Here is a 57,671-nt window from a genome sequence, read left to right on the forward strand (position 1 = left end):
GCACCAGGGAGGATAACGTTGCTTCAGCAACGGCCCGTAGGGCGAGGCGCAGCCGAGTAATCCTCCCGGATGCACCATCTTCTCCTGAATACCTCCATTACCTCTCTACCCTGAACAATCCTCATTTCTCTGTCAGCGACAAAATCAGTCAATTACGATAAAGTAACATCTGGTCATTTGGTTTGTGAGAACACGATGTACGAACGTTATGCGGGTTTGATTTTTGATATGGATGGCACCATCCTGGATACCGAGCCGACGCACCGTAAGGCGTGGGACGAGGTATTAGGGCGCTATGGTCTTCGCTTTGATCTGCAAGCGATGGTGGCGCTTAACGGTTCTCCAACCTGGCGTATCGCGCAGTCGATTATCGAACTGAATCACGCCGATCTTGACCCTCATGTGCTGGCGCAAGAAAAAACTGATGCAGTGAAAAGCATGTTGCTGGATAGCGTAGAGCCTCTGCCGCTGGTTGAGGTGGTCAAAGCCTGGTATGGCCGTCGACCTCTGTCGGTGGGAACGGGCAGCGAAAGCGCAATTGCCGAAGCGCTATTGACCCATCTGGGGCTGCGTCGTTATTTTGATGCAGTTGTCGCTGCGGATCATGTTCTGCACCACAAACCCGCGCCGGACACGTTCCTGCTGTGTGCGGAGCGTATGGGCGTTGTGCCGACGCAATGCGTCGTGTTTGAGGATGCGGATTTCGGCTTGCAGGCAGCACGCGCGGCGGGAATGGATGCCGTGGACGTTCGACTATTGTGAGTGACGGGCTGTCGCTCCTGTCACTGTTTGCCAGCAGTTTTCTCAGCGCCACGCTGTTGCCCGGTAATTCCGAAGTTGTTTTAGTTGCCATGTTAGTCTCCGGGGTAAGTCATCCCTGGGTCTTAGTCTTAACAGCAACAATGGGTAATAGCCTTGGAGGGTTAACTAACGTTATCCTTGGGCGTTTTTTTCCGTTGCGCAAAACATCGCGCTGGCAGGAAAAAGCCACTGGCTGGCTTAAGCGCTACGGTGCAGTCACACTATTATTAAGCTGGGCGCCGGTTATCGGTGATTTGCTGTGCCTATTAGCGGGATGGATGCGCATCTCGTGGGGGCCAGTGCTCTTTTTTTTATGCCTTGGTAAAGCGTTGCGTTACGTTATCGTCGCAGCCGCTACGGTTCAGGGCATTATGTGGTGGCACTAATTGTGGGATAGACATTTACCGTCACCATTACAATTATGCTAATTAAAACGATTTTGACAGGCGGGAGGTCAATTTGATCCCGGACGTATCACAGGCTCTGACCTGGCTGGAAAGGCATCCTCAGGCACTAAAGGGGATTCAACGCGGGCTGGAGCGCGAAACGCTGCGTGTTAACGCTGATGGCACGCTGGCAACCACGGGTCATCCTGACGCGTTAGGCTCGGCGCTGACGCACAAATGGGTCACGACAGATTTTGCTGAAGCCCTGCTGGAGTTTATTACCCCGGTAGACGGCGATATTCAGCATATGCTCACATTGATGCGTGACCTGCATCGCTATACGGCCAGAAATTTGGGTGATGAGCGAATGTGGCCGCTGAGTATGCCTTGCTATATTGCTGAAGGGCAGGATATTGAGCTGGCGCAGTACGGTACGTCAAATATTGGTCGTTTGAAAACGCTTTATCGGGAAGGGTTGAAAAACCGTTACGGCGCGTTGATGCAAACTATCTCCGGCGTACACTACAATTTTTCGCTGCCGATGGCATTCTGGCAGGCGAAGTGTGGCGTCGTGGACGGGGAAGATGCGAAAGAGAAAATTTCCGCAGGTTATTTCCGCCTGATCCGTAACTATTACCGTTTTGGGTGGGTCATTCCGTATCTGTTTGGCGCCTCTCCGGCTATTTGTTCCTCATTCTTGCAGGGCAAACCCACCACGCTGCCGTTTGAAAAAACGGACTGCGGTATGTACTACCTGCCGTATGCTACGTCGCTGCGTTTGAGCGACCTGGGTTATACCAATAAGTCGCAAAGCAATCTTGGAATTACGTTTAACGATCTGCATGAATATGTGGCAGGATTGAAGCGCGCGATCAAAACGCCGTCCACGGAGTATGCGGAGATCGGTCTGGAGAAGGACGGTAAACGCCTGCAAATCAACAGCAACGTGCTACAGATTGAGAACGAGCTGTATGCGCCGATCCGCCCTAAACGCGTGACGCGTAGCGGAGAAACGCCGTCAGATGCGCTTCTGCGCGGCGGGATTGAATATATCGAAGTGCGTTCGCTGGATATTAACCCGTTCTCGCCTATTGGCGTGGACGAGCAGCAGGTGCGTTTCCTGGATCTGTTTATGGTCTGGTGCGTACTGGCCGATGCGCCGGAAATGAGCAGCGACGAGCTGCTGTGTACGCGCACGAACTGGAATCGGGTGATTCTGGAAGGGCGTAAACCGGGGCTGACGTTAGGGATTGGCTGTGAAACCGCGCAGTTCCCGCTGCCGAAAGTGGGTAAAGATCTGTTCCGCGACCTGAAACGTGTGGCGCAAACGCTGGACAGCATCCACGGGGGAGAGGATTATCAGAAGGTATGTGATGAACTGGTTGCCTGTTTCGACAACCCGGAACTGACGTTCTCAGCGCGTATTCTGCGCTCGATGATTGATACCGGGATTGGCGGCACCGGCAAAGCGCTGGGCGAGGCTTATCGCAATCTGCTGCGCGAAGAACCGCTGGAAATTTTGCGTGAAGAGGACTTCATTGCTGAGCGTGAGGCGTCAACGCGTCGTCAGCTTGAGATTGAAGCGGCGGATACTGAACCGTTTGATGCGTGGCTGGAAAAGCACGCCTGACAGAAAACCTGACAGAAAAGAAAAAGGCCACTCGTGAGTGGCCAAAATTTCATCTCTGAAAACAGGGATGATGATAACAAATGCGCGTCTTTCACATACTCAGACTCGCCCCGGAACGAAGAGTTCAGTTTATTTTAAAAAATATTATCGGAGGTGGCTAAATGCCGTTGTTAGATAGCTTCACAGTCGATCATACCCGGATGGAAGCACCAGCAGTCCGGGTCGCGAAAACGATGAACACCCCGCATGGCGATACCATTACCGTGTTTGACCTGCGTTTCTGCATCCCGAATAAAGAAGTGATGCCTGAGAAGGGTATCCACACGCTGGAGCACCTGTTCGCTGGTTTTATGCGTAATCATCTGAACGGCAACGGTGTTGAGATTATCGATATCTCCCCGATGGGCTGCCGTACCGGTTTCTACATGAGCCTGATCGGTACGCCTGACGAACAACGTGTGGCAGACGCCTGGAAAGCCGCGATGGCTGACGTGCTGAAAGTGAAGGAGCAGAATCAGATCCCGGAGCTGAACGTTTATCAGTGCGGTACGTATCAGATGCACTCTCTGAGCGAAGCGCAGGATATTGCACGTCATATTCTGGAACACGACGTTCGCATCAACAGCAACGAAGAGCTGGCCCTGCCGAAAGATAAATTGCAGGAACTGCATATCTAGTCGAATGCAATACCCGGTGGCGCGATGCTTACCGGGCCTACAACGTGTGTTCTGTAGGCCGGATAAGGCGCCGCCGCCATCCGGCATTATGCCCGGTGGCGCGATGCTTACCGGGCATACAACGTGTATGTTCTGTAGGCCGGATAAGGCGAAGCCGCCATCCGGCGTTATGCCCGGTGGCGCGATGCTTACCGGGCCTACAACGTGCGCGTTCTGTAGGCCGGATAAGGCGCAGCCGCCATCCGGCGTTATGCCCGGTGGCGCGATGCTTACCGGGCCTACAATGTGCGCGTTCTGTAGGCCGGATAAGGCGTAGCCGCCATCCGGCAAAAAAAAAGCCAGTTCATGATGAACTGGCTTTTTTATTAATGCGCGCCTCCACCGCCGCCGCCCGCGCCGAAAGGTGGTTTGGCGAACCAGACCAGCCCAAGCAGCACGAGGAAGATCCCGGCCGACATCCAGAAGATCTCATTGGCGGAAATAATCAGCCCCTGATTGGTAATCTGCTGGGCGATCCAGCCTGACGCCTGCTGCTGCGTCATCCCCAGCCCCTGTAGCTGATCGTACATCGCCTGGGCATTGGGGTTGTACGGATTCACCGACTCGGTCAATTGCGAATGGTGCATCGCTTCACGGTTGGTCCACATGGTGGTAGTGATTGATGTGCCAATTGACCCCGCCAGCGTTCGCGTAAAGTTAGACAGACTCGACGCCGCCGCCAGACGCTCAGGCGGCAAGCCGGAGAGCGTGATGGTGGTGAGCGGCATAAAGAAGCAGGCTACGGCGAAGCCCTGAATAAACTGCGGCCAGGCCGATGCGCCGAAATCCATACCCGGCTCAAACGTCCACGCACGCCAGTAAAAGCAGACGGCATACATGATAAAGCTGAACGTGACCAGCCTGCGCATATCCAGCTTGTGGGCGAAACGTCCGATAATCGGCGACAGGATCACCGGGATTACCCCGACCGGCGCTGAGGCCAGGCCGGCCCACGTCGCGGTATAGCCGTATACCTCCTGCAACAGCTGCGGTAACAACACAATCGCGCCGAAATAGAGCATATAGGCGAGACTGATACACAAACAGCCAATCGTGAAGTTACGCGACTTGAACAAAGAGAGGTCAACGATTGGGTTATCGTCGGTCAGCTCCCAGACAATCAGGAAACTGATGGCAATGACGGCGACCACGGTCAGGATGATAATCTCTTGCGAGGCGAACCAGTCCAGCTCTTTCCCGCGGTCAAGCATGATCTGTAGACTGCCGATACCAATCACCAGCAGCGCCAGGCCGATAGCGTCGATACGTCGCTGCTCGGTGCGGGTCTCGCGACCGCGCAGGGTTTGCAGCGTCATCAGCACGACCGCAACCCCAATCGGCACGTTGATGAAGAAAATCCAGCCCCAGTGATAGTTATCGCTGATGTAGCCGCCCAGTATCGGGCCGCAGATCGGCGCGACAATCACCGTCATCGACCATAGCGCCAGCGCGATAGAACGTTTTGCGGGAGGATAGTTATTCAGCAACAGGCTCTGTGAGAGCGGGATTAACGGCCCTGCGACGACACCCTGAACCACGCGGAAGAAGATCAGCATGTTCAGACTGTTGGAGACCCCGCACGCCCATGACGCAATGGCAAAGGCGACGGTTGACCACATGAACAGCTTCACTTCCCCGACGCGTTTCGCCAGCCAGCCGGTAATCGGGATGGAGATCGCGTTCGCCACCCCGAATGAGGTGATAACCCATGTCCCCTGGCTCAACGATGAGCCAAGGTTCCCGGCGATGGTGGGGATCGCCACGTTAGCAATGGTGGAGTCCAGCACCTGCATGAATGTCGCCAGCGACAGCGCAATCGTCATAATGACCAGCTGCGCGCCTTCCAGCGGTTTTTGCTGTTGCATTACACGCACCTCAGGATTATCCCGCGTTGGCCTGCACAATCTCTTCGATCAGCTTATTGACCGGAGCGAGATTAATTTCTCGTGCGTTACTCTCAGAAACCGGGGTACTACGAACCTGGCTTGCCAGCACCTGTCCGTCGCGATTCGACGTATCCACGGTGACGAGGGTTGATAAGCCGATACGCAGCGGATGCTGCGCCAGTTGCTGCGCATCCAGTTCAATACGTACAGGCAAGCGCTGCACGACCTTGATCCAGTTGCCGGTCGCGTTTTGCGCCGGAAGCAGGGAGAAGGCGCTGCCTGTCCCCATATCCAGGCCGACAACCTTACCGGTGTATTTCACGTCATCGCCGTAAATATCGCTGATGACCGTTGCCGGTTGGCCGATACGCATATGGGCGAGCTGCGTCTCTTTGAAGTTCGCGTCCACCCACAGGTTGGTGGCAGGCACGACCGCCATCAGCGGCGTGGTCGGGCTAATCTGCGCGCCAGGCTGTACGGCTCGGCGGGAGACGTAGCCGGTCATCGGGCTGACGATTTTGGTACGTTCCAGCGCCAGCCAGGCGTTGCGCACTTCCGTGGCCGCCTGTTGCACGGCAGGCTGATCTTCCAGCTTGCTGCCGAGGATCATCGCCTGGTTTGCGTTATATTGTTGAATTGCCACATCCAGCTGCGCCTGCGCGCTGGCGACGGCATCACGCGCGTGTTGCAGCTCTTCGCGACCAATCAGGTTCGCATTGCCCAGCGGCACGCGACGATTAAAGTCGCTTTGCGCCTGTGCCAGTGCGGTTTTCTGCACTTCAATGCTGGCCTGGAGCTGCTTGCTATTGATCATCAACTGGTGCGTCTGGCGAACGCTGGAGGCCAGCGCCGTTTTCGCTTTTTCGAATGCCTGTCTGGCATCCGTCTGGTCGAGCGTGACCAGCACGTCGCCCTGTTTTACAAAGTCAGTGTTATCAGCCCAGACTTTCGTCACGCTGCCTGATACCTGCGCCATGATTTGAACCTGGTTCCCTGCCACGTACGCATCATCCGTCTCTTCGATATGACGCAGTACTAAAAACCAATAAATCCCATATGCCACGGCAATTGCGATAAAGAGCAAGGTTAAAAGGATTAGCGCGCTTTTACGTTTGCCATTCTTCTTAACCGGTTGCTGCGGGGTTTGAGTCTCCGCATTTGCGCTCATGTTGTTCTCCACGATCTTATTTTTCATATCGGCTGGGCCGACGTTTTTGTCAGAAAGGCCAGCAGTATGACGTGCTGGCCTGTCAGTTTTTTCTTTTATAAATCTGGATGATTGAGCGTGTCGACGCGTTAGCGTAGCGCCTCAAGAACGGCGCCATCCTGATCCATCTGATCGAGACGCGTCAGGAGCTTACGAGTGATGTGCTCAAGTTGATCTTTTTCGGCGGTGCTGAGAGAGGACCATAGCTGGTGCAGGCAGTGATGCTGAGGCGGTAACACCTCGCGCAAAAACGCGTGACCTTTCTCAGTCAGTTGCAGATGCAGGCAGCGACGGTCGTTATCGCTTTCACGACGTTCGATCCAGCCGCGTTTCTCTAACTCATCTGCGATACGTGTTGCGTTGGTACGGGACGAACCCAGCGCGCAACTCAGTTCAGATGGCTGAATACTGTGGTTTTCCTGAGACTCCAGCGTAATCAACGCCATAAACAACGTCTCGTTAATCCCTTGAGCTTTCAGCATCTTATTGCGGTTTTCCAGCAGTTTGCCTTGCATATGCATGCAAAGGCGGGTCAGAAGGATCTCCTGGTAAGGAAACTCTTCGTGGCGGCTGGCGCGAAATTTTAGCATTTGTTCAATGGGCGTAAACGAACTATCCATTTGGGCATGACCTCATTAATTTCAGCCGATATAGTAACGACAGTGACAAATAAAGTAAATGTATTATTAATTTAAAATGATTCTTTTGGGTTATAAAATGACCCCTATCTTCCAGGCGAGTCCATAGCCCAGAGCGCTCAGTAGCGTTGGGATGATGATGCTGCGCGTCTTGTAGAAACTGACGCCCAGGACGGCAAACCCGACCAGCGTCGGAATGAACCGGCTGGCGTCGTGCATCACTTCGGGAGCCGTAGACACCACCAGCAGGGCGCAGATGGATGCGATGCCAATGGTGTCGAGCAACACGCCCGTTGCGCCGCGCCTGGCGGGACGGGTGTTTCCCATTCGCAGACGAAGCGGTAAATAACGAAAACAATAATTGGCGCAGCCAACCAGCAGCCCCAGCAGCAAAACCTCATAACTCATCGGGCGCTCCTTGCCAGAACGACTGGATCAAGGCGGTCAGACACCCGCTGGCGATACCCGCCAGGATAGCCGCAGGAATGGAAAACAGCGTGACGCCTGCCAGCGCGCCGATTAACGCCGCCGTGACGCACAGCGTTTGTTTACGTTGAAAAGAGGCGAGCAAAAAGCTCATAAACAGGGCTGGCAGCATAAAACCTAATGCCGCCTCAACGGCGGGGAAGCCTTTCAGCAATCCGCTCCCGGAAAATGCGCCAATGACCGTGCCGAGCACCCAGGAGGCCCAGGAGCAGAACGCGATGCCGATCATCCAGTTTTCACTCCAGCGGCGGTTATCCCGCACCAGTTTGGCCGTGGCGGCAGCAAACACTTCATCGGTGAGACCAAATGCCCACAGGGCGGTTTTAGGTTTACTGAGCCGTTGACTGATGCGACTACGCAGGGAAGGGCCGTACAGCACATGGCGCACGTCCATCGCCATCACGGTCAGCGCGGCGACCCATAATGTGCTGCCCGCCGCGAGCATGGTGGTGATGACGAACTGGCTGGCGCCTGCGTAAATAATGCAGGAGAAAAAAACGCTTTCGAGGGGAGTAAAGCCCAGACGGGTGGCGTTAAGGCCAAACGCAAACGCCACCGGAATATAACTTATGACTATCGGTAAACTGTCTTTGAATCCTTCCGTTAATGTTGCCGGACGGGGCTCAGACTGGGGTGCAGGGCTTTCCATAAGATTATCTGATTCGTCACCGATGTTAAAATAACCAGCATAAATGAATCATATAACCTTAACAGAGTGGGGGACGCCTTAACACCCTGGGGAGCTCAATCAAAGGTAAACGCTTGCCATCTGCTTAATTTGCGGCTTCTTGTCGGTGAAAACCTCGCCACCAGACCAGCAGATTGAGCGCGGCGACGGTGGTACCGGCCAGACAAACGCCGGCCCAGCCGGCATGCTGCCAGGCCGATGCCGAAATCAACGAACCGGCGGCGCCGCCGATAAAGTAGCTGGTCATATACCCGGCGGTGAGCCGGTTACGCGCATCCGGGTGGACGCGGTAAATCACCGTCTGATTGGTGATGTGTACGCCCTGCACGGTGAGATCCAGCACCAGGATGCCAATAATCAGCGCCAGCACGGAGCTGTGTCCGTACCAGATAGCCAGCCAGGAGAGCAACAGCAACAGCAGGCCGAAAGTCGTGGTGAGATGAGACTTCCCTTTATCGGCAAAACCGCCCGCTGGACGTGCGCCCAGCGCGCCAGCGGCTCCCGCCAGACCAAACAGCCCAATCATCCCTTCGGAATAGTTAAACGGCGGCGCGGCCAGTAAAAAGGCCATTGATGTCCAGAGAATGCTGAAGTTGGCGAACGTCAGGCAGCCTAACAACGCGCGGGTGCGCAGGAGGCCGTCGTGGATAAACAGGCTGAACACGGAACCCAATAGCTGCGGATAGTTAAGATGCGTTTCTGATTTCACCTTTGGTAAACCGCGCCACAGCGCGACGGCCATCAGCGCCATCAGCACAGAAGCGACCCAGAAGACGGTGCGCCAGCCGCCAAGATTCGCCAGCAATCCGGCAACGGTACGCGCCAGTAAAATCCCCAGCAGCAGGCCGCTCATGATGGTGCCGACCACTTTGCCGCGCTTATCCGGCGTGGCGAGCGTCGCAGCCAGCGGCACCAGGATTTGCGCCACGACGGAGAACAGCCCGGTGAGCGCCGTGCCGAGAATCATCATACCGAGCGACTGACTGCAGGCGGTTATCAGCATGCCGCCTGCGGCCAGCAGCGTCATGGAGACGATGAGCGTCCGGCGCTCGAACATATCGCCCAGCGGCACCAGAAAGAGCAATCCGGCGGCATAGCCCAACTGAGCGGCGGTAACGATAAAGCCCGCCGAGCTGGCGGAAAGCGAGAAATTGTTTGCGATAGTATCGAGCAGCGGCTGGGCGTAATAGTTACTGGCGACGGCCAGGCCGGTTGCCACGGACATTAAAACAATCAGCGCCGGGCTAAGCCCGTGAGTGGATTTGGTCATTATTTTGAGTCAGATATGATTTCCTGGGGTATCAATCATAGCGGATGTTTATGAATGTGAGTGGTTTGTTGAGTGATGGATTGTGCGGTTGAGGTAGGGCGTATAGGCCGGATAAGGCGCATCGCGCCACCATCCGGCATTGGTGTGGTTACTGCGCCTGATGGCGCGCAGCTTTAAGGCCGACGAGTGGGTTATTTCTGCGCGGCCAGCGCTTCTTTTACCCAGCCGTCAAACTGCTGCTGGTGGGCTTTGATCCAGCCGTCAACGTGACCCTGAACATCGGCCTCGGACGATTTGCCTTCATGCATCATCGCGTTCTGCGCGTTGATATCCGCCAGCGGTACCTTCATGATGGCGAACAGCTTCGCCGCCGCCGGGTTTTTCTCTGCCCAGGCTTTGTTGGCGACAATGTGCATGGTGTTCACCGGGAAGCCATAGTTCGCGCCGTTCGGCAGTTTAGTATCAATGTCTTTCTGCTCGCCCGGCAGGGAAGAGAACGGCACCTGCAACCAGACAACATCTTTACCCGGCTTCATCACGTCGCTCACCCAGTACGGCGTCCAGGTGTAGTACAGAATCGGCTTGCCTTCTTTGAAGCGGGTGATGGTGTCGGCCATCATCGCGGCATAGTTACCGTGGCTGACGTCGACGGTTTTTTCCAGATCGAACGCTTTGTTCTGGTGGTTAATCACCGCTTCACAACCCCAGCCTGGCGAACAACCCATCATGTCAGCTTTGCCGTCGCCGTTGGTGTCAAAGATTTTGGCGATTTTCGGGTCTTTCAACTGGGCGAGGTTAGTGATCTTGTACTGCTCAGCGGTTTTCTTGTCGATCAGATAACCCTGCGCGGCGCCCGTCACGAATACCCCCTCGCGATAGAACTTTTTGTCTCCGCCCGCAGCGGCGTACATATCATCATGCAGCGGCTGCCAGTTCACGGCGGTAAAAGTTGCATCGCCAGAGGCAATGGAGGTGTAACCGACGTTGTAATCAACTTCGCTTGGCTTATTAACGGTATAACCCAGTTTCTCCAGCGCGCGGCTGACCAGCAGCGTCTGGAAGGTTTCTTCGGTGATGGTGCTCTGCACCGGCTGTACGGTAACGCCTTTGCCCGGCAGGTCGGCAGCGAATGCGCTGGTAGAGACAAGGGTGGCAAACGCTGTGGCAAATAGAATGTTATGTCGCATCGTTGTTCCTTATTACACTTCATCTTCCAAGCTGCCTCTTTGTTAGCTGCACTCATGCACCCCGGTCACGTACTGCGTGTACGCTCCTGGGGATACATTCGTTTGCCGCCGCGATGCAACTTGAACGATTTTGTGTAAGCTAATGAATTGTAGACCCGGTAAGCAATGCGCCACCGGGCAACGGGTGAATTACTTAACGAAAGGGCGAGTGATAAGCCCAACGGGACCGGTGGTATACCAGCGGCGGTTGCCACGGCTGCGCGAGTCGCGACCAACGGCCTGGGTCAGGCGGTCCAGAATGATAGCGAGGATCACAATACCGACCCCGCCGACGGTCGCCAGCCCCATGTCGAGGCGGCCAATGCCACGCAGCACCATCTGACCAAGCCCGCCGACGGCAATCATAGAGGCGATCACTACCATGGAGAGGGCAAGCATGAGCGTCTGGTTAACACCCGCCATAATGGTGGGCATGGCCAGCGGTAGCTGTACTTTAAACAGCATCTGACGCGGACTGGCGCCAAATGAGCGTGAGGCTTCGATCAAATCCGCCGGAACCTGGTTAATCCCCAGAATGGTCAGACGCACAATCGGCGGCAGGGCAAAGATAATGGTCACTACCACCCCCGGCACGTTACCGATACCGAACAGCATCACGATCGGCACCAGATAGACGAACGCAGGCGTTGTTTGCATCGCATCCAGCAGCGGGCGGACAATTTTCGCCGCACGCGGACTGCGCGCCAGCCATATCCCCAGTGGCAAACCGATGACCACGCAGAACAGCAGGGCGGTCAGCACCAGCGCCAGGGTAATCATCGCCTGTGACCAGGCGCCAATCGCGCCGATGGCAATCAGGGACACCAGCGTGGCGGCCCCCATCCCCAGGCCGGAGATCTGCCAGGCGATCAGTGCGAAAATGATAATCGCCACCGGAGCTGGCATACCCAGCAACAGCTGCTGGAAGCCATTGAGAATGTAATCCACCGGTACACGGATGCCCTGGAAAACGGGGCGGAAATGCGTAACGACCCAGTCGATCCCTTCAGTGACCCAGCTGTCCAGCGGGATCAGCGTCTTATGGAACGGGTCCATAATATTAAAATGTTCTGGCGCAGGCGCAGGCGCGCTGGTCAGCCAGTCTGCGCCGCCGCCATCGGCAGGCGCGCCCGAAGGCGTTCCCCAGGCGTCGGCGGATTGCGCGGCGCTATCCGCCGCTGGCGCGGTATCCCACGGATTAGTTTGTTCAGCCATTGTTTGCCCCCTCGCGATCTAAAGCCTGTAGCAGCATGCGTTTTGAAATAATGCCGACATACTGTTGTTCCTCGTCGACAACCGGCACCGCACAAGGCGCCTGGCCAACATGAGAGAGCAACTCGCTAAGAGGTGTTTGCGCATCCACCGCCAGTGACTCGTCAATAAGCGCTGCTTCAATACCTTGCGCCTGGCTTAATGCCGCTTTTAATGAGTCGATGGAAACAATGCCGACAAACTTATTACCGCGTTCAATCACATAACCAAATTCACGGTCTTCATCCTGCAATAATTTCAGTGCGGAACGCGGACCAAAACCTGGCGTTTTACGAATTAATCCCACCGGGCTGCGGCGGGCAATATCTTTGGCGCTGAACACCTGGCTAATATCGACCCCACGGAAGAAGGTGCGGACATAATCATTCGCCGGGTTATTCAGAATTTCATCTGGCGTTCCCACCTGAACGACTTCGCCGTTTTGCATAATGGCAATACGATCGCCAATACGCATCGCTTCATCGAGATCGTGGGAAATAAAAACGACGGTACGCTGATGTTTTGCCTGTAGTTTTACCAGCTCATCCTGCATCTCGGTACGAATTAAGGGATCGAGCGCCGAGAAGGCCTCATCCATTAACAGAATGTCAGGGTTGATCGCTAATGCGCGGGCCAGACCGACACGCTGGCGCATACCGCCGGAGAGTTCATCCGGGTAGCCGTGCGCATAATTCTCCAGCCCCACCTGGCGTAAGGCATCCAGCGCTTTTTCACGGCGCTCTTCAGCGGCAACGCCGGCTAATTCCATGCCGAATGCCGTATTATCCAGTACGGTCATGTGCGGCATTAATGCAAATGACTGGAAAACCATCGCAATTTTCTTTCTGCGCACCTCGCGAAGCTCGGCGTCAGATATTTTTGCAATATCAACGCCGTCGATCAGCACTTGCCCGCGGGTGGGTTCAATCAGGCGATTGAGAAGGCGTACCATTGTGGATTTACCCGAACCGGATAATCCCATGATGACAAAAATCTCGCCTTCTTCAATGGCCAGACTGGCGTCTTTAACGCCAAGCGATAGCCCTGTTTTATCCAGAATTTGCTCTTTCGAAAGTCCTTTTTCAATATATTTGAAAGCTCGCTGCGGATGCTCACCAAATATCTTATAGAGATTCTTAACTTCTAATTTAATTGCCATGCAATAGAAAGATTCCTGTTATTTATTATGTCGATACGATACCTGATAGAAATAGTCACCTTTTTCTACCCTAACATACTGAGAATCTGAGACAACCCTGAATTTTCCTCAGGCACAAATATTGCCGGAGGCCATTTGCCGGGATTTCCCATGATATAAGGGCTGAGCGGGAGTGGGGGGAGAGCGATATTTTTTGTAACGACCACCGAAAACGCGCCTGAATTGCTGAAATTCAGGCGAATAATGTGGCAGATATTGAGTGTAGATCACACAGAAATAATTGTGTGATAAAAACGTGATCCCGTTAAAATATTATCGCGGAAGTGTGATCGATATTTACCGCGATAATCGCCGTCAAAAATTCCAGTCTTCGTCTTCGGTTTCGATGGCTTTTCCCATCACATAGGAGGAGCCTGAACCGGAGAAGAAATCATGGTTTTCATCCGCATTCGGTGACAGCGCAGCAAGTATGGCAGGATTGACCTCCGCCATTTCTGCGGGGAATAACGCTTCGTAGCCCAGGTTCATCAACGCTTTATTGGCGTTGTAACAGAGAAAGGCGTTAACGTCTGCCACCCAACCGGTTTCGGCATACAGTTCTTCCGTATAGCGAGACTCGTTGTCATACAGCTCCATCAGCAAATCAAGGGCGAAATGCTTCAATTCGTCGCGTTCGGATTCCGACAGTTTCTCCAGCCCTTTTTGGTATTTATAGCCGATGTAATACCCATGTACCGCTTCGTCACGAATAATCAGACGAATCAGGTCGGCGGTGTTGGTCAGCTTGCCCCGGCTGGAAAAATACATTGGCAGCCAGAAGCCGGAATAGAACAGGAAAGATTCCAGGAATACGCTGGCGATTTTCTTTTTCAGCGGATTGTCGGCGGTGTAATGTTGCAGGATAATCTGCGCCTTGCGTTGCAGCGGCGCATTTTCCTCACTCCAGGCATAGGCCGCGTCTACGTCTTTCGTCTGGCAAAGCGTAGAGAAAATCGAGCTGTACGAGCGGGCATGTACCGCTTCCATAAAGCTGATGTTTGACAGCACCGCCTCTTCATGCGGCGTCAGCGCGTCCTGCATCAACGCGGGGGCCCCGGCGATATTCTGAATGGTGTCGAGCAGCGTTAATCCGGTAAACACGCGGATGGTAAGCTGCTGCTCGGCGGCGCTTAGCGTCTGCCAGGCGGGGATATCATTGGAAAGCGGCACCTTTTCCGGCAGCCAGAAGTTGCTGGTCAGGCGGTTCCACACTTCCAGGTCTTTATCATCCTGAATCTTGTTCCAGTTGATGGCGCTCACGCGTGATAGTTTCATCCTGCTCTCCTTATAGCGCGCATGATACGCAGCCTTCTATTTCAGTACCTTCCAGCGCCAGCTGACGCAGACGGATGTAATACAGCGTTTTGATCCCTTTTCGCCACGCGTAAATCTGGGCTTTGTTGATATCGCGGGTTGTCGCGGTATCCGGGAAGAACAGCGTCAGCGACAGTCCCTGATCAACGTGGCGTGTGGCTTCGGCATAGGTATCAATGATTTTTTCCGGGCCGATTTCATAGGCGTCCTGGTACATGTCCAGGTTCTCATTGGTCATAAACGGGGCCGGGTAGTAAACGCGCCCGGTTTTTCCTTCTTTGCGGATCTCTATCTTCGACACGATCGGGTGAATGCTTGACGTCGCGTGGTTGATATAGGAAATGGAACCGGTCGGCGGCACCGCCTGTAAATTCTGGTTATAGATACCGTAGCGCATCACCTCATCCCGCAGCCGCGCCCACATTTCGCGGCCCGGAAGCATAATGCCGCTACGGGCAAAGAGCGCACGAACCGTGTCGGTTTTCGGCTGCCAGTCGCCCTGCAAATATTGTTCGAAATACTCGCCGCTGGCATAGCGCGATTGTTTGAATCCGGCGAAGGTTTTACCGCGTTCACGCGCCATCATCATTGAGGTATTCAGCGCGTGCCAGGTCACGGTGTAGAAATAGAGGTTGGTGAAATCCAGCGCCTCCGGGCTGCCGTAGGCAATGCCTTCTCGCGCCAGATAACCGTGCAGGTTCATCTGCCCCAGGCCAATCGCGTGTGACGCGGCGTTTCCGGCTTCAATTGACGGTACGCTGCGGATATGGCTCATATCCGACACCGCCGTCAGGCCGCGAATCGCCGTTTCCACCGTGCGGCCAAAATTCGGGGAGTCCATCGTATGGGCGATGTTCAGCGAACCGAGGTTGCAGGAGATATCATGCCCGACCTGCGCATAATCCAGATTTTCATCATAGGTGGAGGCGCTGTTGACCTGCAAAATCTCCGAGCACAGGTTGCTCATGTTGATGCGACCGGCAATCGGGTTTGCGCGGTTTACCGTATCCTCATACATGATGTAGGGATAGCCTGACTCAAACTGGATTTCCGCGAGCCGCTGGAAAAATTCGCGCGCGTTGATGTACTGCTTGCGTACGCGTTCGTCGGCGAGCAGCTCATCGTACCGTTCGCTAATGGCGATATCTCCGAACGGTTTGCCGTAAATGCGTTCGACATCGTAAGGCGAGAACAGCGCCATCTGCGCGTTTTCTTTCGCCAGACGGAACGTTACGTCCGGGATCACCACGCCCAGCGACAGCGTTTTAATACGGATTTTTTCATCGGCGTTTTCGCGTTTCGTGTCGAGAAAACGCAGGATATCCGGGTGGTGCGCATGCAGATACACGGCGCCCGCCCCCTGACGCGCCCCTAACTGATTAGCGTAAGAAAAGGCGTCTTCCAGCATCTTCATTACCGGGATCACGCCTGAGGACTGGTTCTCAATACGCTTGATCGGCGCGCCCGCTTCACGAAGATTCGAGAGCAAAAATGCCACGCCGCCGCCGCGCTTGGAAAGCTGTAGCGCCGAGTTAACCGCCCGACCAATGGACTCCATATTGTCTTCAATGCGTAACAGGAAGCAGGAGACCAGCTCGCCGCGCTGTTGTTTGCCGCAGTTTAAGAAGGTCGGCGTGGCCGGCTGAAAGCGCCCGGAGAGGATTTCATCGGTAAGCTGCATCGCCAGCGCTTCATTGCCCTGCGCCAGCGTCAGCGCCACCATTGTCACCCGGTCTTCAAAGTCTTCAAGGTAGCGTTTGCCGTCGAACGTTTTCAGCGTATAGCTGGTGTAATATTTCCACGCGCCAAGGAACGTCTGGAAGCGAAAACCGCTGGCGTGGGCGTGAGCAAACAGCTTCACCACGAAAGCGCGATCGTAGCGGGTTAAAACGCTTTCGTCGTAATAGCCTTCGCGAAGCAGATACTCCAGGCGCTCGTCCTGGCTGGCAAAGGAGACGGAATTGGGGCGGACATGGGTGGCAAAGAACACCTCCACCGCCTGCCGATCCTTGTCGAACTGAATATGGCCTGCTTTATCGTACAGATTCAGCATGGCATTCAGCGCGTGATAATCCATCGTTTCTTGCTTCACACGTTCTGCGGTTGTCGTTGCCAAAATTCGCTCACTCCTTTTCGGACGTTGTCGATGTCGCTTTGCGTTCCCATCAGTTCAAAGCGGTACAGCCAGGGGACGCCGCATTTTTGTGAAATGACCTCGCCAGCGCGACCGTAAGCCTCGCCAAAGTTACGGTTGCCGGAGGCGATCACGCCGCGAATTAACGCCCGGTTATGTTCATCATTTAAAAAGCGGATCACCTGTCGTGGAACCGCGCCTGCCGTACCGCCGCCGCCGTAAGAGGGGACGACCAGAATGTAAGGTTCGTCTACCCTGATTCGCTCGCGTTCATTAAGCGGAATGCGAATAGCGGGCAGCCCCAGACGCTGCATAAAGCGGTGCGTATTTTCGGAGCTGCTGGAAAAGTAGACGAGTTGGCTCATGCGCTGGCCACGCGCGCATCAGGATGCAGACGGTTGATCATATCCGGGCGGAAGCCTGACCAACTGGTATCGCCCGCGATGACCACCGGCAGCTGGCGAAAACCTTTTTCCCGCAGGGTGTCTGCCGCGTCGGGAACCAGATCGACGTTCACCATCTCAAAGTCAAATCCACGGCTTTCCATCGCCCGTTTGGTGGCGTGGCACTGAACACAGTCGTTACGAGTGTAAATAGTAATGCGCATGATTCGTATTTCCATTTAAAATGAGAGAACGGCGCGATGATATGCGTCGGGTTGTGTGTGTCTTGATAGAGGGAATACTAGATGTAGATGAATAAAGTTTCAACCACACAAGATATGGGAAATATCGATTAATTTGCTTCTGCTGATTAGCTCAGCGGGAATGGGGGGGTATGGTTAAACGTCGCCCGATGGTGCTTACGCTAATCGGGCCTACGGTGTAGGCCGGATAAGGCGTTTACGCCGCCATCCGGCAATAGCGGGTTTACATCCGCATCCCAACAGCCAGACGGTTGAAGCAGTTCATCAGACTGATAGCAAAAGTCAGATCGCTGATTTCACGGGCGCTGAAACTTTCGAGTAGCGGCAGATACGCGTCATCTTCGGCATGCGTTCTTGCGATATCCGTGACGGATTCCGCCCAGGCCAGCGCCGCACGCTCCTGTTCGTTGAAGTGATGGCTTACCCGCCACCCGGCCAGTGCATCCAGTTTGCTTTGCGCCACGCCGGATTTACGCAGGGCTTTGCTGTGCATCTCCAGACAAAATGCGCAACCGTTGATCTGTGAGATACGCAGATAAATCAGTTCCATCAGCGTGGTGTCCAGCGCGCTGTTTTCCAACGCTTTTTTGGCCTGGCCCAGCGCACTATAGACTTCAGGGCTAAGTTCATAATAGGGCTGACGTAATGTCGTCATCATACTTCTCCTCGTTTAGACGTCAGCAATGTAGCACTATAATGGACTGCTAAAGAGAGCCATATTTTTATGAAAAAAGCAGACCATAAAGGATCGTTCACCTGTGCCACGCTACCAGCAAATCGCCCGTCAGTTAAAAAACGCCATTGAGCAAGGCGAACTCAAGGCCGGGGCGCGTTTGCCGTCCAGCCGGACATGGTCGCAAGAGTTAGGCGTTTCACGCTCGACGGTTGAAAACGCGTACGGCGAGCTGGTGGCGCAAGGCTGGCTGGAGCGGCGCGGGCAGGCCGGTACGTTTGTCAGCGGGCATGTACGTCCAGAAAAAACGGTCGCTACGCCTGCCGTTTTCGCCGGAGAAAGCCAGACGCCCGATCCATTTCAAATGGGATTGCCTGCGCTGGATCTTTTCCCGCGTGAGATTTGGGCGCGGGTGATGGGGCGTCGCCTGCGTACGCAGACCCGTTTTGATCTCGCGTTGGGCGACGTCTGCGGCGAAGCGGTTTTGCGCGAGGCCATTGTCGATTATCTGCGGGTGTCGCGCAGTATTGAATGCCTGCCGGAACAGGTGTTTATCACTTCCGGCTATGCGTCCTCAATGACCCTTATCCTGCGCGCGCTGGCGAAACCAGGAGAAGGCATGTGGGTTGAAGATCCCGGGTTTCCCCTTATTCGCCCGGTGATTGCCCAGGAAAATATCGGGCTGATGCCGGTTCCGGTCGATGATCATGGACTGAATGTGGCGGCAGGCATTCACGATTACCCGCAGGCGCGTTTTGTGTTGTTAACGCCGGCCCACCAAAGCCCGCTCGGCGTGGCGCTCTCTTTAACCCGTCGCCGCCAGTTACTTGAATGGGCGGCGAGCGCGCAGGCATGGATTATCGAAGATGATTATGACAGTGAATTTCGTTACCACGGCAAGCCGCTTCCGCCGCTGAAAAGCCTCGATGCGCCGCAGCGGGTGATCTATGCCGGAACGTTCAGCAAGTCGCTGTTTCCGGCGCTGCGTACCGCATGGCTGGTGGTTCCGCTTAATCAGGTGGCGCGTTTTCGTCAACTGGCGGGGCTGATGGCCTGTAGCGTGCCGGTGCTGTGGCAGCAGACGCTGGCGGATTTTATCCGCGATGGTCATTTCTGGCGGCATTTGAAAAAGATGCGCCAGCATTACGCCAGGCGACGGCTTTGGATGGAAGAAGCGCTGCGTGAGCAGGGATTCGCCGTTGTCCCGCAGGAAGGCGGCATTCAGCTGGTTGTTGCGGTGGATGCTGATGACCGGTTGCTGACGGCGAAAGCCAATCAGGCCGGATTAGCGGTGCAGGCATTGAGCCGCTGGCGGCTTCAGTCAGAAGGAAGGGGAGGACTGCTGCTGTCGTTTACCAACATCACTTCAGCGGAAATGGCAAAACAGGTCGCACGTCAGCTTCGGGAAGCCATAACCGACACGCCGTCGGCCGGATAAGACGCTCTGCGTCGCATCCGGCAAGATTCCCCGTTAACGGCGTAAACTTAACAGCGCCCCGACAACAATGCCGACAGCGGCGGCTGTCCCCATGCTGCACCAGGGTTTTTCTCGCACAAAGGTATCCGCGCATCCTACGGCATCACGCGCCGCCTGTTCTACTCGCGTGCGGCCATGCATACGGGCACGGGTTTCTTTCAGCAATGCCTGCGCTTTGCGCCGCGCGGTTTCCGCTTCATCTTTGGCATCACTTCCCCATGATTTCAGCACGTCTTCAAGGGTATCGGCTAATTGACTGACATCGTTCTGAATATCCTGAACATTTTCATCGGCGTCTTTTCGGCTCGGTCGGTTAAACATATGATCCTCCATTGATTTCGATGTGAACTTCAGTGTAGTCCATATTTTTTATCTTCTGAGGCGCGTCACGGTATATTCGCGAGTTTATGGATTTTTCTGAAAGCGTTGCTAATGCTGGATCGGGTAAGGTAAGCCCGCAGTAAAGGATAACGAGGATAAAATATGTATTTACGACCCGATGAGGTGGCGCGCGTACTTGAAAAAGTGGGTTTTACCGTAGATGTGGTAACACAGAAAGCATACGGTTATCGACGTGGCGAAAATTATGTGTACGTTAATCGTGAAGCGCGTATGGGGCGTACCGCATTAGTGATTCATCCGACGCTAAAAGAACGCAGTTCTTCACTGGCTGAACCCGCTTCGGAAATTAAAACCTGCGATCATTATCATCAGTTCCCGCTTTATTTAGGCGGAGAAATTCACGAACATTACGGCATACCGCACGGCTTTAGTTCACGGATTGCGCTTGAGCGCTATTTGCATGGACTGTTTGGCGAAGCAAAACCAAATTCAAACTAATGAAGCGACTGGCCTTGCCAGTCGCGAAGAAAGCGGGTCTCAGGCTTTGGCCTGGTGGTAGCTGCTGACTTTGAACAGGCGGCGGCAATAATCAAGGAAGTAGCCGTAAACCGCGCCCATCAGCATGGATATCACGATATTCGAACTGACTGCCGCTGTAATCTGGTGCCAGTCTGCGCCGACCGTCAACAAAATTGCGACATAAACCGGAGACTGGAAGGTGACGTAAGCCAGTACATCCGCCAGATTCTTCACCCAACTCGCCGGGCTCGCCTTACGCGCGACGCGCATAATTGCATCACGATACATTCCATAGGGCCACGCGATCAGAATATTGACCGGAATGGCGACCAGACGGGAAGACAGCGACTGTTCAAAAGTCATTCCAGAGAGGAATATCTCGATCAACATGTTCACGACAGAACAATAAACAACCATCGCGAACGTGTCTGCGACTGCATGACGCAAGCGTGACTGCGGTGAGAACATGTTAATGCTCCTTGTAAAAGGGTAAAAATCGCCATTGAACGTGTGGTTGTAGTGATTTAGCGTAGTGCTTTCGCTAATGCATAGCGTATATCTCTATATAATAACTATCAACTAGTGTAAAATTTTTATTTATTGCCTTTTTGTCGATAAAATACTCTGCCGGTGTCTGTTTTTTGTTCGTTTCGGGATTTTCGTTGTCCGCCGTGACTAATGTTTTCCAAATCAATGGTTTAACTTTTATTGTTTTTTTCGGCGTTTTGCGCAAGCGAGGCGGGAGCGAAAGGGCATCGACGGCTGCTGCTGTGTACGCCGGGGAGGGGCCGCTTTTTTAATTTCGCAGGCGTGCGTTATTCTGGCTGATATATAACGGCGAAGGCGAATAAATATAAGCGGCGGTGTGCAGGCCGGATATTACTGTATATCCCACTCTCTGGAAATATAATCAATAATCGAATATACTTTCTGGCGTAATACTTGTTTTCCCCTGCGTTAAAAGGTTTTTATTGTTATGACTTTGATGTTACAGAATTTAAATAATATCCGTACACTGCGCGCAATGGCCCGCGAATTCTCCATTGACGTTCTTGAAGAAATGCTCGAAAAATTCAGGGTTGTCACTAAAGAAAGACGCGAAGAAGAAGAAGAGCAACAGCGTCTGCGCGCTGAACAGCAAGAGAAAATTAATACCTTTCTGGAGATGATGAAAGCCGACGGCATCAATCCAGAAGATTTATTAAATATGGGGGCGGCAACGCCGCGTTCAGGTAAAAAACGTCAGCCGCGCCCGGCGAAATATCGTTTTACCGATTTTGATGGTGAGACGAAAACATGGACTGGTCAGGGGCGTACGCCTAAGCCGATTGCCCAGGCGCTGGCGGCGGGGAAATCTCTGGATGATTTTCTGATCTAATTTCGCGGTATTTTGCCGGATGAGACGGTGCTTATCCGGCTGATATCAACCTGGTCAGTACAAACCACCCGGCCCGCCGGGGACTGCGGCGATTCTGGCGCTACCGCTTAATGCGTTCGCCGGTTCCAGGGCATCTTTTCGAGCAGTCGCGCCATGCCGCAGAAACCCGTGAATCCCGCTAGCATTAACCCGGCGCCAACAAAGCCGCTGATCAGGAAGAAACCGCTACTGACGGTGTAACCCAGCGCAACGCCCAGTAAAACCAGTCCTCCGGCGGCAATTTGCACCTGACGCATCAGCGGCAGCGGCTGAGACTTATCTTCCGCCACGGGCAGGCCCGCAGCTTTCCAGCCTTCGATTCCCCCCTCCAGCAGCCAGACTTCTGCGGGGGCGGCGACCGCCTGGAGCGTTGCGGCATTGCCGCTGGTACGCCTGCCTGACTGACAGTGAAAGATGATGCGTTCAGCCCGTAACGCCGCCGGAAAAGCGCCGTGCTCAAGCGTGGAGAGCGGCGCCAGCTGCGCGTCGGGAATATGTTCGCGCAGGTATTCATCGGCGTCACGGATATCAATCAGCGTTGCCCCTTGTGCTATCAGCGCCTGTGCTTCGCGCGGGGAAATCGTCCCGGTTGTCATGGTTTCTCCTGGTGGACAATACGGTGTATTTAGCAGCGTAAATCAGCTTCCTGGCAGCGTAAAGGGTGTAAATGCGGAATGTCTTGTTCGCCTTACAGTTTGCGCCAGCAATATGTCATGCCGCTTCCCTCTGCTACACTCTCTGGGTGTCTATTGTGTACAACCGAGGTAAATATGGGTCTCTTCAATTTTGTGAAAGATGCGGGCGAAAAGCTCTGGGATGCCGTAACCGGAAATCATGATAAAGATGATCTGGCGAAAAAGGTGCAGGAACACTTAAACAAAACCGGTATTCCTGACGCCGATAAAGTCAATGTGCAGGTGACGGACGGTAAAGCGACGGTAACGGGCGACGGTTTAAGTCAGGAAGCGAAAGAAAAAATCCTCATTGCGATCGGGAATATTTCCGGGATCGGCAGTGTGGAAGATCAGGTTAAAACGTCAGCGCCTGCGGCGGAGAGTCAATTTTATACGGTGAAATCAGGCGACACGTTGAGCGCTATTTCAAAACAGGTTTACGGTAATGCCAACCTGTACAACAAAATCTTTGAAGCGAATAAGCCGATGCTGAAAAGCCCGGATAAAATATATCCCGGGCAGGTTTTACGTATCCCGGAAGAGTAACCGGACTCAGCTCTGTTCCTGCTGAAGTTTACCGACCATCGCCTGTTGAATAATCGGAATTGGCGTCAGTAAATGCTGGCGCATTAATTCGCTGGCGCGTGCGGCATCGCGCGCCAGAATAGCCTCCATAAGCGCCCGATGCTGAATATGTTTATCTTCGAGCATTTCAACGGACAGAACCGTTTTGCGCAGCCAGATAAAACGGTAGCGTGCCGCCAGATCGAAAAGTCGCTCGCGCATTTGCAGCAGATAATGTGAGCCGCAACCGGCAACAATGGCCGTATGAAATGCCTGATGGCGCTGATCCCACTCATCCAGCATACGTTCGCTGGCATCGCTCGATTCCAGTTTGTTGAGCATATGCGCCCTGGCGAGAATATCGGCTTCCCACTCATCGCCGCCACGCGCAATAGCCAGTTGCACCAGCATGGCTTCCATATTGGCGCGGGCATCGAAAATATCGAGCAGTTCCTGCTCCGACATCGACGCCACGCGATAGCCTTTTTGGTTCACCACCGTGACCAGCCGTTCCGCCACCAGTTGAGAAAGCGCCTCCCGCAACGGCCCCACGCCTAACTCATAGCGTGATGTTAACAGACTCATGCGCAGCTTCTCATCGGGCTGATAAACGCCGCGAATAATATCGTTTTTGAGCCATCGGTATCCATCTATGGCCGTCGGTTGGGCAGAGGCGGTCATGGTACAACTCCTGAATAGCATTGGGCTGATATCCCGGCGCGCGCCGGGACACAGGTCTAACGCGTATTTTGCAACGGCGTTTTTTGCCACAATACCAGTTTTTTCCAGCGGGACATAATCGGCACGGTACAAATGATCCCCAGTCCTAACAGCCCGGTAGAAATCACCTCCAGCTGTTGCGCCGGTCGGAATAGCATCACCACCAGCACAAAGCAGATAAAAGCGATAACCAGCCAGGTCAGCCACGGATAGAGCCACATTTTCAGCTTAATTTCACTCCCTTCCGCCAGCAGGATTTTCCGCATTCTGAGCTGGGAAACCGCAATCACCAGGTAGACGAGCAGGGCGATCGCGCCGGAGCTGTCGATCAGGAATTTAAACACTTTCGCCGGGGCGTAATAATTTACCACCACCGTGAGAAATGCCGCCCCCGTGGATAACAGCACCGCCACATACGGCGTCCTGCTGCGGTTGAGTTTGCCCATAACGGCGGGCGCATCGCCACGACGGCTGAGGGAGTAGAGCATTCTCGACGCCGTATACAGCGCGGAATTCAGGCAACTGGTGACTGACAATAAAATCACGCAGTCCATGATCGCTTTGGCATAAGGAATATTCAGCAATTCCAGTACCGAACGGTAGGAACCAACGTCTTTGAGTCCCGGCATGTTCCACGGGATGAGCGCGACCACCACGAAAATAGAGCACAGGTAGAAGATTGAAATACGCCAGATCACCGAGTTGGTGGCGCGCACGATATGCTTATCCGGCGTGTCGGACTCGGCGGCGGCAATCGTGACAATCTCTGCGCCCATAAATGAGAACATGGTGATCAGCATCGCGCTCAGTACCGCGCCGAAGCCATTGGGCATAAAGCCGCCGTGATCCCACAGGCGTGAAACGCCGCTCACGTCTGCGTAGGGATAAAAGCCGCTAATTGCCGCCGCGCCCAGCGCGATAAACGCCAGAATGGCAATCACTTTGCACAGCGCCAGCCAGAATTCGAACTCGCCGTAATTTTTGACGCTCAGCAAATTACTGCCGGTTAATGCGATGGTGATCGCCAGAGAGAACAGCCAGATGGGGACGCCCGGTATCCATGAATGCAGGATGATGGCGGCAATATTGGCCTCCAGCGGGATAACCAGCACCCAGAACCACCAGTACAGCCAGCCGATGGTGTAGCCCGCCCAGGGGCCGATGGCTTTATCCGCATAAGTTGAGAAAGAGCCGGTATCCGGCGTGGCGACGGCCATTTCGGCCAGCATTCGCATAATCATAACGACCAGCAACCCGGCAAACAGGTAAGCCAGCAGTACCGCAGGCCCGGCTTGCGCAATCGCGACGCTGGAACCGACAAACAGACTGGCGCCAATGACGCCGGCGATAGACAGCATGGTGACGTGGCGGGATTTCAGTCCGCCACCTAAAGCATGTGATTCTGACAATTGCCCCATCTTCTTACCCCGTTATTGTTATTGAAGCTGTTGGCTGCTCTTGATGCGTAGGCCCGGTAAGCGGAGCGCCACCGGGCATCACAACATTGCCGGATGGCAGCGCAAGCGCCTTATCCGGCCTACAACGACCTAACCTTGCTTCGCCTCATCAAAACACTGGGCGATGATGTCCAGCCCTTGCTGAATTTGCGCTTCTTCGATAGTCAGCGGCACCAGAATGCGCAGCACGTTGTAGTACGGCCCGCAGGAGAGCAGGATCAGCCCTTTATCACGGGCGCGGGCGACGATGTCGGCGGTCAGCTTCGCGTCCGGTTTGCTGCGATCGCCATTTTCAAACAGCTCAATGGCGATCATCGCTCCCGGGCCGCGCACGTCGCCAATCTCGCGGTGCGTTTCAGCAATATTCAGCAGCCCTTTACGCAGGGCTTGCCCCAGGTCTTTGGCTTTTTGCAGCAGGTTTTCCTGCTCGAAAATGTTCAGTACCGCCAGCGCGGCGGCGCAGGCGAGAGGATTACCGGCGTAGGTGCCGCCCAGACCGCCAGGCGGGATGGCGTCCATCACATCGGCGCGACCGGTTACTCCCGCCAGCGGAAAGCCGCCGGCAATCGATTTGGCGAAGGTGGTGAGGTCCGGGGCGACGCCCGTCTGCTCCATCGCGAAAAGCGTACCGGTACGCCCCGCGCCGCTTTGCACTTCATCGGCAATGAGCATGATCCCGTGTTCGTCGCAGAGTGCGCGCAGACGCTGCATAAAAGCGGGCGAGGCTGCATAAAAACCGCCTTCTCCCTGTACCGGTTCTATGATGATGGCGGCAATATCTTCCGGCGCGGCATCGTTTTTAAAGATGCGCTGGATGCTGGCAATCGCGTCATCATCACTGATGCCGTGCAGGGCGCAAGGGTAGAGCGCGCGGTAAACGTGGCCTGGCATCAGCCCCATTCCGGCAGAGTAGGGATTGACTTTTCCGGTCAGCGACAGGGTGTAGTGGGTACGGCCATGATAGGCACCGCTAAAAGCGATGGCGCCGCTACGCTTTGTCGCCGCACGGGCGATTTTCACCGCGTTTTCCACCGCTTCGGAACCGGTAGTCACCAGCAGGGTTTTCTTCGCGAAATCGCCCGGCACCTTCTGGTTCATGAGTTCGCACAGCTCCAGATACGGTTCGTAGGCGAGCACCTGAAAACAGGTATGCGACAGCTTTTTCAGTTGTGCTTCGACCGCCGAGACGATCTCCGGGTGCAGATGCCCGGTATTCAACACCGCAATACCGCCTGCAAAATCGAGATACTCGCGGCCTTCCACATCCCAGACCCGGCAGTTTTCCGCGCGATCGGCAAAAATAGGGTGGATCTGTCCTACGCCGCAAGGAACGGCGTTACTGCGGCGATGCATTAATTCTTTATTGCTGCTCATCAGGTGTTCTCCAGTATTGTTTTTTTAAAGACCGATACACATGTATTTGATTTCTAAATAATCTTCGATGCCGTACTTAGAACCTTCGCGGCCAAGACCGGAGGCTTTAATCCCGCCGAATGGCGCGACTTCGTTGGAGATAATGCCGGTGTTGATGCCGACAATGCCGTACTCCAGCGCTTCGCCGACGCGAAACACGCGGCTTAAATCGCGGGCGTAGAAATAGGCCGCCAGACCGAACTCGGTATCGTTCGCCTGCGCGATCGCGTCCGCTTCATCTTTAAAGCGGAATAGCGGGGCGAGGGGGCCGAACGTCTCTTCTTTAGCCACTTTCGCGTTATTGGGGACGTCCACCAGGATGGTGGGCTGGAAGAAGTTGCCGCCGAGCGCATGCGCCTTACCGCCGCAGAGCACTTTTGCGCCTTTCTCCAGCGCGTCGGCGATGTGCTCCTGCACTTTGGCTACCGCTTTTTCGTCAATCAGTGGCCCGGTGGTGACGTCCGCTTGCAGGCCATCGCCGAGATGCAGCTTGCTCACCGCCTGCTGGAGTTTTTCCGCAAAGCGGTCATACACGCCGTCCTGTACATACAGGCGGTTAGCGCAGACGCAGGTCTGCCCGGCATTGCGAAACTTAGAGGCCAGCGCGCCTTCTACGGCGTTATCCAGATCGGCGTCATCAAAGACGATGAACGGCGCGTTGCCGCCCAGCTCCAGCGACACCTTTTTGATGTCTTTCGCACACTGTTCCATCAGCTGACGGCCAATTTCGGTTGAGCCGGTAAACGACAGTTTGCGCACCAGCGGGTTGCTGGTCAGTTCATTGCCGACCGCTCCCGCAGAACCGGTGATGACGTTAAAGACGCCTGCGGGAACCCCGGCGCGGTTCGCCAGTTCAGCCAGCGCCAGGGCGGAAAACGGCGTCTGGCTGGCGGGTTTCAGAACCATCGTACAACCGGCCGCTAGCGCCGGGCCGGCTTTGCGGGTAATCATCGCCGAGGGGAAATTCCACGGCGTGATGGCGGCGGTAACGCCAATCGGCTGCTTGATAACGATCAGGCGCTTATCGGCCTGGTGGCCTGGAATCGTGTCGCCATAGATGCGCTTACCTTCTTCGGCAAACCATTCAATAAAAGAGGCGGCATAGCTGATTTCTCCTTTTGCTTCCGCCAGCGGCTTCCCCTGTTCCAGCGTCATCAGACGGGCGAGATCGTCCTGGTGCTCCATCATCAAATTGAACCAGCGACGCAGAATATTCGCCCGCGCTTTGGCGGTGAGCGCGCGCCAGGCGGGCAGCGCGCGGTTAGCGGCGTCAATGGCTTCGCGGGTCTCTTCTGCCCCCATTTTCGGTACGCTGCCTAACGGCTGGCCGTTCGCTGGGTTGGTTACGGCGATTGTGTCGCCGCTTCTGGCGTCGCGCCATTGCCCCTCAATAAACGCCTGCTGGCGGAACAAGGTGGGATCGTTAAGTTGCATGATTGCTTCCTGTCTTAAAAGGGTTAACGGGTGAATGCGGCGTTTAATGAGTCCACGCGACGCGCCGCACGTAGCGTGCGTCCGGGATGACTCTGGCTTGCCAGCAGCGTCTGCACTTTGCTGACGATATGCGCCCCGATGGGAATGGCTGATGTGGCCGCCGGAGAGGGCGCATTGCAGGTGTGAATGGATCGTGGCGTGGTAACAAACAGGAAATCGTCGATCAGCTTGCCATCCGGCGACACCGCCTGCGCCCGCACGCCAGCAGGCCACGGCTGCAAATCTTTTAAGGTCAGGCTGGGGCAATATTTTTGCACCAGCCGCAGATAGCCGCTTTTGCACAGTGAGTTCTTCATCTCGCCAAGCCCTGAGCGCAGATTGTTTTGCAGCACGCGGCGGATGCCGGACGAACCGAAAATTTCCAGCGTATCGGATAATGAAAAATCGCCTTTCCGATAGCCTTCTCGTTTAAAAGCCAGCACGGCGTTAGGCCCGACGGTAACGCTGCCGTCGATCATCCGGGTGAGGTGGACGCCCAAAAACGGCATTGCCGGATCGGGAATGGGATAGATCAAATGGTTAACGATTTGATTATGCTGCGACGCCAGGCGGAAATATTCGCCACGGAACGGGCAGATGATAAAACCGGGATCGACCCCCAGCATTTTAACCAGCCGGTCGGCCATCAGCCCGGAACAGCTAATCAGGGTTGAGGCTTCGTATATCTGCCCGCCCCGGGTTGTGATCACCACGCCCGCCGCATGTTCCTTCAGCGCGCTGACCTCCGCGTTGTAGACAATCTCACCGCCTTTGGCCTGGAATATTTTTGCCATCGCCGCCGTCACGTCCCGGTAGCTGACAATCCCGCTGGAGGGGACAAAAATCCCGCCCAGACCAGTGATGTTCGGCTCCCGCTCCCGCAGTTCCGCCGCGCTTAACCACTCGCGTTCCAGGCCGTTTGCCGCCGTGCGATCCCACAGCGCCCGCATCCGCGCCATTTCCAGTTCGGATGTCGCCACCAGCATTTTTCCGCAGGTGTCGTAGCGAATGCCGTTTTGATCGCAAAAGGCTTTGGTGGCGCGATTTCCGGCGAGGCAAAACTGCGCTTTGAGGCTACCGGGAGTGTAGTAGACCCCGGCATGGATCACGCCGCTGTTGTGACCCGTCTGATGACAGGCCGGTTCGGACTCTTTTTCCAGCAGGGCGATGCTGGCGTCTGGATACACATCAATAAGCTGCATGGCGGTCGACATGCCGATAATGCCGCCGCCAATAATTACAAAATCATACATCCGCTCAATTCCTTCGTCTGACCGCGCTTATTGATGAGTCTGGTAGCAATGGGTGGAATAAGCGAAATAACCACGCTGGCGCATCAGTTCACGGCGCAGATCCGGGTGTGGCGTAAAACGATCGCGCCCGTGCAGCCAGAACAGGTTGTTAATCAACAGGAATTTACCGACCGGCACCGGAACAGAGAGGATGTTTTTGCTGGTTTCCAGCGCATCGGAGAGATCGCTGAGCCAGACGCCCTCTTCAAAATCTTTTGGCTGGACGAACTGGTCGATATAGCGCATGACCGGGCGCCCCTGCTGGTCAACGTCAAATACCGGATGATAAACATCGTGGCTGACGTTTTTGCTCGGCGGCGCGGCAAAACGCATGGAGCGACGCGCCAGCGGGTGGCTGAAAAAGCGCTCCAGATGCTCCCAGTCATCGAGGTGTAGTAACAGTGAGTTTCCGCCCGCCATATTTTGTTCGTCGATTTTCATCATCAGCACGTAGTCGGTAACTTCCTCAACGTAGGTGCCGTCGTTATGCAGCTCCATCACGCGGTGCGGTTGTCGCAGGTAGCTGTCTGAATTATCGACGTTCTTCACCACAAAGCGCGCGTAGTACTGGCCGCTCATCGCATCGTAATTAGAGCGCCCGATAAGGTGCGCCACCGCCGTCGCCAGCTTGACCATCTCGTCAGCCTGTTCTACGTTGTCGATCCCTTCGGCGTTGATCAGCAGTGCGCCTTCGGCGCGATCCAGCAGCGTTTTAATAAGCAGCGGCTGTAGCTGGTTGCCACATAAGGCGTCGAGGATCTGACCGACCTTAAAACGTAAAAAGGATTTGTATTCCAGCGCCTGTACCGGCCACTGTTCCACCTGCTGCAAAAATTGCGCCGTCGTTTTTGCGCTAAAGGTCAGTTCCAGCAGACGCGGCGACTGTACGGAAGGGGCGAAGGAAAATCCGGCGTCGCTGCGGGTGACACTATCAGCATTTGTTTTTACGGCGGTCAGTGCATTCATCAGAATCGATCCTCTCAGTAAATGGTCAGGGAGACATGGCGATGCTCATTTCGTAGCCATAAACTAAAAATATCTACATTTTTGATAAACACATACAAAACTGACGATTTGTTTAATTTTTGTGATCAAAAACAACAAATATTTAACATTATAAATATCAGGGATTAAGAAATGAGACAGGATTTACATCCGCAGCCTAAACTGATTCTGTTTGTGAAATAGCAGACGAGCGGGAGACAGGGATTAAGCCATTGATAAAAAATCTATTCCGACGCCTTAAATGGATGAGTACCGGACTGGCATCGCTCATCAGGCATGTGGCGTTGACGCTGCTTGTGGTCCTGATCGTTTTTCTTGGCGTGCGGGTTTACCAGACAGAAAGCGGGCCCGATCTTCATCTCTGGCATACCTGGACCGGTAGCGAAATGTCTGCCAACGCGCTGGATAAGGCCACTTTTTCGCAGTACCTGGCGCGGGAAGAGGCGCTGTTTAGCCATCTGAAAACCGGGGTGACGGATAAGCTGAAGCCGGATGAGCAGACGCCCATCAACCGTTTTTACCATAACAGCCGGGTCTGGCCGCCGCAGTTTTCGCCCAACGGCAATCGCTCGTACGTACTCATGCCGCAGGGTAAACCGCGTGGCGTCGCCGTGTTACTGCATGGCTTAACGGATTCGCCCTACAGCATGAAATACGTTGCTAAGGATTATCAGCAGCGTGGCTTTATCGCCGTTGTGCCGCGTCTGCCTGGGCACGGCACTGCGCCCGGTGCGTTAACGGCGGTGGAGTGGGAACAGTGGCTTGCCGCCTCGCGGCTGGCGGTTCGGGAAGCGACGCGGCTTGCGGGGCGAGATGTGCCATTGCATCTGGTGGGCTACTCAAACGGCGGGGCGCTGGCGCTCAAGTACACGCTGGACGCGCTGGAAGACAACACGTTGCGGCGTCCTCAGCAGCTTATCCTGCTGTCGCCGATGATCGGCGTGACGGCATTCGCCCGTTTTGCCGGACTGGCGGGTTTACCTGCGCTCTTTCCAGCGTTTGCCAAAGCGGCGTGGTTGAACGTCACGCCAGAATATAATCCGTTCAAATATAACTCGTTTCCGGTTAACGCCGCGCGTCAGTCTTATCTGCTGACAAAAGCATTACAACAGCAGATTTCGCGGGATGCGCGAAGCTCCCGCCTTAACGAACTGCCGCCGGTGTTGACCTTCCAGTCAATTATGGATTCCACGGTGAGCACCCGTGCAGTGGTGGATTCGTTTTATCGTTATCTTGGCAATAACGGCAGTGAGCTGGTGTTGTTCGATATCAATCAGGCCGCCAGTCTGCGTCCGCTGTTGCGCACCTCATCGTATACCGCCATTACTCAGTTGTTACCGCCTGCGCCGCGCAACTATCGCACGACAATTATCACGAATGCGACGCCGGAAACGCTGAATGTCGTGGCGCGCGATACCCCGGCCGGGGAGCATGTGGAGCAGGTTCAGCCGTTACCGTTGGCCTGGCCGCAGGAGATGTATTCGCTGTCGCATGTGGCGGTGCCGTTTCCGCTCAGCGATTCGCTGTATGGTCTGCAACCGGACGAACTGAACCGCTATGGAATCAGTATCGGGACTATCGCGCTGCGCGGGGAAACGTCCACGCTGGCGGTGGGGCTGGATACGCTGATGCGCGTGACGTCGAATCCTTTCTTCCCGTATATGCTACAGCGGATTGAGGCGCGACAGTGATGATTGCCGGATGGCGCAACACCATCCGGCAATCCGTTAGCCGATATCCACCTGTGGCTTATTGTTGCGTTTGCGGAGCAGGCGCAGCAGCGGCGGGATGATAATCACCGCTATCGCCATCGTCAGCAGCGCTTTCGTCACACCGCTCTCCCACAAAATCGCCATATTGCCGTTGCTGATAGAGAGCGCGCGGCGCAGGTTCTGCTCCAGCATTTCGCCCAGCACAAAGCCGAGGATCAGCGGCGACATGGGGAAGTGCATTTTGCGCAGAATGTAGCCCAGTATGCCGAGCGCCACCATCAGCACCAGATCGAACGTGGTGCTGTGTACCGCGTACACGCCGACCGCAGACACGGCGGCAATCGCCGGGACAAGGAACCACAGCGGGATGGTCAGCATACGGGTGAACATGCCAATCAGCGGGATGTTCATGACCAGCAGCATCACGTTGGCGATCAACAGCGCGGCGATCAGCCCCCAGACGATATCCGGCTGTTCGGTGAACATCGCAGGCCCTGGCGTGATGTTATACAGCGTCAGCGCTCCCATCATTACCGCCGTGGTGCCGGAACCCGGTACGCCGAGGGTCAGCATGGGGATGAATGAACCGCAGGCCGACGCGTTGTTAGCGGCTTCCGGTGCCGCCACGCCACGGATATCGCCTTTACCGAAGCTGTCGCTGTTGCCGCTGATCTTCTTCTCGGTCATGTAGGTGATGGCGCTGGCGATGGTGGCGCCTGCGCCCGGCAGCACGCCGACGAAGAAGCCAATCACCGATGAGCGTAACGTTGCGCCCACGCACTGCGCTCCTTCTTTGGCGTTAAATAACATGCGCCCGGTTTTGCGTACCAGTTTCTGGCCGCTGCTGGTATGTTCCAGCATTAATAGAATTTCTGAGACAGAGAACAAACCGATCACCACCACGATGAACTGCACACCGTCGGAGAGATGTACGCTGTCAAAAGTAAAGCGATAAACCCCGGTGTTGGCGTCTACGCCGACGGTCGCCAGACCCAGACCGATCAGCGCTGCCAGAAATGATTTCAGTGGATTTTGCGCCATCATGCTGCCGAGGCAGGCGATGGCAAAGACCATCAGCGCAAAGTATTCCGCCGGGCCAAACGCCAGCGACCATTGCGCCAGCAACGGCGCGAACAGGATGATCCCGCCGATGGCGATAAGCGATCCAAAAAATGAACTGACCGCCGAGATGGAAAGCGCGACGCCGCCGCGCCCCTGTTGCGCCATCGGATAACCGTCGAGCGCGGTCATGATCGCCGCCGCATCGCCGGGCACGTTGAGCAGAATCGACGAAATACGCCCGCCGTATTCACAGCCGATATAAACCGTAGCCAGCAGGATCAGCGCGGACTCCGCAGGCAGATGCAGAGCGAAAGCCAGCGGCAGTAAAATCGCCACGCCGTTAATCGGGCCAAGACCCGGCAGCAGGCCGACAATGGTGCCGACGAAGCAGCCGATCAGCGCGATCACCAGGTTTTCCGGCGTCATTGCCACCGCAAAACCCTGAGAAAGATATATCCAGGTATCCATCGTTTCTCCGTTAACTCAGCCAGGCGCCGAGAGGTAAGGTGACGTCAAGCAGACGGTCGAAGGCATACCACAGCAGGATGCCGAGAACCGCGCCGGAAATGCCCGCAGCCGGGATTGTTGCGCCGAACAGAATGCCGATGACCAGGGTGAGAATGGCGGTGGCAACCGGGAAGCCCAGCCACTCAAATCCCCAGGCGTACATCAGCAGGACAATCACCATCGTGAGCAGCTTTTGCAGCACATGGTGGTGAGGCCAGCTAACGGTATCGGGATGACGCAATAACAGCGCCAGCGCGCAGAGCGCCATCAGACCGATAATGCCCAGCGGAAACGGGCGAGGGCCGACCGGTTCGTAGCTGTATTCACTCTGAATCTGCCAGGCGATGAACAGCCCGGCAACGCAGAGCAACAGCCAGATACCTGCAAAAATACGATCGCTCATGATTGCCTCCAGGTTTATTTCGCGAGGCCGAAGGCTTTCGCCTGCTCGCGGTAATCGGCGACCTGCTTTTTGACGTAGTCGTCAAGCTGCTTGCCGGTCATGTCGAATGCAAACAGGCCGCGCAGCTCACGCTGCTTTTTAAACTCGTCGGTCTGCTGGAGCTTTTGGAAGGTCTCTACCCACCACTGGTAGTCGGCATCGCTGACTTTTGGCCCCACGTAGAAGCCGCGAATGATCGGCCAGACCAGGTCGTATCCTTGCTCTTTGGCGGTCGGGACGTTGGCTAACTGACCCGGCAGGCGTTCTTCAGAAAATACCGCCAGCACGCGAATTTTATCGCCGCTCAGGTAAGGCACCATTTCACTGAGATCGCCGGAAACTACCTGCACATGGTTGCCCATCAGCGCAGTGACCGGCTCGCCGCCGCCTTCAAACGCCACGTAGCGCATCTTGTGCGGATCGACATTGGCTTTTTGCGCCAGCAGCGCCGACTTCATCCAGTCCTGGCTGCCAATCGATGCGCCAGCGCCAATCACCACGCTGTCAGGATTTTTCTCCATCGCGGCGAGCAGATCTTTTAGCGACTTCCACGGGGAGTCGGCGCGCACGGCGATCATGCCGTAATCAGTACCGGCGCTCGCCAGCCAGCGCACGTCATCCACGCCGTAACGACCAAATTTCCCCTGCGACAGATTAAGCAGCGAGCCGCCGGAGAAGGCGACGACCGTCCCCGGTTCGCCAGGTCGCTGGGCGACGATAGCGTTATAGGCGACCGCGCCGACGCCGCCCGGCATGTAGGTGACGCGCATCGGTTTTTCGATAGCGCCGGTTTCCATCATGCTCACCTGAATCAGCTTACAGGTGAGGTCAAACCCGCCGCCGGGTTTGGCCGGGGCGATACACTCAGTACGCGACGGCGCGTCCTGCGCCAGTACAGCGGTGCTCATCAGTAAAACGCTTGCAGTAAGGGCACGAAGTAATTGTTTTTTCATTGTTTATCCTCACGCGGACGTCCGAGTTTTCAGATACGGAAGAAGATTTTTGTGATTATGTGAGCCGACATGTAGCAGTTCGGTTGCGTGATTGTTAAAACAATAACCTTTCAATTCCCTTTCAATGCGGCAGAAACTTTACAGGATGTGATATGCGTCTCTTATTAGCGGAAGATAACCGTGAACTGGCTCACTGGCTGGAAAAAGCGCTGGTGCAGAACGGTTTTGCCGTGGACTGCGTATTTGATGGCCAGGCGGCCGATCATCTTCTGCACACTGAGACCTATGCGCTGGCGGTGCTCGACATCAACATGCCGGGGCTGGACGGACTGGAAGTAGTGCAGCGCCTGCGCAAGCGTGGACAAACGCTGCCGGTGCTGCTGCTGACGGCGCGCAGCGCGGTGGCGGATCGGGTGAAAGGGCTGAACGTCGGAGCGGATGACTATCTGCCAAAACCGTTTGAGATTGAAGAACTTGATGCGCGGCTGCGGGCATTACTGCGGCGCAGCGCGGGTCAGGTGCAGGAGTTGCAGCAGCTTGGCGATCTGGCGTTTCACGATGAAGGTTACTTTTTGCTTCAGGCGCAGCCGCTGGCGCTGACCCCGCGTGAGCAGGCGTTGCTGACGGTATTGATGTACCGCAGAACGCGACCGGTGTCGCGCCAGCAGCTGTTTGAACAGGTCTTCAGCCTGAGCGATGAGGTCAGCCCGGAGAGCATCGAACTCTATATCCATCGTCTGCGGAAAAAATTGCAGGGCAGTAACGTGCGGATCACCACCCTGCGTGGGCTGGGTTACGTGCTGGAGTGCGGCGATGAGGTGGGCTAAACCCCAGTCGCTGTACCTGCAACTGTTGCTGTTCCTCGGATTGCCGCTGGTGCTGCTGTGGGGATTGTCGGCATTTAACAGCTACGTTAGCGCGCTACAGGCGGCGACGCAGGCCTACGACAGGACGCTGCTCTCTTCTGCGAGAACGGTGGCGGAACGGCTGGTGGTGCGCCACGACAAACTGGAGGTGAATGTCCCCTGGGTGGTGCTCGACAGCTTTGAACTCAACATGAACGATCGTCTCTATTACAAAGTCGTGGACCCGGGCGGCAAGGTGATCTCCGGTTATGACGATCTGCCCGCGATGCCGCCTTCCACCTCGCGAACCCGGCTCTACCCGGCGCTGGCGTGGTTTTATCACACCCAGTATCGCGGACAGGCTATCCGCGTGGCGCGTCTGCTCCAGCCGGTAAATGAAGGGGCGATATTCGGGATGGCGGAGATCTACGTTGCCGAGACGCTACAGTCCCGGCGCTATCTGGCCGGGCAACTGCTGTTCTCCTCATGGGTGTCGCAAGGGCTGCTGGTGCTGCTGACATTGATTCTCGTTGGCTGGCTGCTGCGACGCATTCTGAAGCCGATGCGCCAGCTCTCCTCGCTGATGGTGCGTCGTGAACCGGGCCTGCTGACACCCTTGCCGGAACTGCTGCCCTGGTCAGAGACCCGGCTGCTGATCGTCGCCTTTAACCGCTACATTGATCGCCTGCGCGCGCTGATCTCCCGTCAGGAACGCTTTAGCGCCGATGCGTCCCATCAGTTAAAAACGCCGCTGGCCGTATTGAAAACGCAGGCGGCGGTGGCGTTAGCCAGTCAACAGCCGCAGCAGTGGCACGAAAGTTTGCGGGCGATGAGCGCGACGCTGGATAGCACGATTTTGCTGACGGAGCGGCTGTTGCAACTGTCGGCGGTGAAACGTAAAGAGCAGGGGGAGCGACAGTTCTTGCCGGTTAATCTGTATGAGGTGGTGCAGATGAGCTGTTTTAGCCGTCTGGCGCAGGCGCGCAGCAAGGCTATCGATCTGGGGTATGAAGGTGAGCAAGAGGCGGTGTGGATTGAAGGGGATGACGTTTTGCTCGGCGAGCTGTGCGCGAATTTGCTGGATAATGCGCTGAAATATACGCCGTCGCAGGGAACGGTAACGGCACGGCTATTGCGGGATGGCGAGGCTGTTGTGCTGGTGGTGGAAGACAATGGGCCAGGGATTGACGCTGAGCAGATCCCGCAGGCGCTGATGCCGTTTCATCGGCTTGCTAACGTGGGGAATGAGAGCGGGGCGGGGATCGGTCTGGCGCTGGTCAACGACATTGCCCGCCTGCACCGTACCCATCCACAGCTGTCGCGCAGTGAAACGCTGGGCGGTCTGCGTGTGCGGGTACGGTTTTTAACGACGGCGCAGTAAATAAAAACGTTATCACCGTAGGCCGAATAAAGGGTGATTCGCTGGAATAAAAAAAGCCGCATTAGCGGCTTTTTTCTCATGTCAGGCAAAATTATTCGCTGACTTTTTTCTCAAGTTCTGCTGCGCCTTCTTTGGTTTTGTTCCAGCCTTTCTCAGCACCTTCTTTCGTGGCATTCCAGCCTTTTTCGGTGCCTTCTTTGGTCTTATTCCAGGCCTTCTGCGAGCCTTCGCTCACTTTACTGCTCAGGTTGTCGCTTTTACCTTCAGCGGCATGTTCAGATTTCAGTTTCAGTTCTTCACCCTGATTCTGCGCCTGGTGCAGTTTCTCTTTGGCGGTATTTGCGCTTTCATGAGCCGCTGCAACGTCGTTATCGGTCGCGTGTGTGGTCGCAGCAAAAACAGGGGAAGCCAGCAGAAGTGCAGATAAGGCGATCATTGTTTTTTTCATAAGAACCTCGCTTAACGTTATCAGTTATATGCGTGGTTAAGCATGACACGGCAGAAAGGCGGTGGCTTTAGGAATAAACTGTAATTGAATCAATGAGGTCTGGATGTGGGAGCGACGGGGGCTCCGTAGGGGGTCGTGAATATTGTAGAAACTGCCGTGATAAGCGGTCATATGGGTTGACAATCAGACAACGTTGATCTGGCAATCGGGAAGGTTGCGTGATAGGCTTTAACCGGAAAATTTGTGATTTTTTCACAAAAAAAGGAGTTATAAATGCTTATTGAATTTTCAGTGCAGAATTTTAAAGTTTTTAGCCAAAAACAAACTTTATCGATGGCTGCTAAAAAATCTTATAAAGAGCATCCAGAGACGACGGCAACAGCTGAGCATTTTGATGATCTGCTGATTAATAAGGTCGCAGTAATTTATGGTGCTAACGGCGCGGGCAAAAGTAGTTTTGTTGAAGCTTTAGATTTTCTGCAATCCTATATCCTTAGAGGGTTTGCTGATAGTTCACAGAATGATTCAATAAGAACGCGGTTTATCGACAGAGAAATACCTAAATTTATTTTTGATGAGGAACAGTTAACCGCGCCTACTGATTTTGAGATCAGTTTTATCGGCACGACCGGTGAACGGTATCAGTATACGTTATCTATCGGTACAGACGCGATAGAAGCTGAAGGTTTATGGGTTTACTCAAAAAAAGGGGTAAGACCAAAGACGATTATCTCCAGAGTATATAATGCTGAAACCAATGAATTCGAATACTACTGCCCATCGTTGCAGATAGATAAAAAAACGTATGAAGTGGCGATAGAAAAAGCCAATAATAGCAAACGCTCGCCATTCGTATCCATTCTGCATGCTTATGATGTCTCACAACTGGATGAGTTTATTAACTGGTTCAGAGGCGATTTAATTGTATCCAGTAATCGCAATGATGATGTTTTCCGAATGGCATCCAGATACTCTTTTTTAGACGATCTGGCTGATGGCGATGAACAGAAAAAAAATAAAATACTTGAGTTTTTAAACAAGTTTGATCTTTCTATTTCTGATATTTCGGTAACGAAAAAGAACGTGACGTTACCTGATGAGATGCCAGAAGAAATGAAAAAAATGATATTGAGCGATGTCGGTTTTCAAATTGTTTTAGAACATACGACGTCCAGCGGTATCAAGAAAAACATCCCTTATGAAAGATTATCTTCGGGAACGAAGAAGTTATTCGATCTATCAGGCATTCTTTTACTGTGCTGTGAGGCCGGTGAAAAAAGCGTACTGGTTCTTGATGAGTTTGAATCATCGCTCCACCCTTATATCGTCAGAGCGATTTTTGAGTTAATGGTCAAACACTCTGAACGTCTTTTGCAGCTGATTCTCACAACGCATTCAAACGTTCTATTAGATACGGAAAAACTCGTCAGACGGGATCAAATATGGTTCCTGGAGAAAAATAGCGAGCTTGAAACCGTGCTTTATCCACTGAGCGATTTTGCCCCCAGGTTTGAGGACTCTATTATAAAAGGCTGGGATTTGGGTAAATTTGGTGGCGTTCCTTTTTTGGGGTGAATGATGGCCAGGAAAATGAAAGAGTTAATTTCTCCTTCTGCATTGAAAAAACGAGGCAGCGGTAAAGTTAAATCTGAGCGTAAGAAAACCCTGATCGTTTGCGAAGGTACGGAGACCGAACCAACCTATTTTAAGGATATGGTTAAAGACCTTAAAATAGCGAATACAGACGTTTATATTGAACCTGGGCGCCATTCAAACCCAAGTAGCGTTGTACGCACCGCCATTGATCTTTATGAGCAGGATCTCGAATTTGAGCTGATTTATTGCTTAATTGATACGGATGAGTTTGGGAAAGATATTGACCTGGCATCCAGTATGTTAAAAGAACATACTTTTTCACGGCGTAAAAAGTCCCTTGGTGGCGACCGGTATCCTCAGGCGAAGATCCTGCGTTCTGATCCCTGCATCGAGGTCTGGTTTTTACTCCATTATGAAGTGTTAAGACGGCCATTTGTTAAAGCAAATAAAAGCGCGGCACAGAACTGCAAGGAATACCTTAAAAATACGCATTTGAAAGATTATAGCGAAAAGTATAATGGACTCTATAGCCTAATAAAGAAAAATGGTCTTAAGGCGTGTGAGGAAAGCGCCAGGCTCAGAGCATGGCTTGAGAAGAACGATTGTATCAATCCGTTTACGCAGATTGATGAGTTATATCTGGATTTACATGAAAAAGTTTTCGCGCCAGCGAAAAGATAAATAAAGAGTAATACTACACACGAAAAAACGTTGCGTTTGTGCCCCTGTAAAGGGGCGTTTTGAATTAACGCATGATCAAAAAAACGCTATTTTAAGCAATATTATCTTCGTCCACGCGCTTAACGATTATTTATGACTGTTTCCCTGCCTGTAAGCCAGAGCGACAACCAATGACTGCACCAGACAAAGCGTTGCGGACTGTGAGCGAAAAGCGTCTACCTGCGCTTCTTTGACTACAAAGCAGAGATCGCTGAAGGTCGCCAGTGGGCTTATCTGACTGTCGGTAATGACAATTTGCTTTGCGCCGACGCTGGCTGCGGTTTCGCTGACCATGACCGTCTCTTCTGCGTAAGGGGAAAAGCTGATGGAGATAACAATATCGCGACTCTTGATACGGCTGATTTGCTCTCGCAGCATCCCCCCCATGCCATCAAGCAGTATTGGGCGGCATTCAAGGTGGCTGAGCGCGTAGGTCAGATAGGCGGCCACGCTAAAAGAGCGCCGCAGGCCAGCGATATAAATCGTGTCGGCCTCCGCCAGTAATTGAACGGCGCGTTGCAGCATGTCGGGATCGGTACGCGACGCCAGCTGTTGCAGCGCCTGAGCATTCGAACGGGCAAATTCTTGCAGGATGTCTAACGGCGTTTCCGGTACGGATTCGCTCTCCATCTCTCTGAACAGCCGCGCGCGATCGCTGTAGCTGGCCGTTTCTTCCACCAGGTTCATACGAAACAGTTGTTTCATTTCGTTGAAACCGGTGAAGTCAAACGCGTTGGCGAAACGGATAAGCGTCGATGGCGGCACGTCCGCCCGCTCGGCGATGACGGCGACGGTATCGAACGCTACGCTGTTAGTGTTATCCAGCACATAGCGGGACACCTGCTGCAATCGTTTACTGAGACTATCGTAACGGTCGCGAATTTGCTGCTGTAGCTCGCTCAGACTGGATGCTGTCGTCATGTTATCCCCCATACTTAGTTTTCTGATTCTAAACGCAAAACCGTACATTTTAAATGTTAGCGATACATCCGGCCCGGCGATGCAGCCTGTTAACATAAAAATCCATTCCTGATCACAATAATCAATATTTATTTTATTTCAACTTAAAATAGAACGTTTGTTTCATATACAGTGTTCGGGTAACAGTCACGTATTAACAGCGAGAGGTTCAGGATGGAGACGGTAGCGAATTTTATTCACGGCGAATGTGTTACAGGCTCAGGCCAGCGCATTCAGGCGATCTTCAACCCCGCCACGGGCGAGCAAATTCGTCAGGTGGTGATGAGCACGGCGCAGGAAACGGAGCGAGCCATTGCCGCTGCGCAGCAGGCGTTTGCCGCCTGGTCAAGGCAGTCGCCGCTGAAACGCGCGCGAGTGCTGTTTCGTTTTAAAGCGCTGCTGGAGCAGAACATGGATTCGCTCGCCCGGCTGGTCAGTGAAGAACATGGCAAAGTGTATTCTGATGCGGTGGGCGAACTGACGCGCGGTCTGGAAGTGGTCGAGTTTGCCTGCGGCATTCCACACCTGCAAAAAGGCGAACATTCGGCGAATGTCGGCACCGGCGTTGACAGCCATTCACTGATGCAGCCTCTGGGCGTGTGCGCCGGGGTCACCCCGTTCAACTTCCCGGCGATGGTGCCGATGTGGATGTTCCCCATCGCACTGGCTACCGGCAATACCTTTGTGCTTAAGCCGTCGGAAAAAGATCCCTCGCTGCCGCTTGCGCTGGCAAAACTGCTGAAAGAGGCCGGTCTGCCGGATGGCGTTTTTAACGTTGTGCAGGGCGATAAAGAAGCGGTGGATGTTCTGCTGACCGATCCGCGCGTTCAGGCCGTCAGTTTTGTCGGCTCGACGCCGATTGCAGAATATATTTATCAGACGGCGTCGGCGCACGGCAAACGCTGTCAGGCGTTGGGCGGGGCGAAAAACCACTGCATTCTGATGCCGGACGCCGACATGAATATGGCAACCAATGCGATTATGGGCGCGGCGTATGGTGCGGCGGGCGAGCGCTGTATGGCGCTCTCCGTGGTGCTGGCGGTGGGGGATAACACGGCGGACGAACTTTGCGCGCGGCTGGAAACGCAGATCGCCGCGTTACGCGTTGGGCCGGGGCTTGATCAAACGCCGGAAAATGAGATGGGCCCGCTGATCTCCGCCGCACATCGCAGTAAAGTGCTGGGCTATATCGACAGCGGCGAGGTGCAGGGCGCGCGGCTGCGGGTGGATGGTCGCGGCTTTAGCGTGAAGCGCCACGAACAGGGCTTTTTCGTCGGGCCGACCTTGTTTGATAACGTCACGCCTGAGATGACGATTTACAAAGAAGAGATCTTTGGCCCGGTACTCTCCGTGGTGCGGGTGAAGGATTACGCCAGCGCGGTGGATCTGATTAATCGCCACGAATATGGCAACGGGACGGCGATCTTTACCCGCGACGGCGGCTGTGCGCGTCGTTTCTGTGAAGAGGTGCAGGCCGGGATGGTCGGCGTTAACGTGCCGATTCCGGTGCCGATGGCGTTCCACAGTTTCGGCGGCTGGAAACGGTCTATTTTTGGTCCGCTTAACGTTCATGGTAATGACGGCGTGCGTTTTTATACCCGCATGAAAACCGTTACCGCCCGCTGGCCGGAGATGCAGCAGGATAGCGGCGCCGCGTTCTCCATGCCAACGCTGGGCTGACGGAGGGACTTATGACAACCGTACGTATGACCATGGCGCAGGCGCTGGTCAAGTTTCTCAACCAACAGTACGTCGATGTAGACGGACAGGAGATGCCGTTCATCGAAGGCGTGGCGACCATCTTCGGCCACGGCAACGTACTCGGCATCGGGCAGGCGCTGGAGCAGGACGCCGGGCACTTGCGGGTGCATCAGGGCTGTAATGAACAGGGAATGGCGCACATGGCGACAGGGTTCGCGAAACAGCACCGTCGCCAGCGCATTTACGCCGTCACCTCTTCGGTAGGGCCCGGCGCGGCCAATATGGTGACGGCGGCGGCCACGGCGACGGCGAACCGTATTCCGCTGCTGCTGTTGCCGGGCGATATCTACGCCAGCCGCCAGCCGGACCCGGTATTACAGCAAATCGAGCAGTACCACGATCTCAGTATCAGCACCAACGACTGCTTTCGCCCGGTTTCGCGCTACTGGGATCGTATCAACCGCCCGGAACAGTTGATGAGCGCGATGCTTAACGCTATGCGCACCCTGACCGATCCGGCTGATACCGGCGCGGTGACGATCTGTTTACCGCAGGATGTGCAGGGCGAAGCCTGGGATTACCCGCAGAGTTTCTTTGCCCGTCGCGTTCACCATATTGAAAGACGACCGCCGGACCCACACCGGCTGGCGCAGGCGCGGGCGCTGATTGCCCGTAAACGCCGCCCGCTGGTGGTTTGCGGCGGCGGGGTGCGTTATTCCGGCGCGCACGACGCGTTTCGTCAGTTTGTGGAAAACCTGCACCTGCCGTTTGCGGAAACCCAGGCCGGGAAAGGCGCGCTGGTCAGCGACCATCCGCTGAATCTGGGCGGTATTGGCGTTACCGGCGGGCTGGCGGCAAACCAGCTTGCGCCGCAGGCCGATCTGGTTATCGGCGTCGGCACGCGTCTGACCGATTTCACCACCGGTTCGAAAGCGCTGTTTGCACACCCGGACGTAGAATTTCTCCTGCTGAATGTCGCCGAGTTCGACGCCCTCAAACTGGACGCCACGGCGCTGGTGGCCGATGCCCGCGCTGGTCTGACGGCGCTGACGGAAGGGCTTCAGGATTATCGCAGCGGCTGGGGAGACGAGGTGGCGCAGGCGAAATCGGCCTGGGACGAGGAGTGCCGCCGGCTGTGGTCTCGCCAGTGGCGCCCGGATGACGCGCCGGAAATTGCCGGGCACCTTGATGCGCAGCTGGCGGAATACAGTGAAGCGCTGAACACGCGGCTGACTCAGACTCGCGTTCTGGGGATTATCAACCAGTACATTGAGGATGACGCCATTGTGGTCGGCGCGGCGGGATCGCTGCCGGGCGATTTGCAGCGTCTCTGGCAGGTGAAAACGCCCGACAGCTACCACCTGGAGTACGGCTATTCCTGTATGGGGTATGAAATTGCGGCCGCGCTTGGGGCGAAACTCGCGAAGCCGCAGCAGCCGGTCTATGCGATGGTGGGCGACGGTTCGTACATGATGCTGCATTCTGAGCTGCAAACGGCGGTGCAGGAGGGGATAAAAATCACCATCCTGCTGTTTGATAACGGCGGGTTTGGCTGTATCAATAACCTGCAAATGGGGCATGGGATGGGCAGTTTTGGCACCGAGAATCGCGCCCGTCAACCACAATCCGGCCAGCTGGACGGCCCGCTGGTGGCGGTTGATTTCGCCCAAAATGCGCAAAGCTACGGCTGCCGGGCGTGGCGGGTACATGATGAGCAGAGCCTGCTGACGGCGCTGGAGGCGGCGCGTGCGCATCCGGGGCCGACGCTGCTGGATATTAAAGTGCTGCCAAAAACGATGACTCACGATTACGCCTCATGGTGGCGTACCGGCGATGCGCAGGTGGCCGATTCACCGTCGGTGCGAAAAGCCGCCGAGCAGACGTTCGATCAGGTGAAAAAGGCGCGTCAGTATTGAGTGAGTAATGCCGGATGGCGCTAACCCGTAGGCCGGATAAGGCGTTCGCGCCGCCATCCGGCAACCTGCGACAACGAAATTTTCATTTCATTTTTCCTGTTTTTTCATTCCTCGCCCTCTTTCTGAATGAAAGGGGGCCAGGCTCTGCATCTTCTCCATCGTTGTGTTGTGAGATTGATAACAAAATTTACCTCAATCATCACAAGAATGTTAACTTGCGCGCAAAAACATAATTTTCACTATTTATAAAAATGAAATAAATGTTTTATTTAAGGGGTCGTTAGTTCACCGCATTCACCAACACCGGGAGCCGTTATGTTTAACATTGCTTTACTGGGAGCTGGCCGAATTGGTCAGGTACATGCCGCTAACATCGCAACCCACAAAGAGACTACCCTGTGGTCTGTCGTTGATCCGAACGAGACCTTTGCCTCCCGCCTGGCTACGCAATATCAGGCCCGTCAGCAAAGTCTTGATGAGGCGATGACCGATCCTGATGTTCATGCCGTGCTGATTGCCTCCGCCACGGATACCCACGCCGATTTGATTGAACTGGCCGCCCGCCACGGCAAAGCCATTTTCTGTGAAAAGCCCGTACATCTTGATCTTGCCCGCGTGCGCGACTGCCTGAAAGTGGTCAAAGAGTTCGACGTGCCGCTGTTTATCGGCTTTAACCGTCGTTTCGACCCACAGTTCCGCCGCGTTAAAACCGAGGCGCAGAGCGGGCGCATCGGCAAGCCGGAATCATTGCTGATTATCTCCCGCGATCCTTCTCCGCCGCCTGCGGAATATGTGCGCGTCTCCGGCGGGATGTTCCGTGATATGACCATCCACGATTTCGATATGGCGTGTTTCATCATGGGGGAAGAGCCTGTTTCGGTCTACGCCCAGGGAAGCAATCTGGTCGATCCGGCAATTGGCGCGGCAGGCGATATCGACACCGCGTTTATCGTGCTCAAGTATGCCTCCGGCGCGCTGGCGACCATCGTTAACAGCCGTCGCTCGTCTTATGGCTATGACCAGCGTCTGGAACTGCACGGTTCCGAAGGTCTGCTTACGGCGGGCAATATCCTCGAAAACCAGGTGCAGCGCTTTGGCCAGAACGGCTGCACCAGCGCGCTGCCTGAGCATTTCTTCCTGCAACGTTATCAGGCTGCCTATGCCGCCGAGTGGGAGCACTTTGTCGCCATCTTACGCGGCGAGGCAGTGCCGGAGTGCAGCGGTGATGACGGTGAGCGTGCGCTGTATCTGGCTGATAAAGCGCTGGAGTCATTGCACAGCCAGCGTGAAGTTCTCCTCTGATTTTCCATAACAACACACCCTACACAGAGAGACATAACAATGAAAAAGCTGATTTTAGCCGCCTTCATCGCCATGACAGCCGGGGCGGCAATGGCCGAGAACGAACAAATTGTTTTCAGCACGCCGAATCTGGCAATGCCGTTTGAAGTTCACATGCAGCGCACGGCGGTGAAAGCCGCGAAAGAGATGGGCGTCAGCCTACAGGTTCTGGACGGGCAGGGAAGTTCGCCGAAGCAGGTTGCCGATCTGGAAAACGCCATCACCCGTGGCGCCCAGGGATTCATCGTCTCCCCGAATGATGTCAACGCAGTTTCCAGCGCGGTGGACGAGATTCAGGACGCTAAGCTGCCGGTGGTGACGCTCGATCGCTCCGTCGATAGCCAGAAGCAGGTTTCGCATTTTGGCGCGAACAACTACAAGGGCGGCCAGGCCATTGGCGACTTTGTCAAAAGCAAATTTCCTGACGGCGCGGACATTGTGCTGCTGACCGGCCAGCCGGGTTCTTCTTCCAATATTGAACGCACCAAAGGCATTCGCGACAGCCTGAAGGCGGGGGGCGATACGTACCGCATTGTTGCTGACCAGACCGGTAACTGGATGCGTTCGGAAGGAATGCGCATTGTTGAAAGCGTGCTGCCGTCGTTGAAAAAACGTCCGCAGGTCATCCTCTCCGCCAACGATGATATGGCGCTGGGCGCGATTGAAGCGTTGCAGGGGCAGGGGGTGAAACCGGGCGAAATTCTGGTGACAGGATTTGACGCGGTGCCGGAAGCGCTGGCGCGGGTGCGCGACGGCTGGATGGCGGCGACGGCGGATCAGCGTCCGGGTTTCGCGGTACAGACGGCGATGAGCCAGCTGGTTGCGAACGTGCGTGAGAAGAAAGCCATCACCGGTGCGGATTATCCGCCGACGTTAATCACCAAAGAGAACCTGCAACAGGCCGAGCGTATCGGCGAAGCCGGTAACTGATTTGCCCGGAGCCGCCGTCGCTGCGGCGGCTCGCATTAAAGGAGGAGCAGACCGATGTTGCAACCCTTACTGAACGTTACCGATCTGGCAAAGAGCTTTTCCGGCGTCTGGGCGTTGAGCAACGTACAACTGACCGTCGGGACGGGGGAGATTCACGCGCTGCTTGGCGAGAACGGCGCGGGGAAGTCCACGCTGCTGAAAGCGCTGGCAGGGGCGCAGCCGCAGACCCGTGGGGACATCTGGTTCAATGGCGAAACGCTGCCGGTGGAGGACTCGCCGGTTGAGCGGCAAAACAAAGGCATCATTACCATCTATCAGGAATTTAATCTGCTGCCCAACATGACCGTTGCGGAAAATATGTTTCTCGGACGCGAGCCGCGTAAACGTAATGTGATCGTCGATGCGAAGGCCGTGAACCAGGAGGCGCAGGTGGTGCTGGACTATCTGCAACTGAATGTCGCGCCGACCACGCCGGTTGCCCGCCTGAGCGTGGCGCAGCAGCAAATGGTGGAGATCGCCCGCGCGCTGACCCTGAACGCGAAGCTCATCATTATGGATGAACCTTCCGCCGCGCTGAGCGACAGCGAAGTGGAAAGCCTACACCGCGTCGTGCGGGAACTTAAAGGCCGGGGCGTGAGCATTATTTATGTCACCCATCGCCTGCATGAAGTTTTCCAGCTCTGCGATCGCTTTACCGTGTTTCAGGATGGCCGCTTTACCGGCAGCGGCGCGGTTGCGGAAACCAACGTGGAACAGCTGATCCGCCTGATGGTGGGACGAGACGTGGCCTTTAATCGTCGCCCCCCCAGCGAAACCCATCATGAAGACAAACCGATTCGCCTTGCGGTGAAGGGACTGTGTCGCGAAAAGCCGCCGCTGGACCCGCACGGCATTGCGCTGCACGACATCAGCTTTCACGTGCACGCCGGGGAGGTGCTGGGGATTGCGGGGCTGGTCGGCGCCGGGCGTACTGAAGTGGCGCGCTGTCTTTTTGGCGCTGACGGTTTTACTTCCGGGACGTTCGAGCTGGACGGCGTGGCGTATCACCCTCGTGACCCGATGTACGCGCTGGATCAGGGCGTGGCGCTGGTGCCGGAAGATCGCAAAAAAGAGGGGGCGGTGCTGGGACTGTCTATTCGCGACAACCTGTCGCTCTCCAGTCTCTCTTCGCTGCTGCGCTGGCGCTTTTTCGTCAACACCCGCAAAGAAGATGACCTGATCGAATCTTACCGCCAGGCGCTGCAAATCAAGATGGTCAACAGCGAACAGGAGGTGCGCAAGCTCTCCGGCGGCAATCAGCAGAAAGTGATCCTCGCGCGCTGCATGGCGCTCAATCCACGGGTGCTGATTGTTGATGAACCGACGCGCGGCATCGATGTGGGCACCAAATCCGAGGTGCACCAGGTGCTGTTTGATATGGCGAAACAGGGCGTGGCGGTGATTGTGATCTCTTCCGATCTGCCCGAAGTGATGGCGGTTTCCGACCGGATCATCACCTTAAGCGAAGGCCGGGTAACCGGTGAAATCCACGGCGATGACGCCACCGAAGAGCGGCTCATGATGATGATGGCCATCAACCATAACGCCCTGAACGCGGCATAACGGAGTTTCACATGACGCAGATAGTGACCAAAACGCAACCCCCTGCCAAACGTAACGGACGTATCGATCCGATCGCTTTTTTCGAGCGCTTTGGGGTACTGATTTTTATGTTCCTGCTGCTGATTTTTTTCCAGACGCAGAACAGTAACTTCCTGTCAGAACGCAATATTTTCAACATCCTGACCGAGGTGTCGATCTACGGGATCATGGCCGTGGGAATGACGTTCGTCATCCTGACTGCCGGAATCGATCTGTCTGTCGGCTCCATTCTGGCGGTATGCGCCATGACGGCAGCATACGTGATTAAAGGCGACAACTTCACCACGGTAGACCCGAGCGCCTGGGGCGGGATGAGCTGGCTGATTGGCCTCGGCATCTGCCTGGCGATGGGGACGGCGATTGGCTTCCTGCATGGCCTGGGTGTGACCCGCCTGCGCCTGCCGCCGTTCATTGTCACCCTCGGCGGGATGACCATCTGGCGCGGCCTGACGCTGGTGATTAACGACGGCGCGCCCATTGCCGGTTTTGACCAGGGCTACCGCTGGTGGGGGCGTGGCGAACTGCTCGGTATCTCCATCCCGATCTGGATTTTTGCGCTAGTGGCGATCGGCGGTTATCTGGCGTTGCACAAAACGCGCTGGGGCCGTTTCGTCTACGCCATTGGCGGCAACCCGGAGGCGGCGCGTCTTGCCGGGGTCAACGTCAAACGTGTGCTGGTCAGCGTGTATGTCGTGATTGGCTGTCTGGCCGGGCTGGCGGGGTTTGTGCTGAGCGCCCGTCTGGGCAGCGCGGAGGCGGTGGCCGGGATCTCCTTTGAGCTGCGCGTTATCGCCTCGGTGGTCATTGGCGGGACATCGCTGATGGGCGGCTATGGCCGCATCGGCGGCACCGTTATCGGCTCGATCATTATGGGCATTCTGATAAACGGTCTGGTGCTGATGAACGTCTCCGCCTACTACCAACAAATTATTACCGGGCTGATTATTGTGCTGGCGGTGGCGTTTGATACCTATGCCAAGAGCCGTCGTGGCGCGCTGTGAGGGATAAATAATGAAACAAGTGCGAATTGGATTGATTGGGACGGGATACATCGGCAAGGCGCACGCCATTGCCTATGCCCAGGCGCCGACGGTGTTCAACCTGCAAGGCCAGCTGGTGCGCGAAATGGTGGCGGAGGTGACGCCGGAGCTGGCGGCGGAACGGGCGCAGGCATTCGGGTTTCGCCGTTCGACCGGCGACTGGCGCGAACTGGTGGCAGACCCGAATATCGATGTGGTGGATATCTGTTCGCCCAACCATCTGCATAAAGAGATGGCGCTGGCGGCCATTCGCCACGGTAAGCACGTCTATTCGGAAAAGCCGCTGGCGCTGAACGCTCACGATGCCCGCGAAATGGTTGAGGCCGCAAAACAGGCCGGGGTGAAAACGCTGGTGGGTTTTAACTATATGAAGAACCCGACGGCGGCGCTGGCGAAAGAGATCATCGCGCGAGGGGAGATAGGCGATGTGATCCACTTCTACGGCACCCACAACGAGGACTATATGGCCGACCCGCTTTCCCCTATTCACTGGCACTGCTTTAAGGAGACGGCGGGGTTAGGGGCGCTGGGCGATCTGGCGGCGCATATCGTCAATATGGCGCACTACCTGGTCGGCGATATTCGCGAAGTCTGCGGCGACCTGAAAATTGTGGTGCCGGAGCGCCCGGCCAGCGCGGGATCGGCGCAGAAGGTGGCTGTGGAAAATGAAGATCAGGCGCACGCGATGGTGCGATTCGCCAGCGGCGCGCAGGGGGTGATCGAAACCTCCCGCGTGGCCTGCGGGCGCAAAATGGGGCTGTCATACGTGATTACCGGCACCAAAGGCGCCATCAGTTTTACCCAGGAGCGAATGGCCGAGCTGAAGCTCTATCTGCATGACGATCCGGTTAACCGCCAGGGATTTCGCACCCTGCTGGTGGGGCCCGCGCACCCGGACTATGCCGCGTTTTGCATGGGGGCGGGGCACGGCATCGGCTTTAACGATCAGAAAACGGTGGAAATCCGCGACCTGGTGAACGGCGTTGCCGCCGATGCGCCGATGTGGCCGGATTTTGAAGAGGGCTGGAAAGTGTCGCGCGTGCTGGACGCCATCGCGCTCTCGCATCAGGAAGGCCGCTGGCTGAATGTGAACGATATTGTCTGACGAGGTATCAACGTGGAAAAGCAGTTTGATGTGATATGCATGGGCCGCGTGGCGGTTGACCTCTACAGCCAGCAGATTGGCGCACGGCTGGAGGATGTCTCAAGTTTTGCCAAATACCTCGGCGGTTCCTCAGGGAATGTCGCCTACGGCGCCGCGCGTCAGGGGCTGCGTTCGTCGATGCTGGCAAGAGTGGGCGACGAACATATGGGGCGCTTTTTGCGCGAAGAGCTTAACCATGTTGGCTGCGATACCAGCCATCTGATAACGGATAAAGAACGCCTGACGGCGCTGGTGCTACTCGGCATTAAAGACCGGGACACCTTTCCACTGATTTTTTATCGCGATAACTGCGCGGATATGGCGATTACCGCCAGCGATGTTGACGAGCAGTACATCGCTTCATCCCGCTGCCTCGCCATCACCGGGACCCATCTTTCTCATCCGCAAACCCGCGACGCGGTGCTGACCGCGCTGACCTGTGCCCGCCGTCACGGCGTGCGCACGGTACTGGATATCGACTATCGTCCGGTGCTGTGGGGGCTGACCTCGCTGGGCGACGGCGAAACGCGCTTTATTGCCGCAGAGCAGGTCACTCGCCAGTTGCAGGCGGTGTTGCACCTGTTTGATGTGATCGTCGGCACCGAGGAGGAGTTTCATATTGCGGGCGGCGCTACCGATACCGTGCAGGCGCTGGCGCAGGTGCGTGAGGTAAGCGCGGCGACGCTGGTTTGTAAACGTGGCGCGCTGGGCTGCTCGGTGTATACCGACGCGATTCCGCCGTCGCTGGATGACGGGCTGACGGTGACCGGCGTACGCGTCGAGGTGCTCAATGTGCTCGGCGCAGGCGATGCGTTTATGTCGGGGCTGCTGCGCGGTTATCTCAATGATGAAGGCTGGGAGCAGGCCTGCCGCTACGCCAACGCCTGCGGCGCGCTGGTGGTTTCGCGCCACGGTTGCGCGCCTGCGATGCCGAGTAAGGTGGAGCTGGATGACTACCTCTCCCGCGAGCATCAGGTGCCGCGCCCGGATCTTGATCCACGGCTTAATCATCTGCATCGCGTCACGACGCGTCGGCGGAACTGGCCGGAACTGTGTGTGATGGCGTTTGATCACCGCAGTCAACTTGAAGAGATGGCGCTACAGTGCGGCGCCTCCCTGAAGCGCATTCCGGCGCTGAAAACGCTGATCTTACAGGCCAGCCGCGATGCGGCGAACAGCGCGGGGCTGGAAGGAAAAGCCGGTCTGCTGTGCGACGGAACGTTTGGCCAGGACGCGCTGAATGCGATAACCGGCGAAGGGTGGTGGATTGGCCGCCCGATTGAGCTTCCCGGTTCACGGCCGCTGGAGATGGAGCACGGCAACATTGGCACTCAGCTTATCAGTTGGCCGCAGGAACATGTGGTGAAGTGCCTGGTCTTTTTCCACCCGGAAGATGTCCACGGCCTGCGCCTGGAGCAGGAGCAGAAAATCGCCGAGGTGTATCACGCCTGCTGTCAGTCGGGGCATGAGCTGCTGCTGGAAGTGATTTTACCTGTGGGTATGCCGCGCAGCGATGAGCTTTACCTGCGGGCTATCTCCCGCTTCTACAACCTGGGCATTTACCCCGACTGGTGGAAACTGCCGCCGCTCTCCTCTGATGGCTGGACGGCGCTGAGTGACATTATCGAACGCCGCGACCCGCACTGCCGTGGCGTGGTGATTCTTGGGCTGGATGCGCCAGCCGAACAGTTACGCGCAGGGTTCAGAGCCGCTGCCGGACATGAGCTGGTGAAGGGGTTTGCGGTGGGGCGCACGCTGTTTGGCGAGGCTTCCCGCGCATGGCTGAAACATGACATTGACGATGCGCAACTGGTGACGCGCATTCGGGATAACTATCTGCAACTGATCGCCTGGTGGCGCGAGCGCGGGCAGGCATAACTTTAGGAGAACATTATGGCTGTGCAATTAGGCATTAATCCCCTGACATGGACCAATGATGATTTGCCCTCTCTTGGCGCGGAAACGCCGCTGGATACCTGTCTGAGCGAAGGTAAAGAGGCTGGTTTTGCGGGCTTTGAACTCGGTAATAAATTCCCTCGCGAGGCGCGTCTGCTGGGGCCAATCCTGCAACGCCACGATCTGAAGCTGGTGTCCGGGTGGTATTCCGGTCGCCTGCTGGAGCGGAGCGTAGAAGAAGAGATTGCGGCGGCGCAGGCGCATTTGACGTTATTGCGCGAGCTGGGGGCGAAAGTGATGGTTTTCGCTGAGGTGAGCCATTGCATTCACGGCGAACAGCAGACGCCGGTTCACCTGCGTCCGCGATTCCCGCAGGCGCGCTGGGCGGCGTATGGCGAGAAGCTCACCGCGTTCGCCCGCTATACACAGCAGCAGGGGGTGCAGATTGCTTATCATCACCATATGGGGACGGTGATTGAGTCCGCTGAGGATGTGGACAATCTGATGACCCATACCGGCGATGAGGTCGGATTGCTGCTGGATACCGGTCATTTAACGTTTGCTGGCGCCGACCCGCTGGCGGTGGCGCAACGCTGGGCGAGCCGTATTAATCATGTGCACTGTAAAGACGTACGCGCCGACGTGCTGGCGGATGTGAAAAACCGTAAAACCAGCTTTCTGGATGCGGTGCTCAGCGGCGTCTTTACCGTACCGGGCGACGGCTGCGTGGATTACCCGCCGATTATGCGACTGCTGAAAGAGCACGATTATCACGGCTGGCTGGTGGTGGAGGCGGAGCAGGACCCGGCGATTGCCCATCCGCTGACTTACGCGCGGCTGGGATATAACAACCTGAGCCGCCTGGCGCGGGATGCCGGTCTTATCTGAGGAGGCGCTATGTCACGTTTACTGTCACGCTGGCAACAGCCTGACGCGCAGGGACGTACCCAGTCCGTCACCCCGGAGCGGGCAGGCTGGGGCTACGTCGGTTTTGACGCGTTTGAGCTTGAAGAAGGGCAGCAGTTGCATCTTCCCGCCGTTGCTGAAGAGCGCTGTCTGGTGCTGGTGGCGGGGAGGGCGTCTGTCACCACGCCAACCGCGCAGTTTTCAGAGATTGGCGAGCGGATGAGCCCGTTCGAGCGTATTAAGCCGTGGGCGGTATACGTTACGCCCGGAGAAACGGTACAGGTACAGGCGTTAACGAAGCTGGAGCTGGCGGTATGCGCCGCGCCGGGCAAGGGAACGTATCCCACCCGCCTGATTGCGCCGCAGGATATTGACGGCGAGGCAAGGGGCAAGGGGCATAACCAGCGCTATGTACACAACATTCTGCCGGAAGATAAACCCGCCGATAGTCTGCTGGTGGTGGAAGTGTGGACTCACGAAGGCTGTACCAGTTCGTACCCGAGCCACAAGCACGACACTGATAATCCGCCTTACGAGACCCTTCTTGAGGAGACGTATTACCATCGCCTCAACCCGGAACAGGGATTTTGTATGCAGCGGGTATACACCGACGATCGCTCGCTCGATGAGTGTATGGCGGTCTACAACCGTGACGTCGTGATGGTGCCGAAAGGCTATCACCCGGTGGCGACAATGGCCGGGTATGACAGTTATTACCTGAATGTGATGGCAGGCCCGGTGCGCAAATGGATTTTCACCTGGGAAGACGATCACGCGTGGATTAACCGCGATTACCCTGCGCGTTGAGAACGCGATAAATAGAAAAGCCCCTGGCGTATGCTGAGGGCTTTTTGCTTTTCGCTGCTATCGTGAGGCGCCAAAAACCTGTACGGCCTGTTGCAGCCGTGACGCGCGTCCCGTTAAATCCCCCGCGGCATCCGTCACCTGCTCCACCATTTCCGCATTGTTGTCCGTCATGGAACCAATTCGTGAAATTGAATTGTTGATCTGTTCGAGCGCTAAAGTTTGTTCCCGCGTCGCCAGGCTTATCTCTTTGATCATGGTCGACATCTGCAACACGTCATCGATCATTCCGGTAAGGTGTGTTTCCGTCTGCTCGACCATTTGCACTCCCGTATTGACGTTGGTGACGTTTTTCTCGATAAGCTGTTTGATCTCTTTTGCCGCAGACGCAGAATGCTGGGCGAGGTTACGCACCTCTGCGGCAACGACCGCAAATCCGCGCCCGGATTCACCGGCGCGGGCCGCTTCGACCGCTGCATTCAGCGCCAGAATGTTGGTCTGAAAAGCAATACTGTCAATGACGCCGATAATGTCCACGATTTGACTGTTATCGCGTGAGATAGCCTGCATCATGGTGATGGTTTGCTTCATGATATGGCCGCCTTCAGTCGCATTGGCGCTGGTACTGTCGGCCATCGTCATTGTCTGGGCCGCGGTATCTGCGGTTTGTTGCACTGCGCTACCGATCTCTTCAATGGCAGCGGCGGTTTGTTGCAGGTCGGCAGATGTCTCTTCTGAACGGCTCTGCAATGCCGTGCCTTCCTGAGACACGCGCTGGCTGATAGCCTGAATACCGGATATTTGCGTGCTGACATCATCAACCAGGGAGCGTAGATTAAGCCCCGATTGATTCACCAGTCGCATGAGCATCCCTATTTCGTCCACGCGCTGCAAATGGCAATTATCGGGTTTACGGCCCGAAACCACTTTTTGCATCTGCACCAGCAGCGTATTAACCGGCTGACAAATTTGAACCTTAAGGTAAATAGCCAGGAGCAAAAATAACACGATGATGCTGCCCCCCTGAATAGCAGGAGGAACAGGTAAGAAAATAAATAACAGGGCTGCCAGACTGGTGATGGCTAAAGCATAATTGACGCGTTGGCTAACAGACAGCCATTTAAACATCGAAAGCCAGGACAGCGCTCCGCGACGGATAATTATGCCTTTAAAAAGTCGAAACCCTTTAATTCCATTATTATTTATTTTCTGATAAAGCTGTTCGCTGTGCGAAACTTCATCCCGGGAAGGCACGGTGCGTACTGAAATATACCCCGTTAATTTTTCATTTTGCCAGACAGGGGTAACATTTGCGCGTACCCAGTAATGATCGCCGTTTTGTCGCCGGTTTTTGACCAGCCCGGTCCAGCTATCGCCTTGCAGTATCGTGTGCCACATGTCAGCGAAAGCGGCAGAGGGCATGTCCGGGTGGCGAATAATATTGTGTGGTTTACCCATTAACTGCGTTTCATTAAATCCGCTGGCGTCGATAAATGCAGAGTTAGCATAGGTAATATGACTGTCTTTATCTGTGGTTGATAATAACGTTGTTTTATTGTTAAGCAAATATTCTTTTTGCGTGACAGCTGTGTTGTTTTTCATGAAAACTCCATGACGCTATTTATATAAAATGCAAATTTCACCTATTGTGCATCAGGTAAATAATAGTAAATGGCGGTTTTATCTGAGGTGTTACATTCTCTACTAATCATCATTTATATGAAAGCACTTCAAATGAATTTTTATTTTTAATAAACCTGGCGTGTCATAAATATGAAACACATAAATGCAGGTTGATAATCTGGAATTGATATATATCGACTTAAACTAAATCTAAAAGATAAAAAAGAGCTGATTTATTAGGGCTGATAAATGCCCGCTTTCCTTGATGGGTTTTAGCCCCCTCCGCGAAGCCCGTTGCCGCGTTGCGGTCAGTATTCTTATTCATGATGCGATCCCTTTGTGATGAGCTAACCCGATGTCATTTATAGACATCTGGATGGCTAATAATATTTTGCTTTATCTTATGCTTTTTATGTCGTTGTCAGTCAGGGAGAGCTGTGAAAAATTTCGTAAATCAAATGATTATCAGAAAGGATTTACAGCGGATGCTCTCCAGTCGCCTCGACATGCGTGGTATCAGCCTGGCCTTTTCCGGCTTTCAGGCGCTCTCCCGCGTTGATTTCACCCTGACGGGCGGTTCCGTGCACGCGCTGACGGGGGCGAACGGTGCGGGGAAATCCACGCTGATGGCGGTGCTCTGCGGCACGCACGACCATTACGAAGGGGAAATTGCAATTAATAACCAGCCGGTGCCGATACGCGAACCGCTGGACGCCAAACGGCTGGGCATTCATCTGGTGCAGCAGGAGGTGGATGTTGCGCTGATCCCGGGGTTGAGTATTGCGGAAAATATTATGCTCGATCAGCTGGCGCAGCCGGGACACCGCTACCGCTGGCGCGCTATTCGCCAGCAGGCGCGTGACGCGCTGGCCCAGCTTGATGTTCATCTGGACGTGCGCCGGGTCATCGATGGTTGCACGCTCGCCGAAAAGCAGCAGATCCTGCTGGCCCGCGCGCTCTCACACCACTGTCGTTTTCTGATCCTCGATGAACCCACCGCGCCGCTCGATCAGCATGAAAGCGAACGGCTGTTTGCCGTGGTGAAACGCCTGCAACAACAGGGGATCGGCGTGGTGTTTATCTCCCATCGCATTCATGAGCTAAAGGCCATTTGCGACACCTTAACCGTACTGCGCGATGGCAAGTTGATTGAGTCCGGGCCGATGGCGGAACTGAGCGCTGACGCCATCGTCGAGAAGATGCTGGGCCATGAGTTAAACGATATCTATCCGCCAAAACGCCCGCCGCATGCTGATGAAACGCTGCTGCGCGTGGAAGGGCTGCACGATGAACGGCTGCTGAAAAATATCAGTTTGCACCTGCGTAAAGGTGAAATTCTCGGTATCGCCGGGCTGGCGGGAGCCGGGAAAACCGAGCTGTGCAAGGCGCTGTTCGGCGCGTCGAAAAGCCGCGTTGAACGCGGCGAACTCAATCATCAGCCGTGGACGCCGCGCGACCCGGTTGATTCGGTGACGCGCGGGCTGGCGCTGGTGCCGGAGGAGCGGCGCAAAGAGGGCATTTTTATTGATGAGTCCGTCGCCATGAACCTGGCGGTTGCCGCCGATAACCGTTTCTCGCGCTGGAGCTTGTTTGGTCATCG

At 55.4% G+C, this 57,671-nt stretch carries 54 protein-coding genes and 1 other RNA gene (1 of these 55 running past the window's edge); 25 read left to right on the forward strand and 30 right to left on the reverse strand.

Translation table 11 applies throughout. The features are described 5' to 3' along the window. The 5 genes from OGX81_RS12135 to luxS all read left to right on the forward strand — a co-directional run. Positions 1–77: non-coding RNA, RtT sRNA (locus OGX81_RS12135), on the forward strand; the annotation flags it as partial. Between the two features lie 118 nt (positions 78–195). Continuing rightward, complete coding sequence (gene yqaB / locus OGX81_RS12140; protein WP_047461727.1) at positions 196–762, forward strand: fructose-1-phosphate/6-phosphogluconate phosphatase; 567 nt, start codon at positions 196–198, stop codon at positions 760–762. Then, a complete protein-coding gene (locus tag OGX81_RS12145; protein WP_012134802.1) occupies positions 759–1,187 on the forward strand; it encodes a YqaA family protein in 429 nt (142 codons plus the stop codon). Before yqaB ends, OGX81_RS12145 begins: the two co-directional genes overlap by 4 nt. A gap of 73 nt (positions 1,188–1,260) precedes the next feature. Next, positions 1,261–2,817, forward strand: coding sequence for a glutamate--cysteine ligase (gshA, locus tag OGX81_RS12150; RefSeq protein ID WP_104868278.1), 1,557 nt, complete (start codon positions 1,261–1,263; stop codon positions 2,815–2,817). 161 nt (positions 2,818–2,978) lie between these two features. Continuing rightward, positions 2,979–3,494 (forward strand): S-ribosylhomocysteine lyase, encoded by a 516-nt coding sequence (luxS, locus tag OGX81_RS12155; RefSeq protein ID WP_012134800.1) that lies wholly within the window; start codon positions 2,979–2,981, stop codon positions 3,492–3,494. A 365-nt stretch (positions 3,495–3,859) separates the two neighbouring features. On the opposite strand, the gene emrB is transcribed toward luxS, so the two are convergent. From emrB to OGX81_RS12225, 14 genes are all read right to left on the reverse strand, one after another. Further along, on the reverse strand, positions 3,860–5,398 hold the full coding sequence (emrB, locus tag OGX81_RS12160; RefSeq protein WP_012134799.1) for a multidrug efflux MFS transporter permease subunit EmrB: 1,539 nt from the start codon (positions 5,396–5,398) through the stop codon (positions 3,860–3,862). Between the two features lie 16 nt (positions 5,399–5,414). Next, the gene (gene emrA / locus OGX81_RS12165) at positions 5,415–6,587 is read right to left on the reverse strand and encodes a multidrug efflux MFS transporter periplasmic adaptor subunit EmrA (protein WP_024130884.1); all 1,173 of its coding nucleotides are present in this window, start codon (positions 6,585–6,587) and stop codon (positions 5,415–5,417) included. A 128-nt stretch (positions 6,588–6,715) separates the two neighbouring features. Next, entirely contained in the window at positions 6,716–7,246 is a 531-nt protein-coding gene (mprA, locus tag OGX81_RS12170; RefSeq protein ID WP_012134797.1) for a transcriptional repressor MprA, read from the reverse strand. A gap of 90 nt (positions 7,247–7,336) precedes the next feature. Continuing rightward, entirely contained in the window at positions 7,337–7,672 is a 336-nt protein-coding gene (ygaH, locus tag OGX81_RS12175) for an L-valine transporter subunit YgaH (protein ID WP_047461737.1), read from the reverse strand. Beyond that, complete coding sequence (locus OGX81_RS12180) at positions 7,662–8,399, reverse strand: AzlC family ABC transporter permease (RefSeq protein WP_012134795.1); 738 nt, start codon at positions 8,397–8,399, stop codon at positions 7,662–7,664. The genes ygaH and OGX81_RS12180 overlap by 11 nt, the downstream gene beginning before the upstream one ends. A gap of 124 nt (positions 8,400–8,523) precedes the next feature. Continuing rightward, positions 8,524–9,708 carry an MFS transporter gene (locus OGX81_RS12185; protein WP_104868280.1) on the reverse strand — a complete coding sequence of 395 codons (1,185 nt, stop codon included), beginning with the start codon at positions 9,706–9,708 and terminating at the stop codon, positions 8,524–8,526. Positions 9,709–9,899: 191 nt separating this feature from the next. After that, positions 9,900–10,895, reverse strand: coding sequence for a glycine betaine/L-proline ABC transporter substrate-binding protein ProX (gene proX / locus OGX81_RS12190; RefSeq protein WP_012134793.1), 996 nt, complete (start codon positions 10,893–10,895; stop codon positions 9,900–9,902). A 189-nt stretch (positions 10,896–11,084) separates the two neighbouring features. Then, the gene (proW, locus tag OGX81_RS12195) at positions 11,085–12,149 is read right to left on the reverse strand and encodes a glycine betaine/L-proline ABC transporter permease ProW (RefSeq protein WP_047461746.1); all 1,065 of its coding nucleotides are present in this window, start codon (positions 12,147–12,149) and stop codon (positions 11,085–11,087) included. Further along, positions 12,142–13,344 carry a glycine betaine/L-proline ABC transporter ATP-binding protein ProV gene (gene proV, locus OGX81_RS12200; RefSeq protein ID WP_012134791.1) on the reverse strand — a complete coding sequence of 401 codons (1,203 nt, stop codon included), beginning with the start codon at positions 13,342–13,344 and terminating at the stop codon, positions 12,142–12,144. The genes proW and proV overlap by 8 nt, the downstream gene beginning before the upstream one ends. Positions 13,345–13,698: 354 nt before the next feature. Further along, positions 13,699–14,658 carry a class 1b ribonucleoside-diphosphate reductase subunit beta gene (gene nrdF, locus OGX81_RS12205; protein ID WP_012134789.1) on the reverse strand — a complete coding sequence of 320 codons (960 nt, stop codon included), beginning with the start codon at positions 14,656–14,658 and terminating at the stop codon, positions 13,699–13,701. A 10-nt stretch (positions 14,659–14,668) separates the two neighbouring features. Continuing rightward, entirely contained in the window at positions 14,669–16,813 is a 2,145-nt protein-coding gene (gene nrdE / locus OGX81_RS12210) for a class 1b ribonucleoside-diphosphate reductase subunit alpha (RefSeq protein ID WP_104868281.1), read from the reverse strand. Continuing rightward, positions 16,786–17,196: a class Ib ribonucleoside-diphosphate reductase assembly flavoprotein NrdI gene (gene nrdI / locus OGX81_RS12215; RefSeq protein ID WP_012134787.1), complete on the reverse strand. Its 411-nt coding sequence runs from the start codon at positions 17,194–17,196 to the stop codon at positions 16,786–16,788. Before nrdI ends, nrdE begins: the two co-directional genes overlap by 28 nt. Next, entirely contained in the window at positions 17,193–17,438 is a 246-nt protein-coding gene (gene nrdH, locus OGX81_RS12220) for a glutaredoxin-like protein NrdH (protein ID WP_024130882.1), read from the reverse strand. Before nrdH ends, nrdI begins: the two co-directional genes overlap by 4 nt. Positions 17,439–17,700: 262 nt before the next feature. Beyond that, complete coding sequence (locus OGX81_RS12225; protein ID WP_104868282.1) at positions 17,701–18,132, reverse strand: carboxymuconolactone decarboxylase family protein; 432 nt, start codon at positions 18,130–18,132, stop codon at positions 17,701–17,703. A 103-nt stretch (positions 18,133–18,235) separates the two neighbouring features. Between OGX81_RS12225 and pdxR the strand changes: the two genes are divergently transcribed. Further along, a complete protein-coding gene (gene pdxR, locus OGX81_RS12230) occupies positions 18,236–19,588 on the forward strand; it encodes a MocR-like pyridoxine biosynthesis transcription factor PdxR (RefSeq protein ID WP_104868283.1) in 1,353 nt (450 codons plus the stop codon). 33 nt (positions 19,589–19,621) lie between these two features. On the opposite strand, the gene OGX81_RS12235 is transcribed toward pdxR, so the two are convergent. Beyond that, positions 19,622–19,948, reverse strand: a complete 327-nt coding sequence (locus OGX81_RS12235; RefSeq protein ID WP_024130880.1) for an ElaB/YgaM/YqjD family protein — start codon at positions 19,946–19,948, stop codon at positions 19,622–19,624. A gap of 162 nt (positions 19,949–20,110) precedes the next feature. On the opposite strand from OGX81_RS12235, the gene OGX81_RS12240 reads away from it, so the two are divergent. Then, positions 20,111–20,467, forward strand: a complete 357-nt coding sequence (locus tag OGX81_RS12240; RefSeq protein ID WP_012134782.1) for a DUF2002 family protein — start codon at positions 20,111–20,113, stop codon at positions 20,465–20,467. A 39-nt stretch (positions 20,468–20,506) separates the two neighbouring features. On the opposite strand, the gene alaE is transcribed toward OGX81_RS12240, so the two are convergent. Further along, complete coding sequence (alaE, locus tag OGX81_RS12245) at positions 20,507–20,956, reverse strand: L-alanine exporter AlaE (protein ID WP_024130879.1); 450 nt, start codon at positions 20,954–20,956, stop codon at positions 20,507–20,509. A gap of 508 nt (positions 20,957–21,464) precedes the next feature. Between alaE and stpA the strand changes: the two genes are divergently transcribed. After that, positions 21,465–21,866: a DNA-binding protein StpA gene (gene stpA / locus OGX81_RS12250; protein WP_012134778.1), complete on the forward strand. Its 402-nt coding sequence runs from the start codon at positions 21,465–21,467 to the stop codon at positions 21,864–21,866. 107 nt (positions 21,867–21,973) lie between these two features. On the opposite strand, the gene OGX81_RS12255 is transcribed toward stpA, so the two are convergent. Continuing rightward, on the reverse strand, positions 21,974–22,501 hold the full coding sequence (locus OGX81_RS12255) for a rhodanese family protein (protein ID WP_047461756.1): 528 nt from the start codon (positions 22,499–22,501) through the stop codon (positions 21,974–21,976). Positions 22,502–22,675: 174 nt separating this feature from the next. On the opposite strand from OGX81_RS12255, the gene lysM reads away from it, so the two are divergent. Further along, positions 22,676–23,125 carry a peptidoglycan-binding protein LysM gene (lysM, locus tag OGX81_RS12260; protein ID WP_012134776.1) on the forward strand — a complete coding sequence of 150 codons (450 nt, stop codon included), beginning with the start codon at positions 22,676–22,678 and terminating at the stop codon, positions 23,123–23,125. Between the two features lie 6 nt (positions 23,126–23,131). Here lysM and csiR read toward each other — a convergent pair whose 3' ends face one another. From csiR to glaH, 6 genes are all read right to left on the reverse strand, one after another. Beyond that, a complete protein-coding gene (gene csiR / locus OGX81_RS12265; protein ID WP_104868285.1) occupies positions 23,132–23,824 on the reverse strand; it encodes a DNA-binding transcriptional regulator CsiR in 693 nt (230 codons plus the stop codon). Between the two features lie 56 nt (positions 23,825–23,880). Continuing rightward, entirely contained in the window at positions 23,881–25,281 is a 1,401-nt protein-coding gene (gene gabP, locus OGX81_RS12270) for a GABA permease (RefSeq protein ID WP_024130878.1), read from the reverse strand. Positions 25,282–25,410: 129 nt separating this feature from the next. After that, complete coding sequence (gene gabT, locus OGX81_RS12275; protein WP_104868286.1) at positions 25,411–26,694, reverse strand: 4-aminobutyrate--2-oxoglutarate transaminase; 1,284 nt, start codon at positions 26,692–26,694, stop codon at positions 25,411–25,413. A gap of 24 nt (positions 26,695–26,718) precedes the next feature. Then, complete coding sequence (gene gabD, locus OGX81_RS12280) at positions 26,719–28,167, reverse strand: NADP-dependent succinate-semialdehyde dehydrogenase (protein ID WP_058667994.1); 1,449 nt, start codon at positions 28,165–28,167, stop codon at positions 26,719–26,721. 23 nt (positions 28,168–28,190) lie between these two features. Further along, complete coding sequence (gene lhgD, locus OGX81_RS12285; protein ID WP_012134771.1) at positions 28,191–29,459, reverse strand: L-2-hydroxyglutarate dehydrogenase; 1,269 nt, start codon at positions 29,457–29,459, stop codon at positions 28,191–28,193. Positions 29,460–29,486: 27 nt separating this feature from the next. Next, positions 29,487–30,464 carry a glutarate dioxygenase GlaH gene (glaH, locus tag OGX81_RS12290; protein ID WP_104868288.1) on the reverse strand — a complete coding sequence of 326 codons (978 nt, stop codon included), beginning with the start codon at positions 30,462–30,464 and terminating at the stop codon, positions 29,487–29,489. Between the two features lie 254 nt (positions 30,465–30,718). Here glaH and OGX81_RS12295 point away from each other — a divergent pair, with 254 nt between their 5' ends. Continuing rightward, on the forward strand, positions 30,719–32,194 hold the full coding sequence (locus OGX81_RS12295) for an alpha/beta hydrolase (protein ID WP_225622018.1): 1,476 nt from the start codon (positions 30,719–30,721) through the stop codon (positions 32,192–32,194). Positions 32,195–32,230: 36 nt separating this feature from the next. Here the strand turns inward: OGX81_RS12295 and OGX81_RS12300 are convergent, their stop codons facing one another. Genes OGX81_RS12300 through OGX81_RS12310 form a run of 3 tightly spaced genes read right to left on the reverse strand, consistent with a single transcriptional unit; the run spans position 32,231 to position 35,179 of the window. Beyond that, positions 32,231–33,745: a tripartite tricarboxylate transporter permease gene (locus OGX81_RS12300; RefSeq protein ID WP_012134767.1), complete on the reverse strand. Its 1,515-nt coding sequence runs from the start codon at positions 33,743–33,745 to the stop codon at positions 32,231–32,233. Positions 33,746–33,755: 10 nt separating this feature from the next. After that, entirely contained in the window at positions 33,756–34,190 is a 435-nt protein-coding gene (locus OGX81_RS12305) for a tripartite tricarboxylate transporter TctB family protein (RefSeq protein ID WP_160880288.1), read from the reverse strand. 11 nt (positions 34,191–34,201) lie between these two features. After that, a complete protein-coding gene (locus OGX81_RS12310; RefSeq protein WP_012134765.1) occupies positions 34,202–35,179 on the reverse strand; it encodes a Bug family tripartite tricarboxylate transporter substrate binding protein in 978 nt (325 codons plus the stop codon). A gap of 152 nt (positions 35,180–35,331) precedes the next feature. Here OGX81_RS12310 and tctD point away from each other — a divergent pair, with 152 nt between their 5' ends. Then, the gene (gene tctD, locus OGX81_RS12315; RefSeq protein WP_012134764.1) at positions 35,332–36,006 is read left to right on the forward strand and encodes a transcriptional regulator TctD; all 675 of its coding nucleotides are present in this window, start codon (positions 35,332–35,334) and stop codon (positions 36,004–36,006) included. Beyond that, positions 35,993–37,405, forward strand: a complete 1,413-nt coding sequence (locus OGX81_RS12320; protein WP_047461775.1) for a sensor histidine kinase — start codon at positions 35,993–35,995, stop codon at positions 37,403–37,405. The genes tctD and OGX81_RS12320 overlap by 14 nt, the downstream gene beginning before the upstream one ends. A 91-nt stretch (positions 37,406–37,496) precedes the next feature. Here the strand turns inward: OGX81_RS12320 and OGX81_RS12325 are convergent, their stop codons facing one another. Beyond that, entirely contained in the window at positions 37,497–37,853 is a 357-nt protein-coding gene (locus OGX81_RS12325) for a KPN_00521 family repetitive protein (protein ID WP_012134762.1), read from the reverse strand. Between the two features lie 273 nt (positions 37,854–38,126). Between OGX81_RS12325 and OGX81_RS12330 the strand changes: the two genes are divergently transcribed. Further along, positions 38,127–39,428, forward strand: coding sequence for an AAA family ATPase (locus OGX81_RS12330; RefSeq protein ID WP_012134761.1), 1,302 nt, complete (start codon positions 38,127–38,129; stop codon positions 39,426–39,428). A gap of 15 nt (positions 39,429–39,443) precedes the next feature. Beyond that, entirely contained in the window at positions 39,444–40,130 is a 687-nt protein-coding gene (locus tag OGX81_RS12335; RefSeq protein WP_024130874.1) for an RloB family protein, read from the forward strand. A gap of 126 nt (positions 40,131–40,256) precedes the next feature. Here the strand turns inward: OGX81_RS12335 and OGX81_RS12340 are convergent, their stop codons facing one another. Beyond that, positions 40,257–41,090, reverse strand: coding sequence for a MurR/RpiR family transcriptional regulator (locus OGX81_RS12340; protein WP_047463948.1), 834 nt, complete (start codon positions 41,088–41,090; stop codon positions 40,257–40,259). A gap of 213 nt (positions 41,091–41,303) precedes the next feature. On the opposite strand from OGX81_RS12340, the gene OGX81_RS12345 reads away from it, so the two are divergent. From OGX81_RS12345 to iolB, 10 genes are all read left to right on the forward strand, one after another. Next, the gene (locus OGX81_RS12345; RefSeq protein WP_112001710.1) at positions 41,304–42,809 is read left to right on the forward strand and encodes a CoA-acylating methylmalonate-semialdehyde dehydrogenase; all 1,506 of its coding nucleotides are present in this window, start codon (positions 41,304–41,306) and stop codon (positions 42,807–42,809) included. A gap of 11 nt (positions 42,810–42,820) precedes the next feature. Continuing rightward, on the forward strand, positions 42,821–44,746 hold the full coding sequence (iolD, locus tag OGX81_RS12350) for a 3D-(3,5/4)-trihydroxycyclohexane-1,2-dione acylhydrolase (decyclizing) (RefSeq protein ID WP_104868290.1): 1,926 nt from the start codon (positions 42,821–42,823) through the stop codon (positions 44,744–44,746). A 315-nt stretch (positions 44,747–45,061) separates the two neighbouring features. Beyond that, positions 45,062–46,048 carry an inositol 2-dehydrogenase gene (iolG, locus tag OGX81_RS12355; protein WP_104868291.1) on the forward strand — a complete coding sequence of 329 codons (987 nt, stop codon included), beginning with the start codon at positions 45,062–45,064 and terminating at the stop codon, positions 46,046–46,048. A 39-nt stretch (positions 46,049–46,087) separates the two neighbouring features. Continuing rightward, complete coding sequence (locus tag OGX81_RS12360) at positions 46,088–47,017, forward strand: substrate-binding domain-containing protein (RefSeq protein WP_286487572.1); 930 nt, start codon at positions 46,088–46,090, stop codon at positions 47,015–47,017. Between the two features lie 54 nt (positions 47,018–47,071). Then, on the forward strand, positions 47,072–48,619 hold the full coding sequence (locus tag OGX81_RS12365; RefSeq protein WP_104868292.1) for a sugar ABC transporter ATP-binding protein: 1,548 nt from the start codon (positions 47,072–47,074) through the stop codon (positions 48,617–48,619). An 11-nt stretch (positions 48,620–48,630) separates the two neighbouring features. Then, a complete protein-coding gene (locus OGX81_RS12370; protein WP_047461785.1) occupies positions 48,631–49,659 on the forward strand; it encodes an ABC transporter permease in 1,029 nt (342 codons plus the stop codon). Positions 49,660–49,669: 10 nt separating this feature from the next. Further along, positions 49,670–50,803, forward strand: a complete 1,134-nt coding sequence (locus OGX81_RS12375; protein WP_047461787.1) for a Gfo/Idh/MocA family protein — start codon at positions 49,670–49,672, stop codon at positions 50,801–50,803. 12 nt (positions 50,804–50,815) lie between these two features. Next, positions 50,816–52,720: a bifunctional 5-dehydro-2-deoxygluconokinase/5-dehydro-2-deoxyphosphogluconate aldolase gene (locus tag OGX81_RS12380; protein WP_104868293.1), complete on the forward strand. Its 1,905-nt coding sequence runs from the start codon at positions 50,816–50,818 to the stop codon at positions 52,718–52,720. Between the two features lie 15 nt (positions 52,721–52,735). Continuing rightward, positions 52,736–53,626 (forward strand): myo-inosose-2 dehydratase, encoded by an 891-nt coding sequence (gene iolE / locus OGX81_RS12385; RefSeq protein ID WP_104868294.1) that lies wholly within the window; start codon positions 52,736–52,738, stop codon positions 53,624–53,626. A gap of 9 nt (positions 53,627–53,635) precedes the next feature. After that, positions 53,636–54,451: a 5-deoxy-glucuronate isomerase gene (gene iolB / locus OGX81_RS12390; protein WP_047461795.1), complete on the forward strand. Its 816-nt coding sequence runs from the start codon at positions 53,636–53,638 to the stop codon at positions 54,449–54,451. A gap of 57 nt (positions 54,452–54,508) precedes the next feature. On the opposite strand, the gene OGX81_RS12395 is transcribed toward iolB, so the two are convergent. Both OGX81_RS12395 and OGX81_RS12400 read right to left on the reverse strand, forming a co-directional pair. Further along, positions 54,509–56,050, reverse strand: a complete 1,542-nt coding sequence (locus tag OGX81_RS12395; protein ID WP_049011549.1) for a methyl-accepting chemotaxis protein — start codon at positions 56,048–56,050, stop codon at positions 54,509–54,511. A 220-nt stretch (positions 56,051–56,270) separates the two neighbouring features. Next, complete coding sequence (locus OGX81_RS12400) at positions 56,271–56,396, reverse strand: hypothetical protein (protein ID WP_256995298.1); 126 nt, start codon at positions 56,394–56,396, stop codon at positions 56,271–56,273. A 160-nt stretch (positions 56,397–56,556) separates the two neighbouring features. Between OGX81_RS12400 and OGX81_RS12405 the strand changes: the two genes are divergently transcribed. Continuing rightward, positions 56,557–57,671, forward strand: partial view of a sugar ABC transporter ATP-binding protein gene (locus tag OGX81_RS12405; RefSeq protein ID WP_024130870.1) — the 5' portion only. 388 nt of this gene lie beyond the right edge of the window; 1,115 of the gene's 1,503 nt are visible here — the first part of the coding sequence; its start codon is at positions 56,557–56,559; its stop codon lies beyond the right edge, outside the window.

This window comes from Citrobacter sp. CK206, assembly GCF_030333125.1.
GTDB classification, from domain to species: domain Bacteria; phylum Pseudomonadota; class Gammaproteobacteria; order Enterobacterales; family Enterobacteriaceae; genus Citrobacter_B; species Citrobacter_B koseri.

Coding starts and splice junctions, on each gene's coding strand:
- gabT (WP_104868286.1), bottom strand. CDS start 26,694: ATGAGCAGCAATAAAGAATTAATGCATCGCCGCAGTAACGCCGTTCCT.
- gabD (WP_058667994.1), bottom strand. CDS start 28,167: ATGCAACTTAACGATCCCACCTTGTTCCGCCAGCAGGCGTTTATTGAG.
- OGX81_RS12360 (WP_286487572.1), top strand. CDS start 46,088: ATGAAAAAGCTGATTTTAGCCGCCTTCATCGCCATGACAGCCGGGGCG.
- csiR (WP_104868285.1), bottom strand. CDS start 23,824: ATGACCGCCTCTGCCCAACCGACGGCCATAGATGGATACCGATGGCTC.
- emrB (WP_012134799.1), bottom strand. CDS start 5,398: ATGCAACAGCAAAAACCGCTGGAAGGCGCGCAGCTGGTCATTATGACG.
- ygaH (WP_047461737.1), bottom strand. CDS start 7,672: ATGAGTTATGAGGTTTTGCTGCTGGGGCTGCTGGTTGGCTGCGCCAAT.
- glaH (WP_104868288.1), bottom strand. CDS start 30,464: ATGAATGCACTGACCGCCGTAAAAACAAATGCTGATAGTGTCACCCGC.
- lysM (WP_012134776.1), top strand. CDS start 22,676: ATGGGTCTCTTCAATTTTGTGAAAGATGCGGGCGAAAAGCTCTGGGAT.
- proX (WP_012134793.1), bottom strand. CDS start 10,895: ATGCGACATAACATTCTATTTGCCACAGCGTTTGCCACCCTTGTCTCT.
- OGX81_RS12340 (WP_047463948.1), bottom strand. CDS start 41,090: ATGACGACAGCATCCAGTCTGAGCGAGCTACAGCAGCAAATTCGCGAC.
- iolG (WP_104868291.1), top strand. CDS start 45,062: ATGTTTAACATTGCTTTACTGGGAGCTGGCCGAATTGGTCAGGTACAT.
- gabP (WP_024130878.1), bottom strand. CDS start 25,281: ATGGGGCAATTGTCAGAATCACATGCTTTAGGTGGCGGACTGAAATCC.
- iolE (WP_104868294.1), top strand. CDS start 52,736: ATGGCTGTGCAATTAGGCATTAATCCCCTGACATGGACCAATGATGAT.
- alaE (WP_024130879.1), bottom strand. CDS start 20,956: ATGTTCTCACCGCAGTCACGCTTGCGTCATGCAGTCGCAGACACGTTC.
- OGX81_RS12185 (WP_104868280.1), bottom strand. CDS start 9,708: ATGACCAAATCCACTCACGGGCTTAGCCCGGCGCTGATTGTTTTAATG.
- nrdI (WP_012134787.1), bottom strand. CDS start 17,196: ATGAGCCAACTCGTCTACTTTTCCAGCAGCTCCGAAAATACGCACCGC.
- OGX81_RS12375 (WP_047461787.1), top strand. CDS start 49,670: ATGAAACAAGTGCGAATTGGATTGATTGGGACGGGATACATCGGCAAG.
- OGX81_RS12310 (WP_012134765.1), bottom strand. CDS start 35,179: ATGAAAAAACAATTACTTCGTGCCCTTACTGCAAGCGTTTTACTGATG.
- proW (WP_047461746.1), bottom strand. CDS start 12,149: ATGGCTGAACAAACTAATCCGTGGGATACCGCGCCAGCGGCGGATAGC.
- proV (WP_012134791.1), bottom strand. CDS start 13,344: ATGGCAATTAAATTAGAAGTTAAGAATCTCTATAAGATATTTGGTGAG.
- yqaB (WP_047461727.1), top strand. CDS start 196: ATGTACGAACGTTATGCGGGTTTGATTTTTGATATGGATGGCACCATC.
- OGX81_RS12325 (WP_012134762.1), bottom strand. CDS start 37,853: ATGAAAAAAACAATGATCGCCTTATCTGCACTTCTGCTGGCTTCCCCT.
- OGX81_RS12255 (WP_047461756.1), bottom strand. CDS start 22,501: ATGACAACCGGGACGATTTCCCCGCGCGAAGCACAGGCGCTGATAGCA.
- OGX81_RS12225 (WP_104868282.1), bottom strand. CDS start 18,132: ATGACGACATTACGTCAGCCCTATTATGAACTTAGCCCTGAAGTCTAT.
- OGX81_RS12395 (WP_049011549.1), bottom strand. CDS start 56,050: ATGAAAAACAACACAGCTGTCACGCAAAAAGAATATTTGCTTAACAAT.
- OGX81_RS12240 (WP_012134782.1), top strand. CDS start 20,111: ATGTATTTACGACCCGATGAGGTGGCGCGCGTACTTGAAAAAGTGGGT.
- iolD (WP_104868290.1), top strand. CDS start 42,821: ATGACAACCGTACGTATGACCATGGCGCAGGCGCTGGTCAAGTTTCTC.
- OGX81_RS12370 (WP_047461785.1), top strand. CDS start 48,631: ATGACGCAGATAGTGACCAAAACGCAACCCCCTGCCAAACGTAACGGA.
- iolB (WP_047461795.1), top strand. CDS start 53,636: ATGTCACGTTTACTGTCACGCTGGCAACAGCCTGACGCGCAGGGACGT.
- nrdF (WP_012134789.1), bottom strand. CDS start 14,658: ATGAAACTATCACGCGTGAGCGCCATCAACTGGAACAAGATTCAGGAT.
- OGX81_RS12235 (WP_024130880.1), bottom strand. CDS start 19,948: ATGTTTAACCGACCGAGCCGAAAAGACGCCGATGAAAATGTTCAGGAT.
- OGX81_RS12300 (WP_012134767.1), bottom strand. CDS start 33,745: ATGGATACCTGGATATATCTTTCTCAGGGTTTTGCGGTGGCAATGACG.
- OGX81_RS12365 (WP_104868292.1), top strand. CDS start 47,072: ATGTTGCAACCCTTACTGAACGTTACCGATCTGGCAAAGAGCTTTTCC.
- tctD (WP_012134764.1), top strand. CDS start 35,332: ATGCGTCTCTTATTAGCGGAAGATAACCGTGAACTGGCTCACTGGCTG.
- OGX81_RS12330 (WP_012134761.1), top strand. CDS start 38,127: ATGCTTATTGAATTTTCAGTGCAGAATTTTAAAGTTTTTAGCCAAAAA.
- OGX81_RS12180 (WP_012134795.1), bottom strand. CDS start 8,399: ATGGAAAGCCCTGCACCCCAGTCTGAGCCCCGTCCGGCAACATTAACG.
- emrA (WP_024130884.1), bottom strand. CDS start 6,587: ATGAGCGCAAATGCGGAGACTCAAACCCCGCAGCAACCGGTTAAGAAG.
- OGX81_RS12400 (WP_256995298.1), bottom strand. CDS start 56,396: ATGAATAAGAATACTGACCGCAACGCGGCAACGGGCTTCGCGGAGGGG.
- OGX81_RS12320 (WP_047461775.1), top strand. CDS start 35,993: ATGAGGTGGGCTAAACCCCAGTCGCTGTACCTGCAACTGTTGCTGTTC.
- lhgD (WP_012134771.1), bottom strand. CDS start 29,459: ATGTATGATTTTGTAATTATTGGCGGCGGCATTATCGGCATGTCGACC.
- OGX81_RS12335 (WP_024130874.1), top strand. CDS start 39,444: ATGAAAGAGTTAATTTCTCCTTCTGCATTGAAAAAACGAGGCAGCGGT.
- nrdH (WP_024130882.1), bottom strand. CDS start 17,438: ATGCGCATTACTATTTACACTCGTAACGACTGTGTTCAGTGCCACGCC.
- OGX81_RS12345 (WP_112001710.1), top strand. CDS start 41,304: ATGGAGACGGTAGCGAATTTTATTCACGGCGAATGTGTTACAGGCTCA.
- luxS (WP_012134800.1), top strand. CDS start 2,979: ATGCCGTTGTTAGATAGCTTCACAGTCGATCATACCCGGATGGAAGCA.
- mprA (WP_012134797.1), bottom strand. CDS start 7,246: ATGGATAGTTCGTTTACGCCCATTGAACAAATGCTAAAATTTCGCGCC.
- stpA (WP_012134778.1), top strand. CDS start 21,465: ATGACTTTGATGTTACAGAATTTAAATAATATCCGTACACTGCGCGCA.